The following is a 57671-nucleotide window of genomic DNA, read 5'->3' on the forward strand; positions in this document are numbered from 1 at the left end:
CCGGAAGGCACCCCGTGGAACAGATGTCCCTGCTGCTCCTGCTGCTGCTCGGGGCCGTGGTCACGGTGCCGCTCGGTGACCGGCTGGGGCTCCCCGCGCCGGTGCTGATGACCCTCATCGGCATCGCGATGGCCTTCATGCCGTTCGTGCCGAACGTCGACATCCCGCCGGAGATCATCCTTCCCGCACTGCTCCCGCCGCTGCTCTACGCCACCGTGCAGCGCACCTCCTGGCGGCAGTTCGCCGCCAACAGACGCCCGATCTTCCTGCTGGCCGTCGCCCTCGTCTTCGTCACCACCGCCGCCGTCGCCGCGGTCGCCAACGCGATCGTGCCGGGGCTGCCCATCGCCGCGGCCGTCGCCCTCGGCGCTCTCGTCGCCCCGCCCGACCCGGTCGCGGCGACCGCCGTGGCGGGCTCCGTGGGACTGCCGCGCCGGCTGGTGTCGATCCTGGAGGGCGAGGGACTCTTCAACGACGTGACCGCCATCGTGCTCTACCACGTGGCCATCGCCGCCGCCGTCAGCGGCACCTTCTCGCTCCCCGAGGCCTTCGGGCTGCTGGTCCTCTCCGCCGTCGTCGCGGTCGCCGTCGGCCTCGCGCTCGGCTGGCTCACCATCAAGCTGATGAACCTGCTGGGCGACGCCACCCTCCAGGTCGGGCTGACCCTCCTGGTGCCGTTCGTCGCCTACGTCCTGGCGGAGGAGCTGATGGGCTCCGGCGTGCTGGCCGTCCTGACCGTCGCGCTGTTCCTCGCCGAGCACACCGCCGACGCCGACGACGTGCTGGGCCGGCTCACCGGACGTACCTTCTGGGACATCGTCGACACCCTGGTGACCGGCGTGGCCTTCGGGCTGATCGGCCTGGAGCTGCACAGCGTGTTCGGCACCGCCGACGGGCACGCCCTGGAGATGGTCGGCTGGGGACTCGCGATCGTCGGGGTCGTCGTCGGCGTACGGCTGCTCTGGCTGCTCCCCGCGACCTGGCTGGCCAAGCGCCTGCACACCCGCCGCGACGTCAGCGAGGAGATCCCCACCAGCTGGCGGGAGACGGTCGTGATGTGGTGGGCCGGGATGCGCGGGGTGGCCTCGGTCGCCCTGGCGCTGGCGATCCCGCTGGAGACCGACGACGGGCAGCCCTTCCCCGGCCGCGACGAGATCATCTTTATCGCGTTCGCCGTGATCATGGCCACCCTGGTCTTCCAGGGGCTCACCCTGCCCTGGCTGGTGCGCAAGCTGAGGGTCCGGGCCGACACCGAGGCCGAGGAGGCGCTGGAACGGGACCTCGCCGTCCGGGCCGCCAAGGCCGCCAAGTACCGCCTCAAGGAGATCCAGGAGGTCGAGGAGTTCCCCGAGGAGGTCATGGAGCGGCTCCAGCGCGCCGCGTACGACATCGGCGCCCGGATCAGCCCGGACATGGTCGACGAGGAGCGGCGCGAGGCCTACGCCCAGCGCGCCGAGCGCTTCAAGGCGGTCAGCCGGGTCCAGCGCGAGATGATGTCCGCCGCCCGCCACGAGGTGCTCTCCGCGCGCAGCGAACCCGGCTCCGACCCGGAGGTCGTGGACCGGGTGCTGCGGTATCTGGACTTCCGCTCGCTGCGTTGAGGAGTCGGCGCAGATCTCAGCCGCGGCCCGTGCGCGGGGCCCGGGAGTCCTCCCCGTCGGCCGCCACGGTCCTCCCGCGGAACGTCCGGGGCCCGGCGCCGGTCAGCTCCGCCCACTGCTCGCCCGGCGGCAGCGCGGCGGGCGCGGTGGCCACCCGCGGGAGTGCGTACGGATGGTGGTCGCGCAGCCAGCCGATCAGCTGCTCGCGCACCGCGCAGCGCGCTGTCCAGATGTCGTCGGCGTCCTTCGCCGTGACCACCGCGCGCACCTCGATCGTGGTCGGCGTGGTGTCGGTGACCGCCAGCGACCAGTCCCGGCCGTCCCAGGCGGCGATGTCCCCGAGGAGCTCCCGCAGCTTCTTCCGCATGGCCGCGATCGGAGCGGAGTGGTCGAGGTGGAAGTAGACCGTGCCGGTCATCTGCACCCCGCCGCGCGACCAGTTCTCGAACGGCTGGCTGGTGAAGTACGAGACCGGCATCGTGATCCGCCGGTCGTCCCAGGTCCGTACGGCCAGGAACGTCAGGGTGATCTCGTCGATCGTCCCCCACTCGCCGTCCACCACCACGGTGTCGCCGAGCCGCACCATGTCGCCGAACGCGATCTGGAACCCGGCGAAGAGATTGCCGAGCGTCGACTGGGCGGCGACACCCGCGACGATGCCGAGCAGACCGGCCGAGGCCAGCATCGACGTGCCGACCGCCCGCATCGGCGGGAACGTGAGCAGCATCGCCGCGATGGCGACCACCGTCACCACCGCGATGACCACCCGCTGGATCAGCGTCACCTGCGTACGGACCCGGCGCACCCGGGCGGGGTCGCGGCTGGCCGTGGCGTACCGGGCGTAGCTGGCCTCCACGACCGTCGCCGCGATCCGCACCACCAGCCAGGCCGACGCGCCGATCAGCACCAGGGTCAGCACCTGGCCGATCCCGGCGCGGTGGTCGCGGATCCAGTCGACCCCCATCTGGCGGTAGCTGCTGCGCAGCAGCGCCGTGATGAGCACCACCTGCAAGGGAGGCCGACAGCGCCTCAGCAGCCCCCACAGCGGGGTCTCGTGATGACGGCTGTCGGCCCGCCGCAGCAGCAGGTCGACCAGCCAGCCGACCAGCAGGGTGATCACCACGGAACCGCCGATGACGATCAGCGGGCGCAGCACGCTCTCCATTCCCTCGTCCTCCAAGCTGTAGGGCGGCCCGTGGGGCGCGAATGGCACCATGGGCCTCATGAACATCATGCTTTTCCACTCGACGTACGGGCTCACGCCCGCCGTGCACGCGGCGGCCGCGCGCCTCAGGGACGCCGGCCATGAGGTGCGCGTGCCCGATCTGTTCGAGGGGCACACCTTCGACACGGTGGAAGAGGGCATGGCCCACCAGGACGGGATCGGCAAGGACGAGCTGCTGAAGCGGGCGGTGCTGGCCGCCGCGCCCTACTCGGACCAGGGGCTGGTCTACGCCGGTTTCTCGCTCGGGGCGGCGACCGCGCAGACCCTGGCGCTCGGCGACGCGAAGGCCCGGGGGCTGCTGCTGTTCCACGGCACCTCGGACATCGCCGAGAACGCCTCGGTGGACGAGCTCCCCGTACAGCTGCACGTCGCGGACCCGGACCCCTTCGAGTCGCACGACTGGCTGAACAGCTGGTACCTCCAGATGCAGCGCGCCGGCGCGGACGTCGAGATCTACCGCTATCCCGGGGCCGGGCACCTGTTCACCGACCCGGATCTGCACGACTACGACCAGGCGGCGGCCGAGCAGACCTGGAAGGTCGCGCTGGGCTTCCTGGCCACTCTGTAGGAACGCGCGACGCCCGGCGCGGAAACGCGCGACACCCGGTGCTCCGGGCGGTCGGCCCGCCCGGAGCACCGGGTGTCGCGGAAGCGGAGGGCGTTACGCCTTGAGCGCCTTGTCGATGGCCTTCGTGAACTCGTCGGCCGTCATCGGGGCGTTCTCGCTGCCCTCGGCCGTGATCTTCTTGTCGTCCATCTTCAGGGTCGGCGTGCCCTGCACCCCGCTCTTGTCGAACGTCTTGGACATCTTCATGGCCCAGGCGTCGTACGTGCCGTCCTCGACGTCCTTCCGGAAGTCCTTGTTGCCCTTCAGCGCGTCGACCGAGTCCGCGACCTCGATGAGGTAGCTGTCCTTGGCGAACTTGTCGTCGCTCTCCTCGGGGTGGAACTTCGCGGAGTACAGGGCGGCCTTGTACTCCATGAACGCCTCGGGGCTCACGTCCAGTGCCGCGCCGAGCGCGCTCAGGGCGTTCTTGGAGCCCTCGCCGTTGTCGGTGTTGTCGATGAAGGTCGCGCCGACGTACTTGACCTTGTACTTGCCGGCCTCGACGTCCTTCGAGACGGTCTCGCCGACGCCCTGCTCGAACGTGGCGCAGACCGGGCAGCGCGAGTCCTCGTAGAGCTCCAGGGTCTTCTTCGCGCCGGACTCGCCGATCACCACGGTGGTGCCGTCGTCGCCCGAGGTGTTCTTCGGCGCGGTGACGTTCTTCGCGTCGGCGGCGCTCTCCCAGGCGTCCGGCTTGTTCAGCTGCATCACGCCGTAGCTGATGCCGCCGACCACGGCGAGGGCGGCGACGACCGAGACCGCCACGACGAGCTGCTTACGGGTCTTGTCCTTCTTGGCCTGGGCCTCGCGCTCGGCGCGCAGCCGCTCGCGGGCCGCTGCCTTGTTCGCCTGGGTGTTGCGCTTGCTCATGATCGTTCTCCGTGTGTACGTGTGTGGGGGTGGGCGGTGCTGTCGTCGTCGCGCGGCCGTGCCCTCAGGCAGCGGCGTACGTCGCGAGCGGCGGGCCCCTGCGTCCCACACAGTGCACGAGGAGACGGGCGGTCAGCGGCGGGTGCGGACGCCCGACGGGCCGGGAGCGGCGGGCCGCGGCCCGGACGCCGGCCCGCACCACGGCGACCGCGATCAGCAGCGGCCGGAAGGCCAGCAGGGCCGCCGTGCGCAGCAGCCCGGCCAGGGCCGCCTCGCCGCGCCGCAGCCAGGCCGCGGCGAGCAGCCCGACCGCCACGTGGGCGACGAGCAGCAGCCAGGGCACGGCCGGCCCCGGCTGTGCCAGCAGCGCCGCCGCACGGTCGCCCGCGCCGGCCACCCCGGCCAGCGGGGTGCCCACCGTGCCGACGCCCGCGATCCGGGCCCCGCCCGCGCCGACCTCGCCGCCGCCGCACAGGACGTCGAAGCCCACCGCGCGCAGGGTGCCCGCGACCGGGCCGCCCGCCGCCCCGTAACAGAGGTGCTGGCCCGTGGTGAACAGCGTGTCGGCGGCCAGCTCCAGCGGGACCAGCAGGCCCGCGATCGCCCCGAAGCCGCGCTCCCGGCCGGCCAGCGCGTACGCCACGGCGAAGACCGCGGCGGCGAGCAGCGCGACCGCGGTCAGCGGCAGCGGGACCCGGGAGAGCAGCACGTGGGACGCCGTGGACAGGGTGACGACGAGCGCGGTGAAGACCGCCGCGCGCGCGACCCTGAGCTGCGTCCCTGAGATGTCCATCGCCGGAAAGTGTGTCATGTGTCGAGGTAAGCGGACCTTAAAAGAGGCTGAGAGTCCCCGGGGGCCTCCCCGGGGACTCCCGCGCCCTACAGACCCGGGATCCGGCCGTTGCGGAAGAGGTCGACGAAGATCTGGTGGTCCTCGCGGGCTCGCGCCCCGTAGCTGTGGGCGAAGTCGACCAGCATCGGCGCGAAGCCCTCCTCGTCGGCCGCGATGGCCGCGTCGATCGCCCGCTCGGTGGAGAACGGCACCAGCGAGTGCCCGCTCTCGTCGTCGGCGGCCCCGTGCATCGTGGCCGTGGCCCGGCCGAGATCGGCGACGACCGCCGCGATCTCGTCCACCTCGTCGATGTCGGACCAGTCCAGGTCGACCGCGTACGGCGAGACCTCGGCGACCAGCTGGCCCGCCCCGTCCAGCTCGGTCCAGCCCAGCCACGGGTCCGCGTGCGCCTGGAGCGCGCGCTGTGAGATCACCGTGCGGTGCCCCTCGTGCTGGAAGTACTCCCGCACGGCGGCGTCCGTGATGTGCCGGGAGACCGCCGGGGTCTGCGCCTGCTTGAGGTAGATCACCACATCGTTCTCCAGGGCGTCGCTGTTGCCCTCCAGGAGGATGTTGTACGAGGGGAGCCCGGCGGAGCCGATGCCGATGCCCCGGCGGCCCACCACGTCCTTGACCCGGTAGGAGTCGGGACGGGCCAGGCTCGACTCCGGCAGCGTCTCCAGATAGCCGTCGAACGCGGCCAGCACCTTGTAGCGCGTCGCGGCGTCCAGGTCGATCGACCCGCCGCCGTCCGCGAACCGGCGCTCGAAGTCCCGGATCGTCGTCATCGAGTCGAGCAGCGAGAAACGCGTGCGCGACCGGGCGGCGCGCAGCGCGCCCAGCAGCGGGCCGTCCGCGGTGTCCAGGGTGAACGGCGGCACCTCGTCGTTCTTCGCGCCCGTCGCCAGCGCGCGGATCCGCTCGCGGTAGGAGGCGGCGAAGGTCGTCACCAGCTCGCTGATCTGCTCGTCGGAGAGCGCCTTCGCGTAACCGATCAGCGCCACGGAGGCGGCGAAGCGCTTCAGGTCCCAGGTGAAGGGGCCCACGTACGCCTCGTCGAAGTCGTTGACGTTGAAGACGAGGCGGCCGTTGGCGTCCATGTAGGTGCCGAAGTTCTCCGCGTGGAGATCGCCGTGGATCCAGACCCGGCCGGTGCGCTCGTCCAGGAACGGGCCGCCGTGCCGCTCCCGCTCCAGGTCGCCGTAGAACAGGCAGGCCGTGCCCCGGTAGAAGGCGAAGGCCGAGCCCGCCATCTTGCGGAACTTGACCCGGAAGGCGGCCGGATCGGCGGCCAGCAGCTCCCCGAAGGCGGTGTCGAAAACGGCGAGAATCTGCTCCCCGCGCTGCGCCGCGCCGGTCTGCGTTTCCGACATTTCTTGCTGCCTCCTGCTGTAGCTGGCGGGTCCGGCCGGACCCGCGGTCCGGCCGATCGGGCCCTCGTCGAGCCCCGACCGAGTGCATGACAAAACGGACAGGTGTCCCGCCTTCTCCAACGCTCGGCGGAAGCCGGGAGTGCCCGTCGTTCGTCTCCGTCACGTCGTAGACTTCCACGCTGTCCCCCCGTCCGTCATCGCCCGACTTCCCGGAGGCCCGACGCCGTGACCAAGCCGCCCTTCACGCACCTGCACGTTCACACCCAGTACTCGCTGCTGGACGGTGCGGCGCGGCTCAAGGACATGTTCGAAGCGGCCAACGAGATGGGCATGACGCACATCGCGATGACCGACCACGGCAACCTCCACGGCGCCTACGACTTCTTCCACTCGGCGAAGAAGGCGGACGTCACGCCGATCATCGGCATCGAGGCGTACGTCGCCCCCGAGTCGCGCAAACACAAGCGCAAGGTGCAGTGGGGACAGCCGCACCAGAAGCGCGACGACGTGTCCGGTTCCGGTGGTTACACCCACAAGACCATCTGGGCGTCCAACAAGACGGGGCTGCACAACCTCTTCCGGCTCTCCTCCGACGCGTACGCCGAGGGCTGGCTCCAGAAGTGGCCCCGGATGGACAAGGAGACCATCTCCCAGTGGTCCGAGGGGCTCATCGCCTCCACTGGCTGCCCCTCCGGCGAGGTGCAGACCCGGCTGCGGCTCGGCCAGTTCGACGAGGCGGTCCAGGCGGCTTCCGACTACAAGGACATCTTCGGCGAGGGCAGGTACTTCCTGGAGCTGATGGACCACGGCATCGAGATCGAGCGCCGGGTCCGCGACGGGCTGCTGGAGATCGGCAAGAAGCTGAACATCCCGCCGCTCGTCACCAACGACTCCCACTACACGTACGCCCACGAGGCCACCGCCCACGACGCCCTGCTCTGCATCCAGACCGGCAAGAACCTCTCGGACCCCGACCGCTTCCGCTTCGACGGCACCGGCTACTACCTGAAGACGACGGACGAGATGTACGCCGTCGACTCCTCCGACGCCTGGCAGGAGGGGTGCGCCAACACCCTCCTGGTCGCCCAGCAGATCGACACCACCGGCATGTTCGAGGCGAAGAACCTCATGCCGAAGTTCGAGATCCCGGACGGCTTCACGGAGGTCACCTGGTTCCAGGAGGAGGTCCGGGTCGGCATGGCCCGCCGCTTCCCGAACGGGGTCCCCGACGACCGGCAGAAGCAGGTCGAGTACGAGATGGACATCATCATCCAGATGGGGTTCCCGGGGTACTTCCTGGTCGTCGCCGACTTCATCATGTGGGCCAAGAACAACGGCATCGCGGTGGGCCCGGGCCGTGGCTCCGCCGCCGGTTCGATCGTGGCGTACGCGATGGGCATCACCGACCTCGACCCGATCGAGCACGGACTGATCTTCGAGCGGTTCCTCAACCCCGAGCGCGTCTCCATGCCCGACGTCGACATCGACTTCGACGAGCGTCGGCGCGTCGAGGTGATCCGGTACGTCACCGAGAAGTACGGGGCCGACAAGGTCGCCATGATCGGCACCTACGGCAAGATCAAGGCCAAGAACGCCATCAAGGACTCGGCCCGTGTGCTGGGCTACCCGTACGCGATGGGCGACCGGCTCACCAAGGCCATGCCCGCCGACGTCCTCGGCAAGGGCATCGACCTCAACGGCATCACCGACCCCAAGCACCCGCGCTACAGCGAGGCGGGCGAGATCCGGGGGATGTACGAGAGCGAACCGGACGTCAAGAAGGTCATCGACACCGCCAAGGGCGTCGAGGGCCTGGTGCGGCAGATGGGCGTGCACGCCGCCGGCGTCATCATGTCCAGCGAGCCCATCGTCGACCACGCGCCCGTCTGGGTCCGGCACACCGACGGCGTCACCATCACGCAGTGGGACTACCCGCAGTGCGAGTCGCTCGGCCTGCTGAAGATGGACTTCCTCGGCCTGCGCAACCTGACGATCATGGACGACGCCATCAAGATGGTGAAGTCCAACAAGGGCATCGACCTGGAGATGCTCGCCCTGCCGCTGGACGACCCCAAGACCTACGAACTGCTCTGCCGCGGTGACACGCTCGGCGTCTTCCAGTTCGACGGCGGGCCGATGCGCTCCCTGCTCCGCCAGATGCAGCCCGACAACTTCGAGGACATCTCCGCCGTCTCGGCCCTCTACCGGCCGGGCCCGATGGGCATGAACTCGCACACGAACTACGCGGAGCGCAAGAACGGCCGCCAGGAGATCACCCCGATCCACCCGGAGCTGGAGGAGCCCCTCAAGGAGGTCCTCGGCCTCACCTACGGCCTGATCGTCTACCAGGAGCAGGTCCAGAAGGCCGCCCAGATCGTCGCCGGGTACTCCCTGGGCGAGGCCGACATCCTGCGCCGCGTGATGGGCAAGAAGAAGCCCGAGGAGCTGGCGAAGAACTTCGTCCTCTTCGAGAAGGGCGCCAAGGAGAAGGGCTTCTCCGACGCCGCGATCAAGTCGCTGTGGGACGTCCTGGTGCCGTTCGCCGGATACGCGTTCAACAAGGCGCACTCCTCGGCGTACGGCCTGGTCACCTACTGGACCGCCTACCTCAAGGCGAACTACCCCGCCGAGTACATGGCCGCCCTGCTGACCTCGGTCAAGGACGACAAGGACAAGTCCGCGGTCTACCTCAACGAGTGCCGCCGGATGGGCATCAAGGTGCTCCCGCCCAACGTCAACGAGTCGCTCTCGAACTTCGCCGCCCAGGGCGACGACGTGATCCTCTTCGGCCTGACCGCCATCCGCAACGTCGGTCAGAACGTCGTCGACTCGATCATCCGGTCCCGCAAGGCGAAGGGGAAGTACAGCACCTTCCCCGACTTCCTCGACAAGGTCGAGGCCGTCGTCTGCAACAAGCGCACCGTCGAATCGCTGATCAAGGCCGGGGCCTTCGACGAGATGGGCCACACCCGCAAGGGCCTCGTCGCCCACCACGAGCCGATGATCGACAACGTGGTGCAGGTCAAGCGCAAGGAGGCCGAGGGGCAGTTCGACCTCTTCGGGGGCGGCGAGGAGGAGAGCGGCGAGCCGGGGTTCGGGCTCGACGTGGAATTCTCCGACATCGAGTGGGAGAAGGCCTACCTGCTCGCCCAGGAGCGGGAGATGCTCGGCCTGTACGTCTCCGACCACCCGCTGTTCGGCCTGGAGCACGTGCTGTCCGACAAGGCCGACTCCTCGATCTCCCAGCTCATGGGCGGGGACTACGGCGACGGCGCCATCGTCACCGTCGGCGGCATCATCTCCGGCCTCCAGCGCAAGATGACCAAGCAGGGCAACGCCTGGGCCATCGCCACCGTCGAGGACCTGGCCGGCTCCATCGAGTGCATGTTCTTCCCCGCCACCTACCAGCTGGTCTCCACCCAGCTCGTCGAGGACACCGTCGTCTTCGTCAAGGGACGGCTCGACAAGCGCGAGGACGTGCCCCGGCTGGTCGCCATGGAGATGCAGGTCCCCGACATCTCCAACGCCGGGACCAACGCGCCCGTCGTCCTCACCATCCCCACCGTGAAGATCACCCCGCCCATGGTCACCCGGCTCGGCGAGGTGCTCAGCCACCACCGGGGCGACACCGAGGTGCGCATCAGGCTCCAGGGCCCCCGCAAGACCACCGTCCTGCGGCTCGACCGGCACCGGGTGAAGGCCGATTCGGCCCTCTTCGGCGACCTGAAGGTGCTGCTCGGCCCGGCCTGCCTGGCCGGCTGAGCCCCGGCCGGATCACCCGGACCACGACGAGAGGGGCGCCCCGCCGATGCGGGACGCCCCTCTCGTCGTCAACGCCTGTCTCTACCGCACGCGGCCGACGGGTCAGTTGTGGCCGAAGCGCCGCTGGTGCTTGCGGGCCACGTCGGACGGGCTGCCCTGGGCCTGCGCCTGCGGCTGGTTCTGCGACTCGTACGCCGTCGACTTGGCCTGCTCCGCGCCACGCTCCGACGCGGACGCGCGGTCGTGCTGGCTGCCCTGCTTGCGGTTCTTGTTCTTGGCCATGGTGAATGCCTCCTGTGGGGAATCCTGGGGGGCCAGGACCGCTGTCAGACTCACATAGCGCCGCAAACACCGCATGTTGGATCATTACCGTGCGTAGCGGTTTCCGCGGTGGGGGCCGTTCCGCCGCCCCTTCCCGTCCCCCTCGCCCCGCCCCTTCCCGTCCCCCTCGCCCCGCCCTTTCCCGTCCCCCCGACGCCCTGTGCGCAGCGCCCCTCCTCGCCCCTCGCCCTCCCTGCCCTCTTCCTTTCCGGATCCGCCACGCCGATGATCCAGTTCCGGCCGTTAACCCCCGCGCGGTCGGGCAGACTCGAAAGAAACCCTGGGTAAGCGGACCCGGTCATCGAGGAGCGGGCCGCCGAAACGTTCCCGAATTCGGAAGAGGGTGGAACGCGTGGACCGTTGCGTCGTCCTGGTGGACGCCGGCTACTTGCTGGGCGCAGCCGCGAGCCTGCTGGCCGGAGAGCCCGCCCGTTCCCGCATCACCGTCGACCACGCGGCCCTCATCCAGGGGCTGCGCGAGCGCGCCGAGGCCGACACTCAACAGCCCCTGCTGCGCATCTACTGGTTCGACGGCGCCCCCGACCGGGTGCCCCAGCCCGAGCACCGCCGACTCCGCGTGATGCCCCGCGTGACCGTCCGGCTCGGCGCCCTGACCCGCAGCGACGGGCGCTGGGCACAGAAGGGCGTCGACGCCGCCATGCACGCCGAGCTGACCGAACTGGCGAGGAACCGCGCCTGCTCCGACGTGGTCCTGGTGACCGGGGACGGCGATCTGCTGCCCGGTCTGATGTCCGCCAAGGAACACGGGGTCGCCGTCCACCTCTGGGCCGTGCAGGCCGCCGACGGCGACTACAACCAGTCCGAGGACCTCGTCGCCGAGGCCGACGAACGGCGCGTCCTCGACCGGGCCTGGATCACCAAGGCCGTACGCGCCAAGGACCTCGGCGGCCCCTGCGCCCCGCCGCCCGCCCCGCGCCCCGAGATCGCCGCGATCCTCTCCGCACCCCTGCCGGAGGCCGCCCTCGCCGCCTCCGCCGAACGCGCCTCCGAGGCCCAGGCCGCCGCGGCCCGCAGCGGCGCGCCCGCCCCCGCAGAGAACACCCCCGCCACCCCCGACGCCCCGTCCGCCCCCGGCCACAAGACCGTCCCCACCCCCAAGGACCTGGCCGCGCTGCGCGCCCACGCCACCCACCCGGACCGCCAGCACCCGCCCCAGCCCGGGGGCGCCACGCTGCGCTGGTCCTCCGACAAGGGGTGGGTGGAGCGGGGCGGGCCCCTCGGCGAGCCGGCCGAGACCGCGTCCCTGCCCACCCTCGCCCAGGTCACCACCGCCGAACAGCGCTGGGCGGACCGGGAGGAGGACATCACCACCGTCGGCGGCGACCCCTTCGAGGTGGGCCAGGTCTTCGCCCGCCGCTGGATGGAGCGCCTGCCGGAAACCGTCCGCCTGCAGAGACTCTCCACCCTGTACCCGCGCATCCCGCACCGGATCGACGGCGAACTGCTGCGGTACGCGGCCCGCTTCGGGCTCCTCGCCCACAAGGACGACCAGATCGACGAGCACGACCGCTACGCGATCCGGGCCGGCTTCTGGCGGGAGATCGACGTGCGGGCCGCCGCCGAGCACGTACCGGCGGGGGAGCAGTAGCCCCGCGGCCTCCCGCGGCGCCCGGCGACGCGGGTGGCCCCGGACGCGAACCGGGGCATGTGACCCCGTACCCTCGTACCTCGTGAGTACGGGCACTGCACAGGCGCAGAGGGACACCGGCACCGTGTGCGCGGTGCGCGATCTGGTCAAGACCTATCCCGCCGTCCGAGGCCGCCGGGGCACTCCCGCGGCGCCCGAGGTCCGCGCCACCGACAGCATCAGTCTGGACGTCGAGCGCGGCGAGATCTTCGGACTGCTCGGCCCCAACGGCGCCGGCAAGTCCACCCTGGTCCGCCAGCTCACCGGGCTGATGCGGCCCGACTCCGGCAGCGTCGAGGTGCTGGGCCACGACCTCGTGCGCCACCCCGAGCGGGCCTCCCGGCTGATCGGCTACCTGGGGCAGGAGTCCACCGCCCTCGACGAACTGACCGTCTCGCTCGCCGCCGAGACCACCGGACGGCTGCGCGGTCTCGCCGTTCGGGACGCGCGCGCCGAGCGCGACGCGGTCCTGGAGGAGCTGGGCCTCACCGCGATCGCCGGGCGGCCCCTGAAGAAGCTCTCCGGCGGTCAGCGACGGCTCGCCTGCTTCGCCGCCGCCCTGGTCGGCGACCGGCCCGTCCTCGTCCTCGACGAACCCACCACCGGAATGGACCCGGTCGCCCGCCGCGCCGTCTGGGCCGCCGTCGACCGCCGCCGGGCGGAGCGCGGCGCCACGGTCCTGCTGGTCACCCACAACGTGATCGAGGCCGAGACCGTCCTCGACCGGGTCGCCGTCCTCGAACGCGGCCGGGTCATCGCCTGCGACACCCCCGCCGGGCTCAAGGAGCAGGTCGCCGGGGAGGTGCGCGTCGAGCTCGTCTGGCGTGAACGGGCCCCGCTGGACGTCCCCGAGGTGGCGGCCCTGCGCCCGTCCGCCCAGGAGTCCGGGCGGCGCTGGGTGCTGCGCCTCGGACCGGACGAGGCGCGGGCCGCGGTCGCCGCGGTGACGGGCGGCGCGGCCTTCGCCGCGCTCGACGATTTCACCCTGGCCACGCCCAGCCTGGAGGATGTCTATCTCGCCCTCGGGGGAGACGCGGCCGATGCGACCAAGGGGCTGGTTAAGGCGTGAGGGGCGTGGGCAGCGTGATGGGGGTGACCGCGGTGCGCGTACGCGGCGGTTCGGACGTGAGGGACGCAATGGACCTGTCTCAGGGGGGCAGCCGCAGGTGACGAGCATCATTCCGGCCAGGACAGCGCCGTCGAGCGCCCGGCCCGCGCCCGGCACCCCCGGTACCGGCCCCGCCCGCACGGTCTCCGCCCCCCTCGCGCCGCGCGCCCGGCTGCTGCCCTCGCTGGCCGCCGTCTACCGCGCCCAGCTCTCCCGGGCGCGCGTCGCCCGGATCCCGCTCCTGTTCGTGGCGACCTTCCAGTCCGTCGGGATCATGATCCTCATGCGGGGCGTCGTGGACGGCGGTGCGGAGGCCCGCGCGGTGGTCGCGGGATCCAGCGTCCTGGTCGTCGCGTTCGTCGCGCTCAACCTGCTCGCCCAGTACTTCGGGCAGCTGCGGGCGGGCGGCGGGCTCGACCACTACGCCACCCTGCCGGTGCCGCCCGCCGCCGTGGTGCTCGGCGCGGCGGCGGCCTACGCCTCGTTCACCGTGCCCGGCACGGTCTTCACGGCGATCACCGGAAGCGTGCTGTTCCAGCTGCCGATGACCCATCTGTGGGTCCTGGTGGCCGTCGTCCCGCTCTCCGGCGCCGCCCTCGCCGGTCTCGGCGCGGCGCTCGGACTGCTCGCCCCGCGCCCGGAGCTGGCCACCCTGCTGGGCCAGCTGGGGATGTCCGCGGCCCTGCTGCTCGGGGTGCTGCCGGCCGAGCGGCTGCCGGAGCCGGTGGGATGGGCGCGTGACCTGCTGCCCTCGACCTACGGGGTCGAGGCGCTGGCCCGGTCCTTCGACGCCCGCCCGGACTGGGGTCTCATCGCGTTCTTCCTCGCGATCTGCGCGGCGGTGGGGGTTCTCTCGCTGGCCGCGGCGACGTGGGCGTACCGGCGGGCCGCCGTACGGTAGGACCGGCCGCGGCATCCGGTGAGGCGCCTCACCGGGTGGCCTGGCACGATGGCACGGTGACCGCACCTCTGACGCCGCCTCACCAGCCCGGCCCCCACGACCCGTGGCAGGCCCCGCCCTCGGGCTCCCATCCAGCGCCCTCCGAGGGCCGCACGGACAACCCCGACACGGCCACGGAGCTCCGTCAGGCCGCGGTCGTCCTGGTCGCGGTCGCGCTCGCGGGGATCGTGCTCGGACTGCTGTGGCTCTGGCTGGCACCGCGTGTGCCGCTGGTCTCCGACGACACCGCCGTCTTCCTCAAGAACAGCGAGGGCGAGGAGGCGATCGGGGCGGACGGGACGTTCGTCCTGCTGGCCCTCGGCTTCGGCGCGCTCTCGGCCGCCGCCGTCTTCTGGCGGCTGCGTCGCGGGGGCGTCCTCGTGGTCGTGGGTCTGGCGCTGGGCTCGCTGCTCGCCGCGCTGATCGCGTGGCGGGTCGGCGTCTGGCTGGGACCGTCGTCCGACGTGGTGGCGCGGGCCCGGGAGGCCGGCCGGGGCGTGACCTTCGACGCGCCGCTGGAGCTGCACTCGGTGTGGGTGGCGGTGCTGGCGTGGCCCTTCGCGGCGATGGGGATCCACCTGCTGCTCACGGCGGCGTTCGGGCCACGGGACGTGGAGCCGGACTGGTCGGGGTATGCGGGGTACTACGACGGGCCGGTGCAGGGGCCCCTGGCGGGTCCGGGGTCCGGGTCGTCGCCGTCGCCGCCCGCGGGTGGCGACAGGACCTAGGCGTAGTGACCCGCAGGGTTGTTGACGCGGCTGATCGGGGGCCGGACTACGCCCGCGCGATCTCCGCGAACGTCGCCCCCGTCAGTTCCGCCAGGTCCGTCGCCGCGAGCTCGACCTCCAGGCCCCGCCGCCCCGCCGACACGCAGATGGTGGAGTGGGCGCGCGCCGACGCGTCCAGCACCGTGCGCAGGCGCTTGCGCTGGCCCAGGGGGGAGATGCCGCCCCGGACATAGCCCGTCGTGCGTTCCGCCGCCGCCGGGTCCGCCATCGCGGCGCGCTTGCCGCCCACCGCGGCGGCCAGGGCCTTGAGGTCCAGGGAGCCGGCCACCGGGACCACCGCGACCGTCAGGGCGCCGTCCACGTCCGCCACCAGGGTCTTGAAGACCCGGTCGGGGGAGACGCCCAGGGCCTCGGCGGCTTCCTCCCCGTAGGAGGGGGAGGCCGGGTCGTGGTCGTAGGCGTGGACGGTGAAGGAGGTGCCGGCCGCGGTCAGGGCGACCGTGGCCGGGGTGCCGCCCGACTGCTGCTTCTTGGATTTCTTCGCCAACGGGGGCCGGTCCTCGTCAGTTGGGGTGGGTGGGGGCCCGGGTCAGGTCGGTCGCGGGCAGCGAGGGCAGGTGCCGGATGACCGCGGTCTCCTTGCGCAGCAGCGTCAGCTCCTCGCGCAGTCGGGTCGCCGTGTCCGGGGCCTGGAGCAGGCGCTGCTTGGTGGGCACGTCCAGGACGGTCGCCGCCGCGACCAGGTAGGAGATCACGGACGGGTCGTCGGGGAGGTCGGCTCCGGTCGCCAGGGAGCGTTCGCTCGCCCCGGCCAGCCGCTTCTGGTAGGTGCGGAAGGCCCGCAGGACGCCCTCGGCGAGCGCTCCCGCCTCGTCCCCCCGGTCCTCGCCCGGCGGTTCCTCGGTCAGCTCCTCGACCTCGGCGGTCAGATACGCGCCGCTCGCCTCGACGGACAGCAGCCTGACCCGGGTGGTGCCGGTGGCCAGGACCTCGAAGCTGCCGTCGGCGCGCTCGCGGATCGTCGCCGCGTCCGCGACGCAGCCGACCCGGTGGAAGGTCTGGATCGGGTCGGGGCCGAAGCCCTCCGCCGGGGCGCGCTCGGGGGGCGGGGCGGCGGCGACGGTGTCCGGCATGCCGGTGGCCGTCGGGGCGGTCTCGCGGCCGTCGCGGATCGCGACCACGACGAAGCGGCGGGGTTCGTCCTCGTCGGTCTTCAGCAGCTCCCGCATCATGGCGCGATATCGCTCCTCGAAGACGTTGAGCGGCAGCACCAGGCCGGGGAACAGCACCGCGTTGAGCGGGAAAAGGGGAAGGCGGGCGGTGGTCACAACGCTCAAGCGTAATGGCCCCGGGGGCGGGTGTGGTCGGCCCGGTTGCGCAAGGGGGTCAGGGAGGCCGCCTGGAGCCGTGCGCCGTCCCGCGCGTCCAGGAACCGGCCCAGCGCGTCGTCGGAGACCGACGACCACGGGAACGACGTCGCGTGCAGGCCGATCAGGTTGAACTGGTGCAGCGCCTCCGCCCAGCGGCACCGGGCGAGCAGGACGTAGGCGAGGAGGTTGCGGACCTCGGCCGGCCAGGGGTCGCCGGGCCGGTAGGCGGCGGAGAGCCTGATCGCCAGGTCGGCCGCCGCGTCGATCCGCTCCTCCAGCACGGAGGTGGTGCGGCCCGCCGCCTGGGTGTCCAGGATCAGCGCGAAGGCCGCCCGGACGGGGAGGGCCTGCACCAGCGAGTCGGGCAGCGCGTCCTCGGCGGCCTGCTCGGCGAAGTCGAAGCACTCGCGGTGCGAGCCGTACCATGCGGCGGAGAGGTACCTCAGCGCCGCCACATGGCAGCCGTAGTGGTGCGCGGAGCGCCGTACGGCCTGTTCCCACAGGGCTTCGAAGGCGGTGTGCGTGGCGTGGGTGCCCCGTGCGTGGTCCAGGGCGAGCCGCCACGGCACGGGGTCGCGCGGGTCCGCGTCGGCGGCGGCGGTGATCAGCGGTCCGACCTCGCGGAGCCGCTCCGCGCGGGCGGGCGACTCCCAGGCCCGGCGGACCGACAGCTCCGCCTTGACCAGCAGGGCGTCCGGGTCGCGCGGGGCGGCGGCCAGCCAGTCGACGAGCCAGCCGTCCCGCCCGCGGGCGAAGGCGACGAGCCGGCCGACGTAGCGGTCCCGGTTCTCCCAGTCGGCGGCGTCCCGGGTGGTGGCGAGCAGCTTGGCGGCGGGTTCGTAGTCGCCCAGGGCAGCGGCGACCAGCGCGGGAGAGAGCCGCTCGTCCGGGGCGTCGAGCAGCACCGCGTCATCCGCGGACCGTCCGGCGGACAGCGGAGGGCTGTGCCGGATCATGCGCGCGGTACTCAGCAGAGCGCGAAGGAATGCCATGGTGCAGACCATTGAAAAGCGCTGGTGAGGGCCGCGCCAGAGGCGTGCTGTGAAGCTTCTGTGCCGAGTGGATGGGTTGTATCGGACCGGGTCAAGAAAGGGCAAAGGAAATGCCCTTCGCTGGCTTGATCACACCCTTCCGTGACGCCCGTCCGACCCTCCGGCCACACGGTGCGGGCGGTCGGTCCCCTGGCCCCGACCGCCCACGGCCGCGAGAAGCGTCCTCCGGAGTCAGCCCCTGCGCAGCATCCGGGACGCCCCCGCCGCCACGGTGGTGGCCAGAACCCACCCCACCAGCACCAGCCCGGCCGCGGTCCACTGCCAGGCGTCCTCCATCCGCCAGTAGCCGTCCTGGCCGAGGTTGATCACCGGGATCAGCAGATCCAGCGCGTACAGGGCGGGATTCCACTGCGGATGCTCCTCGCCCTTGATGGAGGGCGGCGCGTGCTGCGCGAACGCCACCGTGCCCGCCGCCCACAGCACCGCCATCCACACCGCGGCCCGCCCCGGCCGGTAGCCGTACGCCACCGTCCAGTCCTGGAGGTAGCCCCAGGCCTTCGCGGCGAACGGCAGCGTCTCGCGGCGGCGGCGCTGCTTGGCGAGCAGCACCTCGCGCGCGTCCGCGTCCTCACCGCAGCTGCGCATCACCGTGGCCAGCCGCTCGTACGGCTCGGGGACGTACTCCGGGGTCGCGGCGAGCACCCACTCCAGCCGCCGGGAGAGCGGGAAGTGGCCGTAGGGGACGAGGTTCTCGTAGACGAAACCGCCCATCGCCAGACCGCCCGGGCCCGGCCAGCTCGTCGACAGGTCGATCAGGGTCACCACCTTCGCCCCGTTCAGCACGACGCGCCCCTCCTCCGGGCGCTCCGCGTTGAACCGCAGCTCCGGTGTCACGATCCGGCGCAGCGACAGCTCCTCCTGCCGGGTCATGGTGAACCGGGCCTTGTGCAGGTCCACCGCGTCCCCGAACCGCCCGTCGTCCAGGCGCACCCCGCCCCGGCAGTCGAAGATCTGCGAGCGGGTGCCGCGCGCCGGTGTCGGGGCGTAGACCACGCCGTACGGGGGAGTGGTGCCCTGGTTCCCCGTGTCGACGCTCACCCACGCCTCGGTCATGTAGAGCGTGCGCTCCACCGTCAGCTGCGGGGCGTTCAGCGCGCGGCGGTCCTCCGCGGCGCGCAGCCGGCTGCCGCGCAGACTCAGCGAACCGCCCACCTTCGCCCCGCGCAGGCTCAGCTCGCCGAGCGTCTCGATCATCTCGGCCTGGAGGTCCTGCGCGACCGCCATGCCGTCCCCGACGATGGCCCGCCCGTGCCGGTCCGGGCCGACACTGAGCTGGTTGATCAGCAGATCCGTGCCGATCTGGGCGTCGGTCAGCCGGATGCCCCGGTCGATCCGGCAGCGCGGCAGATGCAGATCGCCCTCCGTGTGCAGTCGCGCGGCCTCCAGCCGGGGCAGCGCGCACCCCACCAGCCGCAGGGTCGTGAAGTGGCACTCGGGGAGCACCACCTCCTGCTCGAAGCGGCAGCCGGTCAGCTCCACGTACGGAGCCACCCGGCCGCCCGCCAGGTCCAGCTTTCCGGTGATCCGCACCCCTCTGAGCTTCAGCGCCGCCACCCGGCCGGGCCGGGCCGGCGGGCCGCTCAGCAGCAGCCGCGCCACCGTGCGCGCGCCGACGCTCCGCTCGGGCCCCCACAGCTGCGGGGCGAACGGATCGTTGTGGGCCGGGTCGTAGCTGCGTAAGTCGTAGGTGGTCCCGTTGCGGAAGGACTGCCACATGCCCAGCTCCGCTGCGCTGAGGCCGTCCGGGATATCGCCTTCGTGCGGCTCGGTCACGGCCGCTCCCTCCGTGCACACATGCTGTAGTGCTGTTCTTCCCTCCGTGTGACGCCGTGAAAGCTAGCGGTCAGCAGTGACAGCCGGACATGGCCGAGACGCCCATCGGCCAGTGGTGCGGACGACCGGTATCAGCCAGTGATACGGGCGACCGGCCGCTCGGAGCGGTCTGAGAGAATTGCCGTGTGATCTCTCGAATCGATCTGCGCGGTGACGCCCTCCCCGAGGGCGCCGCTCTGCGCGACCTGCTGCCCCGTGCCGAGTTCGACGTGGAAGCCGCCCTGGAGACGGTGCGGCCCATCTGCGAGGACGTGCGCCATCGTGGCTCCGCGGCGGTCATCGAGTGGGGGGAGAAGTTCGACGGTGTCCGGATCGAGTCGGTCCGGGTGCCCGCCGACGCGATCTCCCGCGCCCTGGCGGAGCTGGACCCGGCCGTCCGGGCCGCACTGGAGGAGTCGATCCGCCGCGCCCGCCTCGTCCACCGCGAGCAGCGCCGCACCACGCACACCACCCAGGTCGTCCCCGGCGGCACCGTCACCGAGAAGTGGGTCCCCGTCGAGCGCGTCGGGCTGTACGTCCCGGGCGGCCGCTCGGTCTACCCGTCCTCCGTCGTGATGAACGTCGTCCCGGCCCAGGAGGCGGGCGTCGAGGGCGTCGCCGTCGCCTCCCCGCCGCAGAAGGACTTCGGCGGGCTGCCGCACCCCACCATCCTCGCCGCCTGCGCCCTGCTCGGCGTCGACGAGGTGTACGCGGCCGGCGGCTCCCAGGCCATCGCGATGTTCGCGTACGGCACCGAGGACTGCCTCCCGGTCAACCTGGTCACCGGCCCCGGCAACATCTACGTCGCCGCCGCCAAGCGGCTCCTCAAGGGCCGCATCGGCATCGACGCCGAGGCCGGGCCCACCGAGATCGCGATCCTCGCCGACGCCACCGCCGACCCGGCGCACGTGGCCGCCGACCTGATCAGCCAGGCCGAGCACGACCCGATGGCCGCCGCCGTCCTGGTCACCGACTCCGAGGAGCTGGCCGCCGCCACCGAGGCCGAGCTGGCCCCCCAGGTCGCCGCGACCAAGCACATCAAGGACCGCGTCGAGCCCGCCCTCGCCGGCCGCCAGTCCGCGATCGTCCTGGTCTCCTCGACCGAGGACGGCCTCAAGGTCGTCGACGCGTACGGGGCCGAGCACCTGGAGATCCAGACCGCCGACGCCGCCGCCGTCGCCGACCGGGTCCGCAACGCCGGGGCGATCTTCGTCGGCCCCTGGTCGCCGGTCTCGCTCGGCGACTACTGCGCCGGTTCCAACCACGTGCTGCCCACCGGCGGCTGCGCCTGCCACTCCTCGGGCCTGTCCGTGCAGTCCTTCCTGCGCGGCATCCACATCGTCGACTACACCCGCGACGCGCTCGCCGAGGTCACCCACCATGTCGTGACCCTCGCCGAGGCGGAGGACCTCCCCGCCCACGGCGCCGCCCTCAAGGCACGGTTCGGCTGGAAGGTCCCGCAGCAGTGACGAACGGCAGCACCACCCCCCGCAACCCCTGGGACGAGCTCCCCATCCGCGACGAACTGCGCGGCCAGTCCCCGTACGGGGCGCCCCAGCTCGACGTCCCCGTACGCCTCAACACCAACGAGAATCCCTACCCGCTCCCCGAGGCGCTGGTCGACCGGATCGCCGAGCGGGTCCGCGAGGCCGCCCGCGGCCTCAACCGCTACCCCGACCGGGACGCCGTCGAGCTCCGCACCGAGCTGGCCCGCTACCTGTCCCGGACGGCGGGACACCCGGTGGGCAGGGCCAACGTATGGGCCGCTAACGGCTCCAACGAGGTCCTCCAGCAACTGCTCCAGACCTTCGGGGGGCCCGGCCGCACCGCGATCGGCTTCGAACCCTCCTACTCGATGCACGCCCTGATCTCCCGGGGCACCGGCACCGGCTGGATCTCCGGGCCGCGCAACGACGACTTCACCGTCGACGTGGCCGCCGCCCGCGCCGCCATCGCCGAGCACCGGCCCGAGGTCGTCTTCATCACCTCGCCCAACAACCCCACCGGCACCGCCGTCGAGTCCGACACCGTCCTCGCCCTGTACGAGGCCGCCCAGGCGGCCGGGCCCTCGATCGTCGTCGTCGACGAGGCGTACGGCGAGTTCAGCCACCGGCCCTCGCTGCTCCCGCTGATCGAGGGCCGCCGCAACCTGGTCGTCTCCCGGACCATGTCCAAGGCGTTCGGCGCGGCCGGACTCCGCCTCGGCTACCTCGCCGCCGACCCCGCCGTGGTCGACGCGGTCCAGCTGGTCCGGCTCCCTTACCACCTCTCCTCCGTCACCCAGGCCACCGCGCTCGCCGCCCTGGAGCACACCGATACGCTGCTGGGATACGTCGCGCAGCTCAAGAGCGAGCGCGACCGGCTGGTGGCGGAGCTGCGCGCCACCGGCTACGAGGTCACCGACTCGGACGCCAACTTCGTCCAGTTCGGCCGCTTCGACGACAGCCACGCCGTCTGGCAGCGGATCCTCGACAAGGGCGTCCTGGTCCGGGACAACGGCGTACCGGGCTGGCTGCGGGTCACCGCGGGCACCCCGGCAGAGAACGACGCGTTCCTCGATGCGGTACGCGAACTGAAGAAGGAGCACGACGCATGAGCCCCCGCGTAGGCCGCGTGGAACGCACCACGAAGGAAACGTCCGTGCTCGTCGAGATCAACCTCGACGGCACCGGCAAGGTCGATGTCGCCACCGGGGTCGGCTTCTACGACCACATGCTCGACCAGCTCGGCCGCCACGGCCTCTTCGACCTGACGGTCAAGACCGAGGGCGACCTGCACATCGACACCCACCACACCATCGAGGACACCGCCCTCGCCCTCGGCGCCGCCTTCAAGCAGGCCCTCGGCGACAAGGTCGGCATCTACCGCTTCGGCAACTGCACCGTCCCGCTGGACGAGTCGCTCGCCCAGGTCACCGTCGACCTCTCCGGCCGCCCGTACCTGGTGCACACCGAGCCGGAGAACATGGCCCCGATGATCGGGACCTACGACACGACGATGACCCGCCACATCTTCGAGTCCTTCGTCGCGCAGGCGCAGATCGCCCTGCACATCCACGTCCCGTACGGGCGCAACGCGCACCACATCGTCGAGTGCCAGTTCAAGGCCCTCGCCCGCGCCCTGCGGTACGCCAGCGAGCACGACCCGCGCGCCGCCGGCATCCTGCCTTCCACGAAGGGCGCCCTGTGACCGGCCTCAACACCATCCTGATCGTCGTCGGCCTCTTCCTGGCCGGCGGCGTCTACTCCTTCGCGAAGCAGGGGATGCCCAAGGGCGTCATCGTGCTGCTGTCGATCGGCTCCGTGATGTGCCTGGTGGCGGGCATCCTGCGGATCCAGGGCCTGTGGGACTGAGGACGGGTACGACATGAGTGAGAACAAGAAGAAGGTCGTCGTCTTCGACTACGGCTTCGGCAACGTCCGTTCCGCCGAGCGCGCCCTCGCCCACGTCGGCGCGGACGTCGAGATCACCCGCGACTACGACCGCGCGATGAACGCCGACGGGCTCCTCGTCCCCGGCGTCGGCGCGTTCTCCGCCTGCATGGACGGGCTCAAGCGGGCCCGCGGCGACTGGATCGTCGGCCGCAGGCTCTCCGGCGGCCGACCGGTCATGGGCATCTGCGTCGGGATGCAGATCCTCTTCGAGCGCGGCATCGAGCACGGCGTGGAGACCGAGGGCCTGGACGAATGGCCCGGCACGGTCGGGCCCCTGAAGGCCGACGTCGTCCCGCACATGGGCTGGAACACCGTCGAGGCGCCCGAGGACTCCCGCCTCTTCGCGGGCCTGGACGCCGACGCGCGGTACTACTTCGTGCACTCCTACGCGGCGCACGACTGGACCCTCGAAGTGACCAACGCCAAGATCCGTGCGCCCAAGGTCACTTGGTCCACGCACGGCGAACGGTTCGTGGCCGCCGTGGAGAACGGCGCGCTGTGGGCCACCCAGTTCCACCCCGAGAAGTCCGGCGATGCCGGCGCCCAGCTGCTGACCAACTGGATCGAGACGCTGTAATGCCGAAGCTTGAACTGCTCCCCGCCGTCGACGTCCGCGACGGCCAGGCCGTCCGCCTCGTCCACGGCGAGTCCGGCTCCGAGACCTCCTACGGCTCCCCGCTGGAGGCCGCCCTCGCCTGGCAGTCCGCCGGCGCCGAGTGGCTGCACCTCGTCGACCTGGACGCCGCCTTCGGCACGGGCGACAACCGCGCCCTGATCGCCGAGGTCGCCGGGGCCATGGACATCAAGGTCGAGCTGTCCGGCGGCATCCGCGACGACGCCTCGCTCGCCGCCGCCCTCGCCACCGGCTGCCGCCGGGTCAACCTCGGCACCGCCGCCCTGGAGACCCCCGAGTGGGTCGCCAAGGTCATCGCCGAGCACGGTGACAAGATCGCCGTCGGCCTCGACGTCCGCGGCACCACCCTGCGCGGCCGGGGCTGGACCCGCGACGGCGGCGACCTCTACGAGACCCTCGCCCGCCTCGACTCCGAGGGCTGCGCCCGCTACGTCGTCACCGACATCGCCAAGGACGGCACCCTGGAGGGCCCCAACCTGGGCCTGCTGCGGGACGTCTGCGCCGCCACCGACCGCCCGGTCGTCGCCTCCGGCGGGGTCTCCTCCCTCGACGACCTCCGCGCGATCTCCCTCCTCGTCCCCGAGGGCGTCGAGGGCGCGATCGTCGGCAAGGCCCTGTACGCGAAGGCGTTCACGCTGGAAGAGGCGCTCAAGGCGGTCGCCGCATGACCGATTCCGCTTCCCCCGTGCGCCGGATCTCCACCGGCGCACCCTGGGAGGAGAAGTTCGGCTACTCGCGCGCCGTCGAACTCCCCAACGGACTGGTCCTGGTGGCGGGCTGCACCTCCGTCGTCAACGGCCAGATCTCCGCCGGCTCCCCCTACGAGCAGGCCGTCACCTCCTTCGACGTCGCCTTCGCGGCGCTGGAACAGGTCGGCCTCACCCGCGAGGACGTCGTCCGCACCCGGATGTACATCACCCACGCCCGGGACGTGGACGAGGTCGGCCGCGCCCACAAGGAGCTGTTCGACGCCGTGCGCCCCGCCGCCTCGATGATCATCGTGTCCGGTTTCGTGGACCCGAGCCTGGTCGTCGAGGTCGAGGTCGAGGCCTACCGGGGAGGCGCGGAGTGAGCCTCGCCGTACGCGTCATCCCCTGCCTCGACGTCGACAACGGCCGGGTCGTCAAGGGTGTCAACTTCCAGAACCTGCGCGACGCGGGCGACCCCGTCGAGATGGCCAAGCTGTACGACGCCGAGGGCGCCGACGAGCTGACCTTCCTCGACATCACCGCCTCCAGCGGCGACCGCGAGACGACGTACGACGTGGTCCGCCGCACCGCCGAGCAGGTCTTCATCCCGCTCACCGTCGGCGGCGGCGTCCGCACCCCGGACGACGTCGACAAGCTGCTGCGCGCCGGAGCGGACAAGGTCGGCGTCAACACCGCGGCCATCGCCCGCCCCGACCTCATCCGTGAAATCGCCGAACGCTTCGGACGCCAGGTCCTGGTGCTCTCCGTCGACGCCCGCCGCACCCCGGAGGGCACGTTCGAGGTCACCACGCACGGCGGCCGCAAGGGCACCGGCATCGACGCCGTCGAGTGGGCCCACCGGGCCGCCGAGCTGGGCGCGGGCGAGATCCTGCTCAACTCGATGGACGCCGACGGCACGAAGGACGGCTACGACACCGAGATGATCGAGGCGGTGCGCAAGCACGTCACCGTCCCCGTCATCGCCTCCGGCGGCGCGGGCCGGCTCGCCGACTTCGCCCCGGCGATCGAGGCGGGGGCCGACGCGGTGCTCGCCGCGTCCGTCTTCCACTTCGGCGACCTGCGGATCTTGGAGGTCAAGGGCGCCCTGCGGGAAGCGGGCCACCCGGTCCGCTGAGTCCGTACGGGAGCGTGGCCGCAGCGAGGCGGTGTCACCGGTCTGCCGAGACCGGTGATACCGCCGATGCGCGTCCGGAGGGCGCACCGTGAGAGTGGCGAACGCCGACGGACGACGTCGGCGGCCGCGCGGCGCACCCCGGGCCCCCGGACGACGGGCCTCGTGGGCCCGCGTGGTGCGGTTGAGCCACCACCGAGAGGACCCCCCTCGTGCAGCAGCACCGACTCCCCTCGCACCAGGACCTTCTGCGCCCGAGCCGCTCCCGTACGTTCACGAGCCGCTCCCGTACGTTCACGAGCCTGCTGACCGCCGCCGCGGCCACCGCAGGTCTCCTGATGACCGCCCTGGTCCCGGGCGCGCAGGCCGCCGACAACCCCTACGAGCGCGGACCGGCCCCCACCGACGCCTCCATCGAGGCGAGCCGCGGCCCCTACGCCACCTCGCAGAGCTCCGTCTCCTCACTCGCCGTGAGCGGATTCGGCGGCGGCACGATCCACTACCCGACCTCCACCGCCGACGGCACCTTCGGGGCGGTCGTCATCTCACCCGGCTTCACCGCCTACGAGTCCTCCATCGCCTGGCTCGGCCCGCGCCTGGCGTCCCAGGGCTTCGTGGTGTTCACCATCGACACCAACACCACGCTCGACCAGCCCGACAGCCGGGGCCGTCAACTCCTGGCCGCCCTGGACTACCTGACCCAGCGCAGCTCGGTGCGGACCCGGGTCGACGCCTCCCGGCTCGGGGTGATGGGGCACTCGATGGGCGGCGGCGGCAGCCTGGAGGCCGCCAAGAGCCGCACCTCCCTGAAGGCGGCGATCCCGCTGACCGGCTGGAACACCGACAAGACCTGGCCCGAACTGCGCACGCCCACCCTCGTGGTGGGTGCGGACGGTGACACGGTCGCCCCCGTCGCCACACACTCCGAGCCGTTCTACGAGTCGCTGCCCGGCTCCCTGGACAAGGCGTACCTGGAGCTGCGCGGCGCCTCGCACTTCACGCCGAACACCTCCAACACGACGATCGCGAAGTACAGCATCTCCTGGCTGAAGCGCTTCATCGACGACGACAGCCGCTACGAACAGTTCCTCTGCCCGCTCCCGCGGCCGAGCCTGACCATCGCGGAGTACCGGGGCACCTGCCCGCACACCGCGTAGTCCGGGCGTCCCGGCCCTGCCGCACTGTGCCCGCGCACAGCGCGGCAGGGCCCCGGCTGGGAGCGCGCACCGCTCCGGCCCGTCCCCGCCGGGGAGCCGGACGCGGCGCTTCCACCCGCGCCGACGCGACCGTACGGTGCCGGTGTGACCCCATCGACGACCGTGCGCAGTCCGCTCCGGCTGTACGGCCGGGACGATGAACTCGCCTGCCTGGGGAGTCTGTTGGAGCTGCTGCGGCAGGGCGGGGGAGGTGCGCTCGTGGTTGCCGCGCCGCCCGGTCTCGGCCGTACGGCGCTGCTGCGCGCGGCGGCCGACGCGCACCGCGACCGGGGTCCCGTGCTGTACGCCACGGCCGCCTCCACCGGACGGGCCGTCCCGGGCGGCGGGCCGGTCGTCCCGCTCGGCCCGTCCCCGGCCTTCGGCCCGCCGCCCGCCGCCCCGTACCCCGTGACCACCCCCGAGGCGCTGGTCCGCCGCTTGCGGGAGCCGGGCGCCGGACGCCCCTTGCTGGTCTGCGCCGACGACGCGCACACCTGGGACCCGGCGTCCCGGTCCGCCCTCGCCCTCACGGCCGGCCGACTGGGCCCGGGAAGCCGGACCGCCGTCCTCCTCTCGGCCGCCGACGGCACCGCCTTCCCCGGACTGCCCACGCTCCACCTCGCCCCCCTGGACGAGGCCGCGGCCTCGGCACTCCTGGACCGGCTGACCGGCGGAACACCCCTCGGCGGGAGCCGCGGCGCGGACCTCGGGCCGGTTCCGGGTGCGGACCCGGGGGAGGCCTGTGGAGCGGTCCGGAGCGCGGGCCTTGGCGCCGCCCCGGGGCCGGCTCCGGAGGCGGCCTTCGGAACGCCCTCCGGCGCGGACCCAGGTGCGGCCTCCGCCGCCGCCCCCGGGGCGGACGGGATCGGGATCGACCCCGTCGTGCGGGCCGAACTGCTCCGCGAGGCGGCCGGGAACCCGCGGCTGCTCACCGGGCTCACCGGACGCCTCACCCCGGGCCAGCTCGCCGGCCGCACCGCGCTGCCCTTCCCGCTGCCCGGCGGCGAAGCGGTGCTCGCCGCCCACGCCGAACGGCTCGCCGGCCTCCCGGACCGGACCCGCGCCCTGCTCCTGCTCGCCGCCGCGGCCCAGGAACACGAGCCGGACGGCGCCGGGGCGGACGCCCTGCTCCTGCTGCGCGCGGGCGCCCGGGCCGGACTGCCCCGGGACTTCCTGGACCGGGCCCTGCTCGGCGCCACCGCCACCGAGGGGCTCCTCCAACGGGCGGGCAGCCGCGTCCACTTCGCCCACCCCCTCGTCGCCCGCGCGGTGCTCCACCACGCCCCCTGGCCGCACCGCCGCGCCGCCCACGCGCTGCTCGCCACCCTGCTGGCGGAGACCGGCGACCGGGCCTCCCCGTGCACCCCCTCCACCCCCTCGCCGGACGCCCCGGCCGCCGTGCCCCGGCCCGGCCCGGCCGTCCCGCTCGCCGCCCTCGTCCAGCGGGCCTGTGCCGCGCCCGGGCCGGACGCCGCGCTGGCCGCCCGGATCGAGGCAGCCGCCGGAGGCCCCCTCCCGCACGCCGAGCGTTCCGCCGCCCTGGCCCGCGCCGCCCTGCTCTCCGCCGGACCGACGCTGCGGGCGGCCCGCCTCGCGGCGGCGGCCGAGCAGGCGGGGCTGGCGGGCGACCCGTCCCGGGCGCGTGCCCTGCTGGCCAGGGCCGGGCCGCGTACGGCCGGGGCGACGGGGCCGGGCGGCGAGCCCGCGCAGGGCCTCGCCCCGTACGTCCACGGCATGCTGGCCCTGCGCTCCGGGCCCGCGGCCGACGCCCGTGAAGCGCTGCTCGCCGCCGCCGCGCTGCTCGGCCCGCACGATCCCCGACGGGCCCTCGACGCCCTCCTCGGCGCGGCCGAGGCGGCCTGGGCGGCCGGGGACGCGCTCGGATACCTGGACGCCATGAACCGCCTCGGCCGCACCCCGCCGGAAGCGGGCCTGGAGCAGTACCGGGCCGGCATGTGCGCCGTGCTCGAAGGCCGCACCGCCGAGGGCCACGCCCTGCTCCGCCACTGCCTCGACCCCGCCGGGGACCCCGGAGCCCCGGCCGCGCTGCTCCGGGCCGGGGCCGCCGCCCTGGTTCTCGGGGACGTCGCCGCCGCCTGCCGCGCGGGGGCCCGCGCGCTCGCCGCCGTACGGACCCGGGGACCCGACGCGCTGCTGCCCCAGGCCCTCGAACACCTCGCCTACGCCGAACTGCGGGCCGGGCGCCACAGCGGTGCGCGCGCCCACGCCCTGGAGGGGCTGCACGCCGCCCGCCGTACGGGGCAGCCCAACAGCTCCGCCCATCTGCACGCCGTGCTCGCCCTCGCGGCCTCCGTGGAGGGGCCCGCCGAGGCCTGCGCCGCGCACGCCGACGCCGCGCTGGCCGGGGCGGGGCCGCACGGGCTGGCCCAGGCCGCCACCCTCGCCACCTGGGCGCGGGGCCGCGCGGACCTGGCCTCCGGGCGGCCCGGCGAGGCCGCCGCCCGGCTCGCCCCCCTCGTCGGGACCGGCCCCGGCCGGGGCCACTTCGCCGCCCGGATGCTCGCCGTACCCTGCTGGGTGGAAGCCGCCGTGCTGGGCGGCCGACAGCACGAGGAGTCCCGCGAACTCCACGCCGCCGTGGATGAGTTCGCCTCCTGGGCCGCCCGGACCGCCGACCCGGGGGCGCCCGCCCAACTGGCCCGCTGCCGGGCCCTGCTGGCCCCCGCGGACGAGGCCGACGCCCGCTACGCCGAAGCCCTGGCCCACCACGGCCGGGCGGGCGGCGACTTCGAACGGGCCCGGACCCACCTGCTGTACGGGCAGTGGCTGCGCCGCCGCAGGCGCACCCGCGAGGCCCGCGGTCCGCTGCGCGACGCCCTGGTCGCCTTCCAGCGCAGCTCGGCCCGCGCCTGGGCCGACCGTGCGGCCGGGGAGTTGCGGGCGGCGGGGGAGCCGGTCGGGGCCCCGCGGAAGGCGGCGGACGGGCCGACGGCGGCACTCACCCCCCAGCAACTGCGCATCGCCCGCTGCGTCGCCGAAGGGGCCACCAACAGGGAAGTGGCGCTGCGGCTGTCGCTCAGCCCCCGCACGGTCGACCACCATCTGCGCAATGTCTTCGCCGCCCTCGGCATCCGCTCCCGCACCGAACTGGCCCGGCTGCTCGCCGGGTGAGGGCCCGCCGGGAGGGCCGGAGGTTGCGAGACCGTGATGACGAGTTCCCCGCAGACCCCTAGGTACCGACCGGGCGGTATGCCATTCTGCGGGCGTCAGGATCGTGTCGCCGCGCTCGCGCCCCGCCCGGGCCGGGTGCCGGGCCCGCCGCTCGCGCGGCCGGCCGATTCCCGGTGGAGGCCGCCATGCCACAGGTCGTACGTTCGCGGATCGGGGCGCCGCACGGCCCGTCCCCGGCAACGCCGTCGCCGCACCGCTTCCGGTCCCTGGCCGACCGAGAGGCCGTGGAGGTGCTGCACCGGGCCGCCCGGGTCCTCGTCGCCTCGCTGCCGGCGCTCACGGACCGGCTCGTCGAAGCCCTGTACGCGCAGGAACCCGGCTACCGGGCGGCCATCGACTCCGGCCGGGCCGAGGTCTGGCAGGAGGTCCACCACTCGCTGCGGCACAACGTCGGCTCGCTGATCCAGCCCCGGGAGTTCCGCGACTCCGCCCACCGCACCTCCCGCTGGATCGGCGAGACGCGCGCCGAGCAGGGTGTGCCGCTCGACGCCGTCCTGCACGCCTTCCGGATGGGCGGCGCGATGGTCTGGCAGGACCTGGTGGACGAGACGGCCCGGCGCGACCCCGACGACGTACGGCTGCTCGTCCATGTCGCCGCCGACGTGTGGAACTTCGTCGACGAGCACTGCGGGATCGTCGCGGACGCCTACCGGCAGGCCGAGCGCCGGCTGTCCTGGCGGCGCGAGAACCGGCAACGGCTCGTGGTCGCCGCGCTGCTCGACGGGACCGCCCGGATCGCGGACCTCGCCGAGGCGGCCGCGATGCTGGGCCTGCCGGAGCAGGGCCGCTACGCCGTGCTCGCGGTGGCGGCGGCCCCGCGCCGGCCCGGGGCCGCCGCCGGCCCGCCCCTTTCCCTGCCCGCCGCCGCCCCGGACGCCCCGGCGCTCTGGCACCCGGGCCCGGACGCCGAGTTCGTGATCCTGCCGCTGGCCGGTCCGCCCGGTGAGCTGAGCGCCCTGGCCGCCGCGCTGGACGTGCCGGCCGGCGCCCGGGCCGGGATCGGCTCCGCCGTCGAGGGGCTGGCCGCCCTCGGCGACGCCCGGCGGCTGGCGGAGACCGCGCTGCGCGCCTGCCCGGCCTCCGGAGGCACCGTCCTGCTCGACGAGCACCTCCCGGACGCCCTGGTCGTGTCCTCCCCGGCGCTCGCCGGGGCGCTCGCCGACCGGGTGCTGGGCCCGCTGGACCGGCTGGACCCCGCCGACCGCGACGTCATCGTGGAGACCCTCACCGCCTGGCTGGACGTGGACGGCTCGGCGCAGCGGGCGGGCGCGAGGCTCTACTGCCACCGCAACACCGTCCTCAACCGCCTCCGCCGCTTCGAACAGCTCACCGGTCGCTGCCTCACCCGCCCCCGGGACGCGGTGGAGGTCTCGTTGGCCCTGGCGGCACGGAGGCTGCTCGGCACCTGAAAACTCCGCAAACAATATTGCGCAATTCTTATTGCGCAACTTTTCCTGTGCGTCTACGGTCGTGTCATGCCCAGTGAAGACCGACACCGCATCTCCGACCTCGACACCCTCAAGGCCATCGGCCACCCCCTGCGCCTGAAGCTCTACCGGGCCCTGCACATCAAGCGCACCGCCACCGCCTCCCAGCTCGCCGACCAGGTGGACGAGGCGGTCTCCCTCGTCAGCTACCACCTGCGCAAGCTCGCCGACCACGGACTGATCGAACCGGCCGAGGGTCGGGGCGCCGACGGCCGGGAGCGCTGGTGGCAGCCGTCCTCCCGAGGGCTGACCTTCAGCGATACGGACTTCGACGACGCACCGGACAAGGCGGCCGTCTACGCCGCCGCCGGCCGGATGTCCTTCGACCAGCACGTCGAGCTCTACCGGGCCCACCAGGACGCACGGCACACCTGGGACACGCAATGGCGCGCCGCCTCCTGGAGCGCGGAGAACCTCCTGCGCCTCACCGCGGAGGAACTGGCCGCCCTCGGCCGCGAGATGGGCGCGCTGATCGTCCGCTACGAGGAAGCCGGTCGGGCCCGCGAGGAAGCGGGCGACACGGCGGGCCGCGAGAGCGTCGCCCTGCACACGTACGGATTCCCCTTCCGCCCCTGAACCCGGACGCGAGCCCGCACCTGAGCCCGTCACCGGGCCCGGAAGGACGAACCGTGACCGCCACCGCCCTCGAAGCCCCCGAACGCCCCGCCCACCGCGATCCCAACGTCCTGCGCTGGCTCGGCGCGTACAGCGCGTCGATGATCGGCGACAGCATCTACTTCATGGCCCTCGCCTGGGCCGCCGCCCGCACCGGCAGCGCCACCGGCACCGGCCTGGTCCTCGCCGCCGGCTCCGTGCCCCGGGCGCTCCTCATGCTCGGCGGGGGAGTGCTCGCCGACCGGCTCGGCCCCCGCCGCGTCGTCATCGGCAGCGACGCCGCCCGTGCGCTGCTCGTCCTCGGGCTCGCCGCGACCCTGGTGCTCACGAAGCCCACCGTGGGCGTCCTGGTGGCCGTCGCCCTGATCTTCGGCGCGGTCGACGCCCTGTTCCTGCCCGCCGTCGGAGCCCTGCCGCCCCGCATCAGCGCCCCCGGCCAGCTCGCCCGGATCCAGGGGCTGCGCGCACTGGCCGCGCGCGGCTCCTCGATCATCGGCGCGCCGCTGGGCGGTGTCGCCGTGGCCGTCGGCGGGCCCCCGGCCGCTTTCGCCACCGCCGGAGTCCTGTTCGCCCTCTCCCTGCCGCTGCTCCTGAGCCTGCGGATCAGACCGCTGCCCGGACCGGTGCGGGGCGGCGGGACCGCGACCGAGGCCGACGGGGCGTCCGCGGACGCCGGAAAGACGCCGAACGCCTGGCAGGACCTGGTCGGCGGGCTCCGGTACATCCGCCGCCACCGTCTGCTCGGCCCGCTCATGCTCGTCATCGCCCTCAGCGAGCTCGGCTTCGTCGGGCCGCTCAACCTCGGGCTGATCCTGCTCTCCGAACAGCGCGGCTGGGGCGCGGCCGGCATGGGCTGGATCGTCGCCGGATTCGCCGCGGGCGCCGCCGGGTCCGCCCTCGTCCTCGCCGTCCGGGGGCGGGTGCCGCGCGCCGGGCTGGTGATGTGCCTGATGGCGCTCGTCGCCGGGACGGGCGTCGCCGCCCTGGCGCAGACCCCCTCGGTGGCCCTGGCCGCCGCGATCGCCGCGTTCGTCGGCCTCACCGCCGGCCTGGCCGGCGCCCTGTGCGGAGCCCTCGTCCAGACCGCCTCCGAGCCCGCGTACCTGGGCCGGGTCACCTCCGTATCGACGCTTTTCACCTACGCCGTCGCCCCGCTGAGCTACCCCGTCACCGGGGCCGCCGCAGCCCTCTGGGGCACCGGGCCGGTCTACGCCGTCAGCGCGGCCGTGTGCGCGGCGGGCGGCGCGGCGGGCCTGGCCTTCACCGCGCTCCGCCGCGCCGAACTGCCCCGCTGACCCGGCCCCGGGGGCTCACATCCCCAGCTCGGCCGCCCTCAGCCGCTCCACCGCCGCCTGGTCGCCCACCACCTCGACGTCCGCCGCGTCCTGCCGGCCGAACGCGTACAGCAGCAGCTCGGCGGGCTCCCCGGTCACCGTCACCACCGGGGCGCCCTTGTGGGCCACCGCCGTCCGGCCGTCCGGGCGGCGCAGCACCAGCCCCACCGGGGACCTGCGGCCCAGCAGGCGGGCCGTCCTCTCGGTCCGGGACCACAGCACGTCGGAGAAGACCGGGTCGAGCTCACGGCGCGACCAGTCGGGCTGGGCCCGCCGCACATCCTCCGCGTGGACGAAGAACTCGACGGTGTTCGCCGCCTCGTCGATCTGCTTGAGGGACATCGGGGAGAACCGGGGCGGACCGGTGCGGATCAGCTGGATCAGTTCCTCGTACGGCTTCGCCGCGAACTCCGCCTGCACCCGTTCCAGCCGGGCCTTCAGAGCGCCCACCAGCAGCCCGCCCGCCGCGTCCGCGCGGCGTTCGCGGACCACCACGTGGGCGGCCAGATCGCGGGTCTTCCAGCCGTCGCACAGCGTCAGGGCCTCGGGACCGGCCGCTTCCAACAGATCGGCGAGCAGAAGACGTTCACGCTTCGCATGGGTCGACATGCCCGCCAGCGTACGACCGTCACCCCTGGTCCGCCCAGTGGACGTCCGCCCGGAAAGCCCCCGCGGCCACGGCACAATGGCCCCATGACGAGCACGCCCGGCGCCACCCCGCCCGCCAGCAGCCTCGACCCGGCCGTCGCCGCCCGCCTCAAGCGCGGCGCGGACGGTCTGGTCCCGGCCATCGCCCAGCAGTACGACACCGGAGAGGTGCTGATGCTCGGCTGGATGGACGACGAGGCCCTGCACCGCACCCTCACCACGGGCCGCTGCACCTACTGGTCGCGCAGCCGCCAGGAGTACTGGGTCAAGGGCGACACCTCCGGGCACGTCCAGCACGTGAAGTCCGTCGCCCTGGACTGCGACGCCGACACCGTCCTCGTCAAGGTCGACCAGACCGGCGCCGCCTGCCACACGGGCGACCGCACCTGCTTCGACGCCGACGCCCTGCCCCTGGGGAAGTAAGGTCACCGGCCATGGATCTCGACACCTTCCGCAAACTGGCCGTCGACCGGCGCGTCGTCCCCGTCAGCCGCCGCCTCCTCGCGGACGGCGACACCCCGGTCGGCCTGTACCGCAAGCTCGCCGCCGAACGCACCGGCACCTTCCTCCTGGAGTCCGCCGAGAACGGCCGGACCTGGTCGCGCTACTCCTTCATCGGCGTCCGCAGCGACGCCACCCTCACCGCCCGCGACGGCGAGGCCCACTGGCTCGGCACCCCGCCCGTCGGCGTACCGGTCGCCGGTGACCCGCTGGAGGCCCTGCGCGCCACCGTCGAGACCCTCCACACCCCCCGCGACCTGGTGAGCGACGTGGGCCTCCCGCCCTTCACCGGCGGCATGGTCGGCTACCTCGGCTACGACGTCGTACGCCGCCTGGAGAAGATCGGCGAGCACGGCGGCGACGATCTGGAGCTGCCCGAGCTGACCATGCTCCTCACCTCGGACCTCGCCGTCCTCGACCACCAGAACGGCACCGTCCTGCTGATCGCCAACGCGATCAACCACAACGACCTCGACACCGGCGTCGACGAGGCGCACGCGGACGCCGTCGCCCGCCTGGACGCGATGGAACGCGACCTGCGCCGCCCGGTCGAGAACGCCCCCGCCGTCCTGCCCCCGTCCGAGCTGCCGCCGTACACCGCGCTCTGGGGCGGCGAGGCCTACCAGGACGCCGTCGTGGACATCAAGGAGCGCATCCGGGCGGGCGAGGCCTTCCAGGTCGTCCCCTCCCAGCGCTTCGAGACCCCGTGCACGGCGAGCGCCCTGGACGTCTACCGGGTGCTGCGGGCCACCAACCCGTCCCCGTACATGTACCTCTTCCGCTTCGACGGGTTCGACGTCGTCGGCTCCAGCCCCGAGGCCCTCGTCAAGGTCGAGGACGGCCGGGCCATGGTCCACCCGATCGCCGGGACCCGGCACCGGGGCGCCACCCCGCAGGAGGACCAGGCGCTCGCCGACGAGCTCCTCGCCGACCCCAAGGAGCGCGCCGAGCACCTGATGCTCGTCGACCTCGGCCGCAACGACCTGGGCCGGGTCTGCGAACCCGGCAGCGTCGAGGTCGTCGACTTCATGTCGATCGAGCGCTACTCCCACGTGATGCACATCGTCTCCACCGTCACCGGCCGCGTCACCGACGACCGCACCGCCTTCGACGTCCTCACCGCCTGCTTCCCCGCGGGCACCCTCTCCGGCGCCCCCAAGCCGCGCGCCATGCAGATCATCGAGGAGCTGGAACCGAGCCGCCGCGGACTGTACGGGGGCTGCGTCGGCTACCTCGACTTCGCCGGGGACTCCGACACCGCCATCGCCATCCGGACCGCCCTGCTCCGCGACGGCACCGCGTACGTGCAGGCCGGAGCGGGGGTCGTCGCCGACTCCGATCCGGTCGCCGAGGACACCGAGTGCCGCAACAAGGCCGCCGCCGTGCTCCGCGCCGTCCATACGGCCAACCGGCTCCACGACCGCTGAACCGGTAAGGGATAGTGGAGGGCGTGAGTGCTGTCCCCGTACCCCAGCCCCGTGCCCGAACCGCCGACTCCGCGTCCGGCGCCGCGCCCGACTCCGCAGGGGGCCGACGCAGTCTCGCGTCCGGTCTGCTCCTCGGCGCCGCCGGCGCGACCGTCGTCCTCCTCGCCTCCGGGCAGACCTGGGCCGAGGGCGACGCGGCCACCGGCGGCGGCGCCCTCCCGCTGACCGTCGACGGCCAGGACGTCACCGGCGTCCCGGCCGCCCTGGCCGTCGTCGGCCTCGCCGCCCTCGTCGCCGTCTTCGCCGTACGCGGCGTCGGCCGCCGGATCGTCGCCGCGCTCCTCGCCCTCAGCGGCCTCGGAGCCACCGTCAGCGCCTGGGCCGGAGCCTCCGACAGCACGGCCCTCGACGAGGAGGCCGCCAGAACCACCGGCGACGCGGCGGCCACCATCCACGCCGTCGGCCACACCGCCTGGCCCTACGTCACCGCCGCCGGCGGCCTGCTGATCCTGCTGGCCGGGCTCCTCGCCCTGCGCTACGGCAGCCGCTGGCCCGCCATGTCCGGAAAGTACGAGCGCGACGGCACCCCCCGCCCCGGCAAGGCGCCCCGCACCGCCCCCGACCCGGACCGGCCCGAGGACCTGTGGAAGGCCCTGGACCGCGGCGAGGACCCGACGCGCGAGGCCTGACCCCACGCTCACCTCTCCAGGGCCCGTACGGGACAATGGACCCGAGCCGTCCCCGGGCGGCGGCCACACGTACAGCGTCACCCACGGCGCAACACCAACGAGGAGCAACTCATGGCGGGCACGAGCCACGGACACACCCCGGCCGCCTGGACCGGTGTCATCATTTCTTTCATCGGCTTCTGCGTCGCAGGCGTCTTCATGGTCGCGGCCAACCCGCTCGGCTTCTGGGCCGGTGTCGCCGTCATCTTCGCCGGCGGTCTCGTGGGCCTCGCCATGAAGGTGGCCGGCCTCGGCATGCCGAAGGAGTCGGCCGAGCTGATCGAGGCCAGGGAGCGCGCCGGGCGGGCGCAGATCTCCCACTGACCCGGACGCCGGCCCGTCCCGGCGACCGACACGCCGACAGGCGCAGCCCCCGGCACGGGCTGCGCCTTTTCGCGTCCACGGGGGACAATCGGCGGGTGGACGCCTCGCCTACCCCCTCCGCCGCCCAGCCCCCGGACCCGGAAACGGCCCCCTTGCCGGGCCCCGGCCCCGGACCCGCCCCGGACCGCCCGGAAGCCGCACCGCCGGGCGCCGGCCCCCGGGACATGCCCCTGACGGTCTGCCCGACCCCGGACCTGGCGGTGCCCGCCCCCCACGAGAACCCCGCCATCCCGCCCCTTCCGGCGCGGGGGAACGGGACCCTCGCCACTCCCGCCCGGACGGGCTCGAAAGCGCGACGCCTCGCCACCCCCATCGGCATCCTCGCCGCCGTCTCCGGCGCCTTCGCCTACGTCGGCACCGTCGACCCCAACGAGCCCGGCCACTACCCCGTCTGCCCCCTGCTCCAGCTGACCGGCGTCCTCTGCCCCGGCTGCGGCGGACTGCGCAGCGCCCACGCCTTCATCACCGGCGACCTCGGCACTGCGCTCCAAGCCAACGCCGTCGCCACCGTCGGCTACTTCCTCTTCGCCGCGGTCTGGGTCCTCTGGCTGGTCAGGGCCTGGCGCGGACAACCCCTGCGCATCGCTCTGGCGCCCGTCTGGTGGTGGGGTGTGGGCGCCGTGCTGCTGGTCTTCGCCGTGGTCCGGAACCTGCCGTTCGGTTCGGCCCTGGCCCCCTGAACGACCGGGTCGGGCCGCCCGGTGACCAGGAAGTGGGACGCGACGTGGCCGGATGCGAGCCCCGGGGCGTCCTGCGGATACCATCGGTAGGGCTGATCCAGTCCACCGTCAACCGTTCGGAAGGGGGCCGCTCGCGTGAGTGTGCTCGACGAGATCATCGACGGCGTCCGCGCCGACCTCGCGGAGCGGCAGGCGCGCGTCAGCCTCGACGAGCTGAAGGAGCGCGCGGCCCGCGCTCCCCAGGCCAAGGACGGAGTCGCCGCCCTGCGCGGCGAGGGCGTGACCGTCATCTGCGAGGTCAAGCGCTCGTCCCCCTCCAAGGGGGCCCTTGCCGCCATCGCCGACCCGGCCGCGCTCGCCGCGGACTACGAGGCCGGCGGCGCCTCCGTCATCTCGGTCCTCACCGAGGAGCGCCGCTTCGGCGGTTCGCTCGCCGACCTGGAGGCCGTCCGCGCCAAGGTCGACATCCCGATCCTGCGCAAGGACTTCATCGTCACCTCGTACCAGCTGTGGGAGGCCCGCGCCTACGGCGCCGACCTCGCCCTGCTGATCGTCGCCGCCCTCGACCAGGAGGCCCTGGTCTCCCTGATCGAGCGCGCGGAGTCCATCGGGCTCACCCCGCTCGTCGAGGCGCACGACGAGGAGGAGGCGGAGCGCGCCGTGGACGCCGGAGCCAAGATCATCGGTGTCAACGCGCGCAACCTGAAGGACCTCAAGGTCGACCGCTCCACCTTCGAGCGCGTCGCCCCCGAGATCCCCGACCACATCGTCAAGGTCGCCGAATCCGGCGTCCGGGGCCCGCACGACCTGATCGCGTACGCCAACGCGGGCGCCGACGCCGTCCTGGTCGGCGAGTCCCTGGTCACCGGCCGCGACCCGCGCGCCGCCGTCGCCGACCTCGTCGCCGCGGGCGCCCACCCGGCGCTCCGCCACGGCCGCGGCTGACCGGGGACGAAGCGACCATGACCGACCGTCCCGCGGACCGCATCCGGCCGGGCCTCCGCCCGGCCGGGGCCCCGGCCCGGGACCCGCACGCCCCGCTGGCGCGCGGGTGCAGGCCGCGAGGCTGCCGCGCCCCCGCCCGCCGCGTGCACGGCCGGCGCGTCCGGTACGTCATCGGCGACGAGCCCGGCCAGGTGAACGGCATGCGATGGCGCCCGGGGTCCGCGCTGTAGGCGAGCCCCGGCCGACGTACCGCAGTACCCCTTCTCGTACGTACGACCGCCCCGCCGTGACCGCATGCCGGTCGCGGTGGCGCTCCCCCCTCCGCGCATCCGGTGCACCCATCCGTTGCCATGCCAAGGAGCACGTCGCATGTCGTCCGATTTCTTCATTCCGGACCCCGAGGGTCTGATCCCCAGCGCCGAGGGCTATTTCGGCGCGTACGGCGGCAAGTTCATTCCGGAGGCGCTCGTCGCCGCCGTGGACGAGGTCGCCGTCGAGTACGACAAGGCCAAGTCCGACCCCGCGTTCGCCGCCGAGCTCAACGAGCTGATGGTGAACTACACCGGCCGCCCCAGCGCGCTCACCGAGGTCCCGCGCTTCGCCGAGCACGCGGGCGGCGCCCGGATCTTCCTCAAGCGCGAGGACCTGAACCACACCGGCTCACACAAGATCAACAACGTGCTGGGCCAGGCGCTCCTCACCAAGCGCATGGGCAAGACCCGCGTCATCGCCGAGACCGGAGCCGGCCAGCACGGCGTCGCCACCGCGACCGCCTGCGCCCTCTTCGGCCTCGACTGCACCATCTACATGGGTGAGATCGACACCGAGCGCCAGGCGCTGAACGTGGCCCGGATGCGGATGCTCGGCGCCGAGGTCGTCGCCGTGAAGTCCGGCTCGCGGACGCTGAAGGACGCCATCAACGAGGCGTTCCGCGACTGGGTCGCCAACGTGGACCGCACGCACTACCTCTTCGGCACGGTCGCGGGCCCGCACCCCTTCCCCGCGATGGTCCGCGACTTCCACCGCGTCATCGGCGTCGAGGCCCGCCGCCAGATCCTGGAGCGCGCCGGCCGCCTCCCGGACGCGGCGGTCGCCTGCGTCGGCGGCGGCTCCAACGCCATCGGCCTCTTCCACGCCTTCATCCCCGACGAGGGCGTCCGCCTGGTCGGCTGCGAGCCCGCCGGACACGGCGTGGAGACCGGCGAGCACGCGGCCACCCTGACGGCAGGGGAGCCGGGCATCCTGCACGGTTCGCGCTCCTACGTCCTCCAGGACGACGAGGGCCAGATCACCGAGCCGTACTCCATCTCGGCGGGCCTGGACTACCCGGGCATCGGCCCCGAGCACTCCTACCTCAAGGACGTCGGGCGCGGCGAGTACCGCGCGGTCACCGACGACGCGGCCATGCAGGCCCTGCGCCTGCTGTCCCGCACCGAGGGGATCATTCCGGCCATCGAGAGCGCCCACGCCCTCGCCGGCGCCCTGGACCTCGGCAAGGAGCTCGGCAAGGACGGGCTGATCCTCGTCAACCTGTCCGGCCGCGGCGACAAGGACATGGACACCGCCGCCCGCTACTTCGGGCTCTACGACGCCGACGCCGCCGTCGAGGCGGACGCCGACAGCGACCGCGCCGAGATCGAGGGGGACGCCAAGTGAGCGGCAACATCGAGCTGTTGAACACCACCCTGGCCGCCGCGAAGGCCGCGGACCGGGCGGCGCTCATCGCCTACCTCCCGGCGGGCTTCCCGACCGTCGACGGCGGCATCGAGGCCGTCAAGGCCGTCATCGCGGGCGGCGCGGACGTCGTCGAGATCGGGCTCCCGCACAGCGACCCGGTCCTCGACGGGCCGGTCATCCAGACCGCCGACGACATCGCCCTGCGCGGCGGCGTCCGGATCGCCGACGTGATGCGCACGGTTCGCGAGGCGTACGAGGCGACCGGCGTCCCGATCCTGGTCATGACGTACTGGAACCCCATCGACCGGTACGGCGTCGAGCGCTTCACCGCCGAGCTGGCCGAGGCCGGCGGGGCCGGCTGCATCCTGCCCGACCTGCCGGTCCAGGAGTCCGCGCTGTGGCGCGAGCACGCCGACAAGCACGGTCTCGCCACCGTGTTCGTCGTCGCCCCCAGCAGCCAGGACGCCCGCCTCGCCACCATCACGGCGGCCGGGAGCGGCTTCGTCTACGCCGCGTCCCTGATGGGCGTCACCGGAACCCGCGCCTCCGTCGGCGCCCAGGCCCAGGACCTGGTGGGGCGCACCCGTGCCACCACCGACCTCCCGGTCTGCGTCGGCCTCGGCGTGTCCAACGCGGCGCAGGCCGCCGAGGTCGCCGGGTTCGCGGACGGCGTGATCGTCGGATCGGCCTTCGTCAAGGCCATGCTGGACGCCCCCGACGAGGCCGCGGGTCTCGCCGCCGTCCGCTCCCTGGCGGGCGAACTGGCCGAGGGCGTTCGAAAGCGCTGACTCTCGAATCACCCGAATGGGTGGATTGTGGACCGGGGAGGCGCGGAGGCGCCTCCCCGGTTCGTTTCCCCGGGTGTGAGCGACAAGATCCCTGAGGGAAACAGAAGCGCGCGTGAGCGCCTGGCCCAGCAGCGCGAGCGGGAGAAGGGGCGCGAGAAGCGCCGCCGGACGCTGATCGTCTCCTCGGCGGTGGTCGGGGTCCTCGCCCTGGCCGCCGTGGTCGGCCTGATCGCGGCCAACGCGGGCAAGGACGGCGGCGGCGACACCGCCTCCGGCCCCGCGGTCGCCCCGTCGGGCGCGATCGGCGAGGACGCCCTGACGGTGCCGGTCGGCGCAGCCGACGCCCCGTCCACCCTCACCATCTGGGAGGACTTCCGCTGCCCCGTCTGCGCCCAGTTCGAGACGGCCTTCCGGGACACCGTCGCGGAGCTGGCGGACGAGGGCCAGGTCAAGGTGGAGTACCACCTGGCCACGATCATCGACGGCAATCTCGGCGGCACCGGCTCGCTGCGCGCCGCCAACGCCGCCGCCTGCGCGCAGGACGCCGGCAAGTTCGCCCCGTACCACGACGTCCTCTTCAGCAACCAGCCGCCCGAGCCGGACGACGCCTTCGCCAAGAACAGCCGGCTGATCGAGCTGGCCGGCGAGGTCGAGGGACTGGACACACCGGCCTTCCGCAGCTGTGTGGAGGACGGCGAGCACGACAGCTGGGTGAAGAAGTCCGACACGGCGTTCCGCGAAGGCGGCTTCCAGGGCACGCCGACCGTGCTGCTCAACGGGGAGTCCGTCTTCCCGAGCAAGGGAGGTGAGCAGATCTCCCCGGAGAATCTGAAGAAGTGGGTCGCCGCGGCCAACAAGGGCAAGGAGCCGGGCACCGCCACCCCGTCCGACCCGGCCACTCCCGCCGACCCGTCCGGCCGGTCGTCGGGCCCCGCTTCCTGAGCGCCCGCCGCCCGCCCGTGAAGGCCCTCCCCGTTACCCAGAAGTTGCCGAGGAGCTTGCCGTACCCACCGCCCGGCAAGGTAGCGTCGACCTCGCCATGAATCTTGCCTTCATCCCCAGTCCGTCGACCGGCGTGATCGAGCTCGGCCCGATCCCGCTCCGCGGCTACGCGTTCTGCATCATCATCGGTGTCTTCGTCGCCGTCTGGTTCGGCAACAAGCGCTGGGTAGCCCGGGGCGGCAAAGCCGGCACCGTGGCCGACGTCGCCGTCTGGGCGGTGCCCTTCGGCCTCGTCGGCGGCCGGCTCTACCACGTGATCACCGACTACCAGCTGTACTTCAGCGACGGTGAGGACTGGGTCGACGCCTTCAAGATCTGGGAGGGCGGCCTCGGCATCTGGGGCGCCATCGCGTTCGGCGCCGTCGGAGCCTGGATCGCCTGCCGCCGCCGGGGCATCCCGCTGCCCGCCTGGGCCGACGCGCTGGCCCCGGGCATCGCCATCGCCCAGGCCATCGGCCGCTGGGGCAACTGGTTCAACCAGGAGCTGTACGGAAAGCCCACCGATCTCCCCTGGGCGCTGGAGATCAGCGAGGGCCCGAACCGGGTCGCCGGGACGTACCACCCGACCTTCCTGTACGAGTCGCTGTGGTGCATCGGCGTCGCGCTCCTGGTCATCTGGGCCGACCGCCGCTTCAAGCTCGGCCACGGACGGGCGTTCGCGCTGTACGTCGCCGGCTACTGCGCGGGACGCGGCTGGATCGAGTACATGCGGGTCGACGAGGCCCACCACATCCTCGGCCTCCGCCTGAACGTGTGGACCGCGATCGTCGTCTTCATCCTGGCCGTCGTCTACATCGTGATCTCCGCGAAGATCCGTCCGGGCCGCGAGGAGATCGTCGAGCCCGACCGGGACGCCACCCCCGCCGAGAAGGACGGTTCCGGCGAGGACGGCTCCGGGGAGAAGGGCGTCGCGAAGGCGGACGCCGCCGCGAAGGACCCGCTCACGAAGGACGAGCCCGGCAAGGACGCCACCGCCGAGAACGCCGGCGCGGCCGGGGCGGCCGAGAAGGCCTGACCGACCGCGCCCCGGGGCGCACCCCCGGACACCACCTCCCGCTCGCCGGGCGGGCCCGCAGTCTCAGGCCCGCCCGGCGAGCGCGATCGTTCTGCGGGCGGACGCCACCACCGCCGCGTCCACGAACCTCCCGTCCGGCAGCGCCAGCGCCCCCGCCTCCACCGCCGAGGCCGCGATGATCTCCTCGGCCGCCTCGATCTCCTCGGCCGTCGGCCGGAAGGCCCGCTCGATCACCGGCAGCTGGCGCGGGTGGATCGCCGCCCGGCCCAGCATCCCGAGCGCCCGGCCCCGCCCGCACGACGTCCACAGCCCGTCCAGGTCCCGGACGTCCGGGAACACCGACTGGGCGGGCGGCGGCAGGGCAGCCGCCCGGGCCGCCACCACGGCGCGGCTGCGCGGCCAGTCGAGCCCGGTGTCCTCCCGTACGCCCAGATCCGCCCGCAGATCCGCCTCGCCCAGGGCGATGCCGCACACGGCGTGATGGGCCGAGGCGATCGAGTACGCGTGCTCGACCGCGAGCGCCGACTCCAGCAGCGGATACAGCGCCACGCCCGGGGCCACGGCCGCCACATGGTGCACCGAGACCGCATGGGTGATCTTCGGCAGCCGGAACGCGGCCAGGCCCGGCAGCTTCGCCAGTGCCCGGACGTCCTCCTCGCCGTGCACCCGGACGTGGACCGGCACCGCGTCCGGGGCCGCCGTGACCTGGTCGCCGAGGAGTTCGGCGGTGGCGGAGCGGGCGTACTCCTTGCGGTCCGGGGCGACGGCGTCCTCCAGATCCACGATCACCACGTCCGCCCCGCTGCCCAGTGCCTTCGCCACCACCTCGGGCCGGTCCCCGGGCACGTACAGCCAGGTCAGCGGCGGCCGGCCGACGGGCGGCGGCGGGCCGTCCGGCAGCGGCGGGGCCGGGACCGGCCGGCCGGTCACAGCGCCCCCTGGTCCCGCAGCGCCGCGATCCGGGTCTCCGAGAGGCCGATCCCGGCCAGGATCTCCTCGGTGTCCGCGCCGTGCGGACGGCCCGCCCACCGGATCGAGCCGGGAGTCTCCGAGAGCCGGAAGAGGACGTTCTGCATCCGCAACGGCCCCAGCTCCGGGTCGTCGACCTCGGTGACGGTGTCCAGCGCCCGGTACTGCGGGTCCTCCATCACCTCCCTTACGTCGTGGATCGGGGCGACCGCCGCCTCCGCCTTCTCGAAGCCGTCCAGCACCTCGTCCCGGCTGTGCCGGGAGATCCAGTGGCCCACGGCCTCGTCCAGCTCCTCGGTGTGTTCGGCCCGGGTGGTGCCCGCGCCGAACCACGGCTCCTCGATCAGCTCGGGGCGGCCGACGAGGCGCATCACCCGCTCGGCGACGGACTGGGCGGAGGTCGAGACGGCGACCCAGTGGCCGTCGGCGGTGCGGTAGGTGTTGCGCGGGGCGTTGTTGCGGGAGCGGTTGCCGGTGCGCGGCTGGACGTAGCCGAGCTGGTCGTACCAGAGCGGCTGCGGGCCCAGCACGGTGAGGATCGGCTCGATGATCGCCAGGTCCACCACCTGCCCCTCGCCGGTCTTCTCGCGCCCGGCGAGCGCGGCCATCACCGCGTACGCGGTGGCCAGCGCCGCGATGGAGTCGGCGAGCCCGAACGGCGGCAGCGTCGGCGGCCCGTCCGGCTCCCCGGTGATCGCCGCGAAACCGCTCATCGCCTCGGCCAGCGTCCCGAAGCCGGGGCGGTGGGCGTACGGCCCGAACTGGCCGAAACCGGTGACCCGGGCCAGCACCAGACGCGGGTTGACGGCGTGCAGCTCCGCGGGGCCCAGGCCCCAGCGCTCCAGGGTCCCGGGCCGGAAGTTCTCGACGATGACGTCGGTCTCGGCGGCCAGGCGGAGGAGGACGTCCCGGCCGCCCGGGGCGGACAGGTCCAGGGTCAGGGTGCGCTTGTTGCGGCCGAGCAGTTTCCACCACAGCCCGACCCCGTCCTTGGCGGGCCCGTGCCCGCGCGAGGGGTCCGGCCTGCGGGGGTGCTCGACCTTGATCACATCGGCGCCGAAGTCCCCGAGCATGGTGGCCGCGAGCGGTCCGGCGAAGAGGGTGGCCAGGTCGACGACCTTCAGCCCGGTCAGGGGTCCAGCCGCGGTGGTGCTCATGAGGCCTCGATCTCGCTGCGGTAGGGCATGGACGTGGACGCGCCGGGCTTCTGGACGCAGAGCGCCGCCGCCGCGGAGGCGAACGCCACGGCCTCGGCCACCGGCCGCCCCTCGCCGAGCGCCACGGCCAGCGATCCGACGAAGGTGTCCCCGGCGCCGGTCGTGTCGACGGCGTTCACCGACGGCGCCTCGAAGAGGACCGGTTCACCGCCCCGGGCCGCGTACAGGCAGCCCTTCGCGCCGAGCGTGACGATGACCTCGGGCACCCGGCGCAGCAGGAGCTGCGCCGCGGCGTGCGGCTCGGCCTGCCCGGACAGCTCGGCGGCCTCGTGTTCATTGGGCACCAACAGGTCGATGTGATCGAGGAGTTCATCGGGCAAGGGCTGCGCCGGGGAGGGGGTGAGGATGGTCCGTACCCCCTGGCTCCGGGCCGCGCGGGCCCCCTCGACGACGGCGGACAGGGGGAGTTCGAGCTGCATCAGCAGCAGTTCGGACTCGGCGATCGCCGCGATCTCCCCGGGCCCCAGCGCGGTGACCACGCCGTTCGCGCCGGGGACCACCACGATCGAGTTGGCCCCGGTCTCGTCCACCACGATGTGCGCCGTGCCGCTGGGGCCCTCGGCGGTGTGCAGGAGGTCGGTGTCCACCCCGGCGTGTTCGAGGCCGTCGCGCAGCCGCGTCCCGTACGCGTCGTCGCCGACCGCGCCGATCATCATCACCTCCCCGCCGGCACGGGCGGCGGCGACGGCCTGGTTGGCCCCCTTGCCGCCGGGGACCGTCCGGAACTCCCGGCCGGTGACGGTCTCGCCGTGCCCGGGGGCGCGGGCCGTGTAGGCGACGAGGTCCATGTTGGTGCTGCCGAGCACCGCGATGCGGGTCATGGGCGCAGAGCCTCCTGGTGGGTCAGTGCGGCGAGGGTGTCGAAGCCGGTCCGGTCGAAGCCGGATACGGAGGTGGCGAGCCGGTTCTTCAGCGGGGCCGTCCAGTGCTCGGGCAGGGCGTCCGGGGCGCCGGCGAGAAGTCCGGCGAGGGATCCGGCGGTCGCCCCGTTGGAGTCGGTGTCCCAGCCGCCGGAGACCGCGAGGCCGATCGACCGGGTGAAGTCGCCGTCGGCGTGGGTGAGGGCGGCGGCGAGCAGCGCGGCGTTGGGCAGCACGTGCACCCAGTGGTGGGTGTCCGCGTAGGCGGCGTGCAGCCGGTCCACGACGGCGTCGAACTCCCCTTCCGCACGGGCCGTTTCGATGCCGAGCCGGATCGCGCGGGCGTACCGCGAGTGCGGCGGCACCACCCGCAGCCCGGCGGCCAGGCAGCCGTGGACGTCGCTCTCCCCGGCCGCCGCCACCGCGAGGGCGGCCGCGGTGAACATCGCGCCGTAGACCCCGTTGCCGGTGTGGGTGAGCACGGCGTCGCGGTGGGCCTGGGCGGCGGCTCCGGCCGGGTCGCCCGGGTGGGTCCAGCCGTGCACGTCGGCCCGGATCTGGGCGCCGATCCACTCCCGGAACGGGTTGCGGTGGCGGGCGGTCGCCGGGGGCTCCACGCCCGCGAGGAGGTTGCCGTAGGCGATGCGCTCGGCGGTGAAGGTCCGCCCGGCCGGAAGTTCTTCCAGCCAGAGGCGGGCCAGGTCGGCGGTGGTGAAGGACCGGCCGTGCCGCTGGAGCAACAGCAGGGTGAGGAGGGGGTGGTTGAGGTCGTCGTCCTCCGGCATGCCGTCGATGGTCTCGGCCAGGGACGTGGGGGCCGAGCGGCGGTTCCAGGGATGCGCGGCGAGCAGGTCGGCGGGTACGCCGCGCTCGGTGAACCACGTGGTGAGGGGCCAGTTGCCGGCGGCGCGGGCCAGGGCGCGGATGCCGTCCAGGGGCAGCTTCTCGACCGGTTTGCCGAGCAGGCAGCCCGCCGCCCGGCCGAGCCAGGCCGCGTGCAGCCGGGCGTGGGTGACGGCGGGCGCCCGGTCGGCGGGCTGTCCGTCCCCGCCGGCGGCGGGCGTACGGTCCCCGGCGGTGCGCGCGGCCCCGGGCGGCCCCGGCCAGTGCGGGCAGAGGGCCATGATCTCGTCCAGCCCGGTCGGCTCCTCCGCCGCCGAAGGCGAATCGATCGCGGCGAGTTCGTCGAGCAGCCGTTCGGCCAGTGCGCGCAGGCGCGGCGGCGCGGGCGGCTCGGACGCCCCCGCCCGGTCCGGGGCGGGGGCGCCCCCGGCCGCGTACCACCGCTCCTCGATCGCCCGGGCGTCGCGGCCGTCCTGCGCGGCCTGCCGCAGCTCGTGACCGACCAGGTCCTCGGGCTGCGCCCAGGTGAGGCGGACGTGCCCGGCCCGGGGCGGGCGGGCCTCCGTGTCCGGCGTCCGGTGCGGGGGAGCGTTCACCGCCCACCGGCCAGCGCGCCGAACGCCTGCTCATGGGCCCGGCGGCGTTCCAGGTCCCGGGCGAAGACCTCCCGGGCCACCTGTGCCAGCACCCCGGCCGGGGTCTCCAGATCCAGCCGGCTCGCCTCCGCGACCGTGGCGGCCCAGTCGGCGGGGGCCTCCCCGCCGAGCGCGCCGACGATCGCCCCGCTCATCGTCGCGATGGAGTCGCAGTCCCGCCCGTAGTTCACCGAGCCGAGCACCGTACGCCGGTAGTCACCGCCCCCGACCAGCAGCATTCCCAGCGCGATGGGCAGCTCCTCGATGGCGTGCAGCCGGGAGGGGCGTCGGGCGCCGAGCGAGGGGTTGCGGTAGTCGGGGCCGACCGTGTCGAAGGGCTCCACCGCCGCCCGCAGCGGGGTGAGCGCGGACTCGAAGTCCTCGTGGCGCACGGCCACTTCGGCGACCGCCTCGATCGCGGCCCGGGTGCCGTCCCTGGCCGTGGACAGGGCCGCGTCGACCACGGTGCCGGGGGTGGCGCCCGGGCGGCAGGCGGCGGCGACGGCGGCGGCGAAGACCCCGGCGGCCTCCCGTCCGTAGGAGGACTGGTGGGGAGCCGCCACCTCCAGCGCCTCGGCGTACGCGGCCTCCGGGTGGCCGGCGTTGACCAGGCCGACCGGGGCCATGTACATCGCCGCCCCGCAGTTGACGATGTTGCCCGCACCGGCCTCGCGCGGGTCCACGTGCCCGTAGTGCAGCCGGGCCACGATCCACTTCTCCGCCAGGAAGATCCGCTGGAGGGGGAGCGCCTCCGCCTCCAGTTCCGGGATCCAGCGGGGCGACAGCAGGTCCGGGACGAGGTGGTCGGCGACGGCGTACGCGTCGAGGTGGTCGCGGACCCGGTTGTAGACCCGGATCAGGGCGTGGGTCATCAGGGTGTCGTCGGTGACGTGCCCGTCGCCCTTGTGGTAAGGGGCGACGGGGCGCGCGGTGCGCCAGTCCTCGCCGTACCAGGGGCCGACGATCCCGGTCACCCGGCCGCCGTGCCGCTCGGCGATCTGCTCGGGGGTCCAGCCCTCGACCGGGCCGCCGAGGGCGTCGCCGACGGCGGCTCCGACGAGGGCCCGGTGGACGCGGTCATCGAGTCCGGGCGTGGTGGGGGAGGGGCGCGGGGCCGAGAGGGCGGCTTCCATGGCCGTTGTGGGCGTCATGCCGGAATTGTCCACCCGGGGTGGCCGGTTCCGTGGCTGCCAGCAGCCCGGCGAGTTCGATCAGGTCCGTGCCCGCGAGCCGGGGCAGCGCGCAGCCCGCCAGCGTCCGGCACGCCTCGCGCCAGCCCGCCGGCACGGCGGTCACCGAGCCGATCGCCCCGGTCAGCGCCCCGGCCAGGGCGGGTGCGGAGTCCGCGACCCGGGACAGGCAGGCGGCCGCGGGGATCGCCTGGGCGATCTCGCCCCGGGCGGCGGTGGTGAGGGCGAGCGCGACCGGCACGGTCTCCGCCGCCGCGATCCCGTAGCTGTAGACGTGGTCCACGATCTGGTGCTCCAACACCGGGACCAGGGCGAACGCCCCGGCGGGCTCGTCGGCGAACTCCCGGGCCAGACGGACGGCGTGCACGGCGTTGCGGGCGATCTCGGTGCCCTCGGGGAGCCGGTCGAGGGCCGCGTTCACCACGGTGTCGACGTCCGCCCCGGCCAGCGCCACGGCGATGGCGGCGGCCACGGCCCGTGCTCCGTGCACCCCGTCGCCGTCCTGGGTGTAGCGGGCGTCGAACTCGGCGAGCTCCGCCGCTTCCTCGGGGTCGCCCGGGTGGACCACGGCGAGGACGGCTGCCCGTACGCAGGCGGCGTCGTCGAAGTAGTGCGGGTTGTCGTGCCCGGTGGCGGGGGGCCGCAGCCCGGCGGCCAGGTTGCCGAGCCCGGCCCGCACCGAGATCCGGGCCCGCAGCGGGAGCACCGCGGCCTCGACCTCGGGGGCCCGGGCGCTGGCGGCGGCGACGGTGGCGGCCAGCGCGTTCCAGGCCCGGTCGACCGCGTCCCGCATCCGGCGTCCGGGCGAGAGGCCGTCCGCCTCGTCGGCGGCCGCCGCCAGCACCGTACGGGCGGCGAACGCGGCCCATTCGGCGTCGTCGGACGGGCCGAGCCGCAGCGGCTCGGGCGGCTGGTTGAGAGCGATGGGCACGGGGAGCGTGGTGGTCGCGTTCTGCTCGGCGAAGGTGTCCAGCTCCCGGGTGAGCCGCCGGGTCCACTCGGGCATCCGGGCCGCCCGGTGCCGGGCGGCGGGCCACCCGGCGGCGTCGCCCGCCGCGAGACCGAGCAGCAGCCCCTCGATCCGGGCGCGGCGGGAGGGGGCCGCGGGTCCGGGGGCGCCCGCGGGCCGGGCCGTGGCCGCGGGTCCGGCCGTGCCCGGAGTCCGGGCCGCGTCGCGGGCCGCCTGTGCCGGGTCTCCCGTGGACGGTTCGCGTGGCGTGGCCACGGCGGGTCGGCCTCCGGCCGCTTCACCTGACGGCGTCATCGCCGGCCCTCCCGCACGGGTACGGAGAAGGCGCCCGCGGAGGCCCTGGGCCGTGCGGGCTCGGGTGGTGCTGCCGCCGGTGCCGTGTCCCGTGCGGGACGGGAGGACGCTGCCGTCGACGCCGCCTCCCGTACGGGCTCGAAGGACGCGGCCTCCGCCGCCACGTCCCGTACGGCCGACGGTTCGTGACCGCCGCCGCTCCGCTCCCGCGCGTGCTCCGCGACCCCGGCCGCCCCCGGATCCTCCGGGGTCAGCAGTTCCGCGATGTCCAGCACGTGGTAGCCGCGCATCGAGGGCAGACAGCTCCCCCGGACCGGGCCGATCGCGCCCGCCCAGTCCGGCGGGATGGCGCTCTCCCCGTTCAGGGCTCCGGCCAGAGCGCCCGCCACCGCCGCCGTGGTGTCCGCGTCCCGGCCCATGTTGACGGCCGTGAGCACCGCGGTCCGGAAGTCCCCGCGCGCCGCCGTGAACGCCCCGAACGCCAGGCCCACCGCCTCCGGCGCGAGGTCTGTCCACGGGTAGCCGGCGATCACCACCGCCGAGCGCACCGCCCGCTCCATCGTGAGCCGGTCGGGGTAGGGCCGCTGGGCCGCCGCCACCGCCCTGCGCAGCGACCGGGCCGTCCAGGAGTCCATCGGGACCACCGAGAGCGCGGCCGCGATCACCGAGGCGAGGCCCGCGCCGACCATGGCCGCCGCCACCCCGGCCGCCACCGCCTGGCCCCCGTAGATCCCCTCGCCCTCGTGGCTGACCCGGCCGTCCACCGCGACGAGCCGGGCCGCCTCGGCGGGGCGGCCCGCCGCGAAGACCCCGAAGGGAGCCGCCCGCATCGCGAGCCCGTCGCTCCAGGCGTGCCGGTGCTGGGCCGAGATCGGCGCGGCCAGGCCCCGGCGCAGGTTCTCCAGCGTGCCGCGCTCGCTGAACCCCGCCCCCCGAAACGGGCCCTCGTCCAGATCGGCGATCCAGTGGTGCCAGGCCCGCTCCACGTGGGAGACGTCGAGCGCCGAGCCGTGCCGGGCCAGCAGCAGCCCGGAGAAGATCGCGTACTCCGTGTCGTCGGTGCCCGCCGGGTCGTCGCTCACGAAGCCCTCGATCCGCCCCCAGCGGCGGCGGATCTCGGAGGGCCGCAGGTTCTCCGCCGGGGCGCCGAGCGCGTCCCCGACCGCCAGTCCCAGCAGCGCACCCCTGGCCCGGTCATTGCCGACGGCCGTGTTCATCGCGTCGCCCTTCGCTCGTCCGGCGGTGTGCATCCGCATACGGGTCCGGATTCGACTCCGCTTCCGGGCCCTGTCCGCATCTGTGCCACGCGGAGGGCGGGGAGAGGCGGAAAACGCGGCGAAAGGGGCCGGTCGGATGATGGCTCGGTCAGCTAAGGCTGGCCTTTCTTCGCAGGTCAGAGGGGTGGTAAGGCAGGCCTGGCTTGCTGGCGGCGGCCACTCGGACGGCGTAGTTTGGACTTTGTCGAAACTTGTATTCAGCGGGGGCGGCGGGGTGACGGCCCGCCGGAGCAAAGAGGAGAAGCACGCCGTGGCCATCATCGAGACCGACGCCGTTCTGCACGAGGCGCACCGGGACAACCACACCCACCGGGACGTCAACGGCGGCTGGCTGCGCCCCGCCGTCTTCGGCGCGATGGACGGCCTGGTCTCCAACCTCGCCCTGATGACCGGGGTCGCGGGCGGCGCGGTCTCCCAGCAGACCATCGTGATCACCGGCCTGGCGGGGCTCGCGGCCGGCGCCTTCTCCATGGCCGCGGGCGAGTACACCTCGGTCGCCTCGCAGCGCGAGCTGGTCCAGGCCGAGCTGGACGTGGAGCGCCGCGAACTGCGCAAGCACCCCAAGGACGAGATGGCCGAGCTGGCCGCCCTCTACGAGTCCCGCGGTGTGGACGCCCCGCTGGCCCGCGAGGTCGCCCGGCAGCTGTCGCGCGACCCCGAGCAGGCGCTGGAGATCCACGCCCGCGAGGAGCTCGGCATCGACCCCGGCGATCTGCCCTCGCCGCTCGTGGCCGCCGTCTCGTCGTTCGGCGCGTTCGCGCTCGGTGCCCTGCTGCCGGTCCTGCCCTACCTCCTCGGCGCGAGCGCCCTGTGGCCCGCGGTGCTCCTCGCGCTGGTCGGCCTGTTCGCCTGCGGTGCGGTGGTGGCCCGGGTGACCGCCCGCAGCTGGTGGTTCAGTGGGCTGCGCCAGCTGGCCCTGGGTGGTGCGGCCGCCGCGATGACGTACGGCCTCGGCACCCTGTTCGGTGTCGCCGTCGGCTGACGGAGCGCCGACCTCCCCCGTGATCCCCTCCCACCAGGCGCTTCTCCACCTCCCGGAACGCACACCGGCATCCCGGTGTGACGTACGTCGTGACGCACCCCTCTGGGCGGGGGACGCGGCGCGGTCGTACAGTGTGGCCCTATGCAGCGCTACACATAAGTAGCCATTACTCGGCGGTTTCAATTCTGTGTCCGCCGGGAAAGAGCCGTAGACACCGCAGGCAACGACGCCTGCTCTCTGCGGGTCCCCGGGCGCCGATCGTTCCGACCGCGACCCACCCCTGGTCATCCCGGTCACCTCTGGTCACCCAGTCACTTCCGGTCACCACGGTGTCCGCATGTTGGAACACGCCTTCCGCTTCTTGAGAAGCGCCCCATCATGTAACCTGCACGAAATTTCGCAGAGGGCCAACGTCGTCCCTCGGCACCGCAAATGCCACGACGACGACGGGAGAGCCGATGCGTATCGACGCCTGGTCGCCCATGGACGGTCGCCCCGCCCAGCAGGGGATGTACGACCCCCGTAACGAACACGACGCCTGTGGTGTCGGGTTCGTGGCCACTCTGACCGGTGTGGCCAGCCATGAGCTGGTCGAGCAGGCGCTGACCGTACTGCGCAACCTCGAACACCGCGGCGCCACCGGCTCCGAGCCCGACTCCGGCGACGGCGCCGGCATCCTCTGCCAGGTCCCGGACGCCTTCCTCCGCGCCGAGACCCCTTTCGAGCTCCCCGAGGCCGGCTCGTACGCCGTGGGCATCGCCTTCCTCCCCGCGGACGGATCCACCGAGGCCGTCCGGACGATCGAGGAGATCGCCGCGCAGGAGGGACTGAACGTCCTCGGCTGGCGCGACGTCCCGGTCACCCCCGCACTCCTCGGCAACGGCGCCCGCGCCACCATGCCCACCTTCCGCCAGGTCTTCGTCGCCGACGGCGAGTCCACCGGCATCGTCCTGGACCGCAAGGCCTTCGTCCTGCGCAAGCGCGCCGAGCGTGAGGCCGGGGTGTACTTCCCCTCGCTCTCCGCCCGGACCATCGTCTACAAGGGCATGCTCACCACCGGGCAGCTGGAGCCGTTCTTCCCGGACCTCTCCGACCGCCGCTTCGCCTCCACCGTCGCGCTGGTCCACTCCCGCTTCTCCACCAACACCTTCCCCAGCTGGCCGCTGGCCCACCCGTACCGCTTCGTCGCGCACAACGGCGAGATCAACACGGTCAAGGGCAACCGCAACTGGATGAAGGCCCGCGAGTCCCAGCTCGCCTCCGAACTCTTCGGCCAGGCGCAGCTCGACCGGATCTTCCCCGTCTGCACCCCGGACGCCTCCGACTCCGCCTCCTTCGACGAGGTCCTGGAGCTGCTCCACCTCGGCGGGCGCTCGCTCCCGCACGCGGTGCTGATGATGGTCCCCGAGGCGTGGGAGAACCACGACTCGATGGACCCGGCCCGGCGCGCGTTCTACCAGTACCACTCCGCGATGATGGAGCCCTGGGACGGCCCGGCCTGCGTCACCTTCACCGACGGCGTCCAGGTCGGCGCGGTCCTCGACCGCAACGGTCTGCGCCCCGGCCGCTACTGGGTCACCGACGACGGCCTCGTCGTCCTCTCCTCCGAGGTCGGCGTCCTGGACATCGACCCGGCGAAGGTCGTCCGCAAGGGCCGCCTCCAGCCCGGCCGGATGTTCCTCGTCGACACCGCCGAGCACCGCATCATCGAGGACGACGAGATCAAGGCGTCCCTCGCCGCCGAGCAGCCCTACCAGGAGTGGCTGGAGACCGGCGAGATCGAACTGAGCGACCTGCCCGAGCGTGAGCACATCGTGCACACCCACGCCTCGGTCACCCGCCGCCAGCAGACCTTCGGCTACACCGAGGAAGAACTCCGCGTCATCCTCGCGCCGATGGCCCGCACCGCCGGAGAGCCGCTCGGCTCCATGGGCACCGACTCGCCGATCGCCGCGCTCTCCGAGCGCCCCCGGCTCCTCTTCGACTACTTCACCCAGCTGTTCGCCCAGGTCACCAACCCGCCGCTGGACGCCATCCGCGAGGAGCTCGTCACCTCGCTGCGCTCCTCGCTCGGCCCCCAGGGCAACATCCTGGAGCCGACCGCCGCCGCGGCCCGCAGCGTCACGCTGCCCTTCCCGGTGATCGACAACGACGAGCTCGCCAAGCTGATACACATCAACGCCGACGGCGACATGCCGGGCATGCGGGCCGCCACCCTCTCCGGCCTCTACCGGGTCAGCGGCGGCGGCGACGCCCTGGCCGCCCGGCTGGAGCAGATCTGCACCGAGGTCGACGCCGCCATAGAGGACGGCGCCCGCCTGATCGTCCTCTCCGACCGGCACTCCGACGCCGAGCACGCGCCGATCCCCTCGCTGCTGCTCACCTCCGCCGTCCACCACCACCTCATCCGCACCAAGCAGCGCACCCAGGTGGGCCTGCTGGTCGAGGCCGGGGACGTCCGCGAGGTCCACCACGTCGCGCTGCTGATCGGTTACGGCGCCGCCGCGGTCAACCCGTACCTCGCCATGGAGTCCGTCGAGGACCTGGTCCGCGCCGGGACGTTCATCGAGAACATCGAGGCCGAGCAGGCCATCCGGAACCTGATCTACGCGCTCGGCAAGGGCGTCCTGAAGGTCATGTCCAAGATGGGCATCTCCACCGTCGCCTCCTACCGCGGCGCCCAGGTCTTCGAGGCCGTCGGCCTCGACGAGGCCTTCGTCGCGACGTACTTCAACGGCACCGCCACCAAGATCGGCGGCGCCGGCCTGGACGTCGTCGCCAAGGAGGTCGCCGCCCGGCACACCAAGGCGTACCCCGCCTCCGGCATCGCGGCCTCGCACCGCGCGCTGGAGATCGGCGGCGAGTACCAGTGGCGGCGCGAGGGCGAACCGCACCTGTTCGACCCGGAGACGGTCTTCCGCCTCCAGCACGCCACCCGCAACCGGCGCTACGACATCTTCAAGCAGTACACGGAGCGGGTGAACGAGCAGTCCGAGCGCCTCATGACGCTCCGCGGCCTCTTCGGCTTCACCTCCGACCGGGCCCCGATCTCCGTCGACGAGGTCGAGCCCGCCTCCGAGATCGTCAAGCGGTTCTCCACCGGCGCCATGTCGTACGGCTCGATCTCCCGCGAGGCGCACGAGACGCTCGCCATCGCGATGAACCAGCTCGGCGGCAAGTCCAACACCGGCGAGGGCGGTGAGGACCCGGAGCGCCTGTACGACCCGGCGCGCCGCTCCTCCATCAAGCAGGTCGCCTCCGGCCGCTTCGGTGTGACCAGCGAATACCTGGTCAACGCGGACGACATCCAGATCAAGATGGCCCAGGGCGCCAAGCCCGGCGAGGGCGGTCAGCTGCCCGGCCACAAGGTCTACCCGTGGGTCGCCGGCACCCGGCACTCGACGCCCGGCGTCGGCCTCATCTCGCCGCCGCCGCACCACGACATCTACTCCATCGAAGACCTCGCGCAGCTGATCCACGACCTGAAGAACGCCAACCCGGTCGCGCGCATCCATGTGAAGCTCGTGTCCGAGGTCGGCGTCGGCACGGTCGCCGCCGGTGTCTCCAAGGCCCACGCGGACGTCGTCCTCATCTCCGGCCACGACGGCGGAACGGGCGCCTCCCCGCTCACCTCCCTCAAGCACGCGGGCGGCCCCTGGGAGCTCGGCCTCGCCGAGACCCAGCAGACCCTGCTGCTCAACGGCCTGCGCGACCGCATCGTCGTGCAGACCGACGGCCAGCTCAAGACCGGCCGCGACGTCGTCATCGCCGCGCTGCTGGGCGCCGAGGAGTTCGGCTTCGCGACCGCGCCGCTCGTCGTCTCCGGCTGCGTCATGATGCGCGTCTGCCACCTGGACACCTGCCCGGTCGGCATCGCCACCCAGAACCCGGTCCTGCGCGACCGGTTCTCCGGCAAGGCCGAGTACATCGTCAACTTCTTCGAGTTCATCGCCGAAGAGGTCCGCGAGATCCTCGCCGAGCTGGGCTTCCGCACCATCGAGGAGGCCGTCGGCCACGCCGAGCTCCTCGACACCGACCGGGCCGTCACCCACTGGAAGGCGCAGGGCCTCAACCTGGCCCCCCTCTTCCACGTCCCCGAGCTGCCCGAGGGCGCGGTCCGCCACCGCATCATCGAGCAGGACCACGGTCTGACGAAGGCGCTCGACAACCAGCTGATCAAGCTGGCCGCCGACGCGCTGGGCGCCGAGAGCCCCGAGGCCGCCCGCCCGGTCCGCGCCCAGGTCGCGATCCGCAACATCAACCGGACCGTCGGCACGATGCTCGGCCACGAGGTGACCAAGAAGTTCGGCGGTTCGGGCCTGCCCGAGGACACCATCGACATCACCTTCACCGGCTCGGCCGGCCAGTCCTTCGGCGCGTTCGTGCCGCGCGGCATCACCCTGCGCCTGGAGGGCGACGCCAACGACTACGTCGGCAAGGGCCTCTCCGGCGGCCGCGTCATCGTCCGCCCGGACCGGGGCGCCGACCACCTCGCCGAGTACTCCACCATCGCCGGCAACACCATCGGCTACGGCGCGACCGGCGGCGAGATCTTCCTGCGCGGCCGCACCGGCGAACGCTTCTGCGTCCGCAACTCCGGTGCGCTCGTCGTCTCCGAGGGCGTCGGCGACCACGGCTGCGAGTACATGACCGGCGGCCACGCCGTCGTCCTCGGCGAGACCGGCCGCAACTTCGCCGCCGGTATGTCGGGCGGTGTCGCCTACGTCATCGACCTGAACCGCGACAACGTCAACGTCGGCAACCTCGGCGCGGTCGAGGAGCCGGACGACACCGACAAGCAGTGGCTGCACGACGTCGTGCGCCGCCACCACGAGGAGACCGGCTCCACCGTCGCCGAGAAGCTCCTCGCCGAGTGGGACACCGCGGTGACCCGCTTCAGCAAGATCATCCCGTCCACGTACAAGGCAGTGCTCGCCGCCAAGGACGCCGCTGAGCTCGCCGGTCTCTCCGAGCAGGAGACCACCGAGAAGATGATGGAGGCGGCGACCCATGGCTGACCCCAAGGGCTTCCTGACCACCGGACGCGAGGTCGCCCAGACCCGCCCCGTGGCCGAGCGCGTCAAGGACTGGAACGAGGTCTACGTTCCGGGCTCGCTGCTCCCGATCATCAGCAAGCAGGCCGGCCGCTGCATGGACTGCGGCATCCCGTTCTGCCACAACGGCTGCCCGCTCGGAAACCTCATCCCCGAGTGGAACGACTACGCCTACCGCGAGGACTGGACGGCCGCCTCCGAGCGGCTGCACGCCACGAACAACTTCCCGGAGTTCACCGGGCGGCTGTGCCCGGCCCCCTGCGAGTCGGCGTGCGTGCTCGGCATCAACCAGCCCGCCGTCACCATCAAGAACGTCGAGGTCTCCATCATCGACAAGGCGTGGGACAGCGGCGACGTCACCCCGCAGCCGCCCGAGCGCCTCTCCGGCAAGACCGTCGCGGTCATCGGCTCCGGACCGGCGGGACTCGCCGCCGCCCAGCAGCTGACCCGGGCCGGCCACACCGTCGTCGTCTACGAGCGCGCGGACCGCATCGGGGGCCTGCTGCGCTACGGCATCCCCGAGTTCAAGATGGAGAAGTCGCACATCAACCGCCGCATCGAGCAGATGCGCCTGGAGGGCACCAAGTTCCGTACGGGGGTGGAGATCGGCCAGGACATCGACG

The 57671-nt window shown here is 73.4% G+C and carries 50 protein-coding genes and 1 pseudogene (1 of these 51 cut by a window edge); 34 read left to right on the forward strand and 17 right to left on the reverse strand.

Annotated features, from left to right (window positions below; all coding sequences use genetic code 11):
- The first annotated feature begins 14 nt into the window (after positions 1-14).
- Positions 15-1601: a Na+/H+ antiporter gene (locus DTB53_RS24000; protein ID WP_012381310.1), complete on the forward strand. Its 1587-nt coding sequence runs from the start codon at positions 15-17 to the stop codon at positions 1599-1601.
- A gap of 16 nt (positions 1602-1617) precedes the next feature.
- On the opposite strand, the gene DTB53_RS24005 is transcribed toward DTB53_RS24000, so the two are convergent.
- Positions 1618-2766: a mechanosensitive ion channel family protein gene (locus DTB53_RS24005; RefSeq protein ID WP_003969723.1), complete on the reverse strand. Its 1149-nt coding sequence runs from the start codon at positions 2764-2766 to the stop codon at positions 1618-1620.
- 49 nt (positions 2767-2815) lie between these two features.
- On the opposite strand from DTB53_RS24005, the gene DTB53_RS24010 reads away from it, so the two are divergent.
- Positions 2816-3394: a dienelactone hydrolase family protein gene (locus tag DTB53_RS24010; RefSeq protein WP_003969724.1), complete on the forward strand. Its 579-nt coding sequence runs from the start codon at positions 2816-2818 to the stop codon at positions 3392-3394.
- A 93-nt stretch (positions 3395-3487) separates the two neighbouring features.
- Here the strand turns inward: DTB53_RS24010 and DTB53_RS24015 are convergent, their stop codons facing one another.
- From DTB53_RS24015 to DTB53_RS24025, 3 genes are all read right to left on the reverse strand, one after another.
- Entirely contained in the window at positions 3488-4303 is an 816-nt protein-coding gene (locus DTB53_RS24015; RefSeq protein ID WP_012381312.1) for a DsbA family protein, read from the reverse strand.
- Positions 4304-4367: 64 nt separating this feature from the next.
- Positions 4368-5096, reverse strand: a complete 729-nt coding sequence (locus tag DTB53_RS24020) for a hypothetical protein (protein WP_012381313.1) — start codon at positions 5094-5096, stop codon at positions 4368-4370.
- A gap of 86 nt (positions 5097-5182) precedes the next feature.
- Entirely contained in the window at positions 5183-6508 is a 1326-nt protein-coding gene (locus DTB53_RS24025) for a DUF2252 domain-containing protein (RefSeq protein WP_003969727.1), read from the reverse strand.
- 225 nt (positions 6509-6733) lie between these two features.
- Here DTB53_RS24025 and dnaE point away from each other — a divergent pair, with 225 nt between their 5' ends.
- Entirely contained in the window at positions 6734-10270 is a 3537-nt protein-coding gene (dnaE, locus tag DTB53_RS24030; RefSeq protein ID WP_012381314.1) for a DNA polymerase III subunit alpha, read from the forward strand.
- Between the two features lie 102 nt (positions 10271-10372).
- On the opposite strand, the gene DTB53_RS24035 is transcribed toward dnaE, so the two are convergent.
- Positions 10373-10552, reverse strand: coding sequence for a hypothetical protein (locus DTB53_RS24035; RefSeq protein WP_003969729.1), 180 nt, complete (start codon positions 10550-10552; stop codon positions 10373-10375).
- Positions 10553-10934: 382 nt separating this feature from the next.
- On the opposite strand from DTB53_RS24035, the gene DTB53_RS24045 reads away from it, so the two are divergent.
- From DTB53_RS24045 to DTB53_RS24060, 4 genes are all read left to right on the forward strand, one after another.
- Positions 10935-12200, forward strand: a complete 1266-nt coding sequence (locus DTB53_RS24045; RefSeq protein WP_012381316.1) for an NYN domain-containing protein — start codon at positions 10935-10937, stop codon at positions 12198-12200.
- A gap of 124 nt (positions 12201-12324) precedes the next feature.
- The gene (locus DTB53_RS24050) at positions 12325-13308 is read left to right on the forward strand and encodes an ABC transporter ATP-binding protein (RefSeq protein ID WP_003969731.1); all 984 of its coding nucleotides are present in this window, start codon (positions 12325-12327) and stop codon (positions 13306-13308) included.
- Positions 13309-13405: 97 nt separating this feature from the next.
- Complete coding sequence (locus DTB53_RS24055) at positions 13406-14248, forward strand: ABC transporter permease (RefSeq protein ID WP_012381317.1); 843 nt, start codon at positions 13406-13408, stop codon at positions 14246-14248.
- A gap of 35 nt (positions 14249-14283) precedes the next feature.
- Positions 14284-15015 (forward strand): hypothetical protein, encoded by a 732-nt coding sequence (locus tag DTB53_RS24060; RefSeq protein ID WP_042497391.1) that lies wholly within the window; start codon positions 14284-14286, stop codon positions 15013-15015.
- A 46-nt stretch (positions 15016-15061) separates the two neighbouring features.
- On the opposite strand, the gene ybaK is transcribed toward DTB53_RS24060, so the two are convergent.
- From ybaK to DTB53_RS24080, 4 genes are all read right to left on the reverse strand, one after another.
- Positions 15062-15562: a Cys-tRNA(Pro) deacylase gene (gene ybaK / locus DTB53_RS24065; protein ID WP_003969734.1), complete on the reverse strand. Its 501-nt coding sequence runs from the start codon at positions 15560-15562 to the stop codon at positions 15062-15064.
- A gap of 16 nt (positions 15563-15578) precedes the next feature.
- Positions 15579-16343: an LON peptidase substrate-binding domain-containing protein gene (locus tag DTB53_RS24070; protein WP_012381319.1), complete on the reverse strand. Its 765-nt coding sequence runs from the start codon at positions 16341-16343 to the stop codon at positions 15579-15581.
- Between the two features lie 5 nt (positions 16344-16348).
- Positions 16349-17389: a hypothetical protein gene (locus tag DTB53_RS24075; protein WP_003969736.1), complete on the reverse strand. Its 1041-nt coding sequence runs from the start codon at positions 17387-17389 to the stop codon at positions 16349-16351.
- Between the two features lie 219 nt (positions 17390-17608).
- Complete coding sequence (locus DTB53_RS24080; RefSeq protein ID WP_003969737.1) at positions 17609-19210, reverse strand: hypothetical protein; 1602 nt, start codon at positions 19208-19210, stop codon at positions 17609-17611.
- Positions 19211-19395: 185 nt separating this feature from the next.
- On the opposite strand from DTB53_RS24080, the gene hisD reads away from it, so the two are divergent.
- The 13 genes from hisD to DTB53_RS24140 all read left to right on the forward strand — a co-directional run bounded on the left by hisD (position 19396) and on the right by DTB53_RS24140 (position 32923).
- Positions 19396-20718, forward strand: coding sequence for a histidinol dehydrogenase (gene hisD, locus DTB53_RS24085; protein WP_012381321.1), 1323 nt, complete (start codon positions 19396-19398; stop codon positions 20716-20718).
- Positions 20715-21845: a histidinol-phosphate transaminase gene (locus DTB53_RS24090; RefSeq protein ID WP_012381322.1), complete on the forward strand. Its 1131-nt coding sequence runs from the start codon at positions 20715-20717 to the stop codon at positions 21843-21845. The genes hisD and DTB53_RS24090 overlap by 4 nt, the downstream gene beginning before the upstream one ends.
- On the forward strand, positions 21842-22438 hold the full coding sequence (gene hisB / locus DTB53_RS24095; protein WP_003969740.1) for an imidazoleglycerol-phosphate dehydratase HisB: 597 nt from the start codon (positions 21842-21844) through the stop codon (positions 22436-22438). Before DTB53_RS24090 ends, hisB begins: the two co-directional genes overlap by 4 nt.
- Positions 22435-22602, forward strand: a complete 168-nt coding sequence (locus DTB53_RS36920) for a CG2302 family histidine operon protein (protein ID WP_003969742.1) — start codon at positions 22435-22437, stop codon at positions 22600-22602. Before hisB ends, DTB53_RS36920 begins: the two co-directional genes overlap by 4 nt.
- A 13-nt stretch (positions 22603-22615) precedes the next feature.
- Complete coding sequence (hisH, locus tag DTB53_RS24100) at positions 22616-23260, forward strand: imidazole glycerol phosphate synthase subunit HisH (protein ID WP_003969743.1); 645 nt, start codon at positions 22616-22618, stop codon at positions 23258-23260.
- Complete coding sequence (priA, locus tag DTB53_RS24105) at positions 23260-23985, forward strand: bifunctional 1-(5-phosphoribosyl)-5-((5-phosphoribosylamino)methylideneamino)imidazole-4-carboxamide isomerase/phosphoribosylanthranilate isomerase PriA (protein WP_003969744.1); 726 nt, start codon at positions 23260-23262, stop codon at positions 23983-23985. Before hisH ends, priA begins: the two co-directional genes overlap by 1 nt.
- Positions 23982-24389 (forward strand): RidA family protein, encoded by a 408-nt coding sequence (locus DTB53_RS24110; RefSeq protein ID WP_012381323.1) that lies wholly within the window; start codon positions 23982-23984, stop codon positions 24387-24389. The genes priA and DTB53_RS24110 overlap by 4 nt, the downstream gene beginning before the upstream one ends.
- Complete coding sequence (gene hisF, locus DTB53_RS24115) at positions 24386-25141, forward strand: imidazole glycerol phosphate synthase subunit HisF (protein WP_012381324.1); 756 nt, start codon at positions 24386-24388, stop codon at positions 25139-25141. Before DTB53_RS24110 ends, hisF begins: the two co-directional genes overlap by 4 nt.
- 209 nt (positions 25142-25350) lie before the next feature.
- Entirely contained in the window at positions 25351-26295 is a 945-nt protein-coding gene (gene bdeA, locus DTB53_RS24120; RefSeq protein ID WP_012381325.1) for a bis(hydroxyethyl) terephthalate hydrolase, read from the forward strand.
- 144 nt (positions 26296-26439) lie between these two features.
- Positions 26440-29466: a helix-turn-helix transcriptional regulator gene (locus DTB53_RS24125; RefSeq protein WP_012381326.1), complete on the forward strand. Its 3027-nt coding sequence runs from the start codon at positions 26440-26442 to the stop codon at positions 29464-29466.
- A gap of 185 nt (positions 29467-29651) precedes the next feature.
- Positions 29652-30935 carry a PucR family transcriptional regulator gene (locus tag DTB53_RS24130; RefSeq protein WP_012381327.1) on the forward strand — a complete coding sequence of 428 codons (1284 nt, stop codon included), beginning with the start codon at positions 29652-29654 and terminating at the stop codon, positions 30933-30935.
- A gap of 66 nt (positions 30936-31001) precedes the next feature.
- Entirely contained in the window at positions 31002-31589 is a 588-nt protein-coding gene (locus DTB53_RS24135) for an ArsR/SmtB family transcription factor (RefSeq protein ID WP_012381328.1), read from the forward strand.
- Between the two features lie 53 nt (positions 31590-31642).
- Positions 31643-32923 (forward strand): MFS transporter, encoded by a 1281-nt coding sequence (locus DTB53_RS24140; protein WP_012381329.1) that lies wholly within the window; start codon positions 31643-31645, stop codon positions 32921-32923.
- A gap of 15 nt (positions 32924-32938) precedes the next feature.
- Here the strand turns inward: DTB53_RS24140 and DTB53_RS24145 are convergent, their stop codons facing one another.
- Positions 32939-33571, reverse strand: a complete 633-nt coding sequence (locus DTB53_RS24145) for a TIGR03085 family metal-binding protein (protein WP_003969754.1) — start codon at positions 33569-33571, stop codon at positions 32939-32941.
- An 84-nt stretch (positions 33572-33655) separates the two neighbouring features.
- Here DTB53_RS24145 and hisI point away from each other — a divergent pair, with 84 nt between their 5' ends.
- The 11 genes and pseudogenes from hisI to lgt form a co-directional block, all read left to right on the forward strand.
- Complete coding sequence (gene hisI, locus DTB53_RS24150; RefSeq protein WP_003969755.1) at positions 33656-34033, forward strand: phosphoribosyl-AMP cyclohydrolase; 378 nt, start codon at positions 33656-33658, stop codon at positions 34031-34033.
- 11 nt (positions 34034-34044) lie between these two features.
- Positions 34045-35538: an anthranilate synthase component I gene (locus tag DTB53_RS24155; RefSeq protein WP_003969756.1), complete on the forward strand. Its 1494-nt coding sequence runs from the start codon at positions 34045-34047 to the stop codon at positions 35536-35538.
- Between the two features lie 14 nt (positions 35539-35552).
- Positions 35553-36227, forward strand: coding sequence for a TIGR02234 family membrane protein (locus DTB53_RS24160; protein WP_012381330.1), 675 nt, complete (start codon positions 35553-35555; stop codon positions 36225-36227).
- A 111-nt stretch (positions 36228-36338) separates the two neighbouring features.
- Positions 36339-36590 carry an HGxxPAAW family protein gene (locus DTB53_RS24165; protein ID WP_003969758.1) on the forward strand — a complete coding sequence of 84 codons (252 nt, stop codon included), beginning with the start codon at positions 36339-36341 and terminating at the stop codon, positions 36588-36590.
- 224 nt (positions 36591-36814) lie between these two features.
- Positions 36815-37330, forward strand: coding sequence for a DUF2752 domain-containing protein (locus DTB53_RS24170; protein WP_236586319.1), 516 nt, complete (start codon positions 36815-36817; stop codon positions 37328-37330).
- A 135-nt stretch (positions 37331-37465) separates the two neighbouring features.
- Complete coding sequence (gene trpC, locus DTB53_RS24175) at positions 37466-38275, forward strand: indole-3-glycerol phosphate synthase TrpC (protein ID WP_003969760.1); 810 nt, start codon at positions 37466-37468, stop codon at positions 38273-38275.
- Between the two features lie 17 nt (positions 38276-38292).
- On the forward strand, positions 38293-38505 hold the full coding sequence (trpM, locus tag DTB53_RS24180; protein WP_003969761.1) for a tryptophan biosynthesis modulator TrpM: 213 nt from the start codon (positions 38293-38295) through the stop codon (positions 38503-38505).
- Positions 38506-38644: 139 nt separating this feature from the next.
- On the forward strand, positions 38645-39931 hold the full coding sequence (gene trpB, locus DTB53_RS24185; protein WP_012381332.1) for a tryptophan synthase subunit beta: 1287 nt from the start codon (positions 38645-38647) through the stop codon (positions 39929-39931).
- A complete protein-coding gene (trpA, locus tag DTB53_RS24190) occupies positions 39928-40740 on the forward strand; it encodes a tryptophan synthase subunit alpha (RefSeq protein WP_012381333.1) in 813 nt (270 codons plus the stop codon). Before trpB ends, trpA begins: the two co-directional genes overlap by 4 nt.
- A gap of 75 nt (positions 40741-40815) precedes the next feature.
- Positions 40816-41682: a DsbA family protein gene (locus DTB53_RS24195; RefSeq protein ID WP_030700981.1), complete on the forward strand. Its 867-nt coding sequence runs from the start codon at positions 40816-40818 to the stop codon at positions 41680-41682.
- A 97-nt stretch (positions 41683-41779) separates the two neighbouring features.
- Positions 41780-42487 (forward strand): annotated as a pseudogene (gene lgt / locus DTB53_RS24200) (prolipoprotein diacylglyceryl transferase); the annotation flags it as partial.
- Between the two features lie 333 nt (positions 42488-42820).
- Here the strand turns inward: lgt and DTB53_RS24205 are convergent.
- From DTB53_RS24205 to DTB53_RS24235, 7 genes are read right to left on the reverse strand one after another with little or no spacing between them, the layout of a single operon-like run.
- Positions 42821-43687 carry an HpcH/HpaI aldolase/citrate lyase family protein gene (locus DTB53_RS24205; RefSeq protein ID WP_003969766.1) on the reverse strand — a complete coding sequence of 289 codons (867 nt, stop codon included), beginning with the start codon at positions 43685-43687 and terminating at the stop codon, positions 42821-42823.
- A complete protein-coding gene (locus DTB53_RS24210; RefSeq protein WP_003969767.1) occupies positions 43684-44883 on the reverse strand; it encodes a CaiB/BaiF CoA transferase family protein in 1200 nt (399 codons plus the stop codon). Before DTB53_RS24210 ends, DTB53_RS24205 begins: the two co-directional genes overlap by 4 nt.
- On the reverse strand, positions 44880-45764 hold the full coding sequence (gene rbsK / locus DTB53_RS24215; RefSeq protein WP_012381335.1) for a ribokinase: 885 nt from the start codon (positions 45762-45764) through the stop codon (positions 44880-44882). The genes DTB53_RS24210 and rbsK overlap by 4 nt, the downstream gene beginning before the upstream one ends.
- A complete protein-coding gene (locus tag DTB53_RS24220; protein WP_012381336.1) occupies positions 45761-47242 on the reverse strand; it encodes an ADP-ribosylglycohydrolase family protein in 1482 nt (493 codons plus the stop codon). The genes rbsK and DTB53_RS24220 overlap by 4 nt, the downstream gene beginning before the upstream one ends.
- Entirely contained in the window at positions 47239-48432 is a 1194-nt protein-coding gene (locus DTB53_RS24225; RefSeq protein WP_012381337.1) for an ADP-ribosylglycohydrolase family protein, read from the reverse strand. Before DTB53_RS24225 ends, DTB53_RS24220 begins: the two co-directional genes overlap by 4 nt.
- Positions 48359-49735, reverse strand: a complete 1377-nt coding sequence (locus DTB53_RS24230) for an ADP-ribosylglycohydrolase family protein (RefSeq protein ID WP_012381338.1) — start codon at positions 49733-49735, stop codon at positions 48359-48361. Before DTB53_RS24230 ends, DTB53_RS24225 begins: the two co-directional genes overlap by 74 nt.
- Positions 49732-50952, reverse strand: coding sequence for an ADP-ribosylglycohydrolase family protein (locus DTB53_RS24235; protein WP_236586318.1), 1221 nt, complete (start codon positions 50950-50952; stop codon positions 49732-49734). The genes DTB53_RS24230 and DTB53_RS24235 overlap by 4 nt, the downstream gene beginning before the upstream one ends.
- 310 nt (positions 50953-51262) lie before the next feature.
- On the opposite strand from DTB53_RS24235, the gene DTB53_RS24240 reads away from it, so the two are divergent.
- The 3 genes from DTB53_RS24240 to DTB53_RS24250 form a co-directional block, all read left to right on the forward strand.
- Positions 51263-51994, forward strand: coding sequence for a VIT1/CCC1 transporter family protein (locus DTB53_RS24240; protein WP_003969773.1), 732 nt, complete (start codon positions 51263-51265; stop codon positions 51992-51994).
- Between the two features lie 458 nt (positions 51995-52452).
- Positions 52453-57012 carry a glutamate synthase large subunit gene (gene gltB / locus DTB53_RS24245; RefSeq protein ID WP_042497402.1) on the forward strand — a complete coding sequence of 1520 codons (4560 nt, stop codon included), beginning with the start codon at positions 52453-52455 and terminating at the stop codon, positions 57010-57012.
- A protein-coding gene (locus DTB53_RS24250; RefSeq protein WP_003969775.1) for a glutamate synthase subunit beta crosses the window boundary here: on the forward strand, positions 57005-57671 show its beginning. 794 nt of this gene lie beyond the right edge of the window; 667 of the gene's 1461 nt are visible here — the first part of the coding sequence; its start codon is at positions 57005-57007; the stop codon falls past the right edge of the window. The genes gltB and DTB53_RS24250 overlap by 8 nt, the downstream gene beginning before the upstream one ends.

The sequence above is a fragment of the Streptomyces griseus genome, assembly GCF_900460065.1.
Lineage (GTDB): Bacteria > Actinomycetota > Actinomycetes > Streptomycetales > Streptomycetaceae > Streptomyces > Streptomyces griseus.

Excerpts from the sequence above, each read along its gene's own strand:
- DTB53_RS24005 (WP_003969723.1), bottom strand. The coding sequence starts at position 2,766 with ATGGAGAGCGTGCTGCGCCCGCTGATCGTCATCGGCGGTTCCGTGGTG.
- DTB53_RS24010 (WP_003969724.1), top strand. The coding sequence starts at position 2,816 with ATGGGCCTCATGAACATCATGCTTTTCCACTCGACGTACGGGCTCACG.
- DTB53_RS24015 (WP_012381312.1), bottom strand. The coding sequence starts at position 4,303 with ATGAGCAAGCGCAACACCCAGGCGAACAAGGCAGCGGCCCGCGAGCGG.
- DTB53_RS24020 (WP_012381313.1), bottom strand. The coding sequence starts at position 5,096 with ATGGACATCTCAGGGACGCAGCTCAGGGTCGCGCGCGCGGCGGTCTTC.
- DTB53_RS24025 (WP_003969727.1), bottom strand. The coding sequence starts at position 6,508 with ATGTCGGAAACGCAGACCGGCGCGGCGCAGCGCGGGGAGCAGATTCTC.
- DTB53_RS24035 (WP_003969729.1), bottom strand. The coding sequence starts at position 10,552 with ATGGCCAAGAACAAGAACCGCAAGCAGGGCAGCCAGCACGACCGCGCG.
- DTB53_RS24075 (WP_003969736.1), bottom strand. The coding sequence starts at position 17,389 with ATGGTCTGCACCATGGCATTCCTTCGCGCTCTGCTGAGTACCGCGCGC.
- hisB (WP_003969740.1), top strand. The coding sequence starts at position 21,842 with ATGAGCCCCCGCGTAGGCCGCGTGGAACGCACCACGAAGGAAACGTCC.
- hisH (WP_003969743.1), top strand. The coding sequence starts at position 22,616 with ATGAGTGAGAACAAGAAGAAGGTCGTCGTCTTCGACTACGGCTTCGGC.
- priA (WP_003969744.1), top strand. The coding sequence starts at position 23,260 with ATGCCGAAGCTTGAACTGCTCCCCGCCGTCGACGTCCGCGACGGCCAG.
- DTB53_RS24110 (WP_012381323.1), top strand. The coding sequence starts at position 23,982 with ATGACCGATTCCGCTTCCCCCGTGCGCCGGATCTCCACCGGCGCACCC.
- DTB53_RS24130 (WP_012381327.1), top strand. The coding sequence starts at position 29,652 with ATGCCACAGGTCGTACGTTCGCGGATCGGGGCGCCGCACGGCCCGTCC.
- DTB53_RS24135 (WP_012381328.1), top strand. The coding sequence starts at position 31,002 with ATGCCCAGTGAAGACCGACACCGCATCTCCGACCTCGACACCCTCAAG.
- DTB53_RS24145 (WP_003969754.1), bottom strand. The coding sequence starts at position 33,571 with ATGTCGACCCATGCGAAGCGTGAACGTCTTCTGCTCGCCGATCTGTTG.
- hisI (WP_003969755.1), top strand. The coding sequence starts at position 33,656 with ATGACGAGCACGCCCGGCGCCACCCCGCCCGCCAGCAGCCTCGACCCG.
- DTB53_RS24155 (WP_003969756.1), top strand. The coding sequence starts at position 34,045 with ATGGATCTCGACACCTTCCGCAAACTGGCCGTCGACCGGCGCGTCGTC.
- DTB53_RS24165 (WP_003969758.1), top strand. The coding sequence starts at position 36,339 with ATGGCGGGCACGAGCCACGGACACACCCCGGCCGCCTGGACCGGTGTC.
- DTB53_RS24170 (WP_236586319.1), top strand. The coding sequence starts at position 36,815 with ATGCCCCTGACGGTCTGCCCGACCCCGGACCTGGCGGTGCCCGCCCCC.
- trpM (WP_003969761.1), top strand. The coding sequence starts at position 38,293 with ATGACCGACCGTCCCGCGGACCGCATCCGGCCGGGCCTCCGCCCGGCC.
- trpB (WP_012381332.1), top strand. The coding sequence starts at position 38,645 with ATGTCGTCCGATTTCTTCATTCCGGACCCCGAGGGTCTGATCCCCAGC.
- DTB53_RS24210 (WP_003969767.1), bottom strand. The coding sequence starts at position 44,883 with ATGAGCACCACCGCGGCTGGACCCCTGACCGGGCTGAAGGTCGTCGAC.
- rbsK (WP_012381335.1), bottom strand. The coding sequence starts at position 45,764 with ATGACCCGCATCGCGGTGCTCGGCAGCACCAACATGGACCTCGTCGCC.
- DTB53_RS24225 (WP_012381337.1), bottom strand. The coding sequence starts at position 48,432 with ATGACGCCCACAACGGCCATGGAAGCCGCCCTCTCGGCCCCGCGCCCC.
- DTB53_RS24230 (WP_012381338.1), bottom strand. The coding sequence starts at position 49,735 with ATGACGCCGTCAGGTGAAGCGGCCGGAGGCCGACCCGCCGTGGCCACG.
- DTB53_RS24235 (WP_236586318.1), bottom strand. The coding sequence starts at position 50,952 with ATGAACACGGCCGTCGGCAATGACCGGGCCAGGGGTGCGCTGCTGGGA.
- gltB (WP_042497402.1), top strand. The coding sequence starts at position 52,453 with ATGCGTATCGACGCCTGGTCGCCCATGGACGGTCGCCCCGCCCAGCAG.